At 32.6% G+C, this 46,657-nt stretch carries 42 protein-coding genes (1 of these 42 running past the window's edge); 20 read left to right on the forward strand and 22 right to left on the reverse strand.

Annotation, left to right across the window (positions count from 1 at the left end; translation table 11 throughout):
• From M890_RS0113095 to M890_RS0113105, 3 genes are all read left to right on the forward strand, one after another.
• Nucleotides 1-423, forward strand: the 3' portion of a protein-coding gene (locus M890_RS0113095) for a PepSY domain-containing protein (protein WP_028283972.1). The gene continues 1,770 nt to the left of window position 1, outside the view; the window shows 423 of its 2,193 coding nt (coding positions 1,771-2,193); the start codon falls outside the window, past its left edge; its stop codon occupies nucleotides 421-423.
• A gap of 18 nt (nucleotides 424-441) precedes the next feature.
• On the forward strand, nucleotides 442-798 hold the full coding sequence (locus M890_RS16170; RefSeq protein ID WP_028283973.1) for a DUF6686 family protein: 357 nt from the start codon (nucleotides 442-444) through the stop codon (nucleotides 796-798).
• 65 nt (nucleotides 799-863) lie between these two features.
• Entirely contained in the window at nucleotides 864-1,259 is a 396-nt protein-coding gene (locus tag M890_RS0113105; protein WP_028283974.1) for a hypothetical protein, read from the forward strand.
• Nucleotides 1,260-1,465: 206 nt separating this feature from the next.
• On the opposite strand, the gene M890_RS0113110 is transcribed toward M890_RS0113105, so the two are convergent.
• Complete coding sequence (locus tag M890_RS0113110) at nucleotides 1,466-2,467, reverse strand: NAD(P)H-dependent glycerol-3-phosphate dehydrogenase (RefSeq protein ID WP_028283975.1); 1,002 nt, start codon at nucleotides 2,465-2,467, stop codon at nucleotides 1,466-1,468.
• A gap of 131 nt (nucleotides 2,468-2,598) precedes the next feature.
• Between M890_RS0113110 and M890_RS0113115 the strand changes: the two genes are divergently transcribed.
• The 3 genes from M890_RS0113115 (at nucleotide 2,599) to M890_RS0113125 (ending at nucleotide 5,001) form a co-directional block, all read left to right on the forward strand.
• Entirely contained in the window at nucleotides 2,599-3,549 is a 951-nt protein-coding gene (locus M890_RS0113115; protein ID WP_028283976.1) for a hypothetical protein, read from the forward strand.
• Between the two features lie 185 nt (nucleotides 3,550-3,734).
• Complete coding sequence (lysM, locus tag M890_RS0113120; protein ID WP_028283977.1) at nucleotides 3,735-4,229, forward strand: peptidoglycan-binding protein LysM; 495 nt, start codon at nucleotides 3,735-3,737, stop codon at nucleotides 4,227-4,229.
• 169 nt (nucleotides 4,230-4,398) lie between these two features.
• Entirely contained in the window at nucleotides 4,399-5,001 is a 603-nt protein-coding gene (locus M890_RS0113125; protein WP_028283978.1) for a hypothetical protein, read from the forward strand.
• A 320-nt stretch (nucleotides 5,002-5,321) separates the two neighbouring features.
• Here the strand turns inward: M890_RS0113125 and M890_RS0113135 are convergent, their stop codons facing one another.
• The 4 genes from M890_RS0113135 to M890_RS0113155 all read right to left on the reverse strand — a co-directional run bounded on the left by M890_RS0113135 (nucleotide 5,322) and on the right by M890_RS0113155 (nucleotide 8,309).
• A complete protein-coding gene (locus M890_RS0113135) occupies nucleotides 5,322-5,909 on the reverse strand; it encodes a hypothetical protein (protein ID WP_028283979.1) in 588 nt (195 codons plus the stop codon).
• Nucleotides 5,910-6,170: 261 nt separating this feature from the next.
• Nucleotides 6,171-6,749, reverse strand: a complete 579-nt coding sequence (gene nadD, locus M890_RS0113145) for a nicotinate (nicotinamide) nucleotide adenylyltransferase (RefSeq protein ID WP_028283981.1) — start codon at nucleotides 6,747-6,749, stop codon at nucleotides 6,171-6,173.
• A gap of 33 nt (nucleotides 6,750-6,782) precedes the next feature.
• Nucleotides 6,783-7,370, reverse strand: a complete 588-nt coding sequence (gmk, locus tag M890_RS0113150) for a guanylate kinase (protein WP_028283982.1) — start codon at nucleotides 7,368-7,370, stop codon at nucleotides 6,783-6,785.
• A gap of 78 nt (nucleotides 7,371-7,448) precedes the next feature.
• Nucleotides 7,449-8,309: a YicC/YloC family endoribonuclease gene (locus M890_RS0113155; RefSeq protein WP_036597603.1), complete on the reverse strand. Its 861-nt coding sequence runs from the start codon at nucleotides 8,307-8,309 to the stop codon at nucleotides 7,449-7,451.
• Between the two features lie 117 nt (nucleotides 8,310-8,426).
• On the opposite strand from M890_RS0113155, the gene M890_RS0113160 reads away from it, so the two are divergent.
• Complete coding sequence (locus M890_RS0113160) at nucleotides 8,427-8,906, forward strand: acyl-CoA thioesterase (protein WP_028283984.1); 480 nt, start codon at nucleotides 8,427-8,429, stop codon at nucleotides 8,904-8,906.
• Here the strand turns inward: M890_RS0113160 and M890_RS0113165 are convergent.
• From M890_RS0113165 to M890_RS0113175, 3 genes are all read right to left on the reverse strand, one after another.
• A complete protein-coding gene (locus M890_RS0113165) occupies nucleotides 8,887-9,783 on the reverse strand; it encodes a DMT family transporter (RefSeq protein WP_028283985.1) in 897 nt (298 codons plus the stop codon). The genes M890_RS0113160 and M890_RS0113165 overlap by 20 nt on opposite strands.
• A complete protein-coding gene (locus M890_RS0113170) occupies nucleotides 9,773-10,129 on the reverse strand; it encodes an arsenate reductase family protein (protein ID WP_028283986.1) in 357 nt (118 codons plus the stop codon). The genes M890_RS0113165 and M890_RS0113170 overlap by 11 nt, the downstream gene beginning before the upstream one ends.
• 65 nt (nucleotides 10,130-10,194) lie before the next feature.
• Nucleotides 10,195-10,677: an OsmC family protein gene (locus tag M890_RS0113175; protein ID WP_028283987.1), complete on the reverse strand. Its 483-nt coding sequence runs from the start codon at nucleotides 10,675-10,677 to the stop codon at nucleotides 10,195-10,197.
• Between the two features lie 89 nt (nucleotides 10,678-10,766).
• On the opposite strand from M890_RS0113175, the gene M890_RS0113180 reads away from it, so the two are divergent.
• A complete protein-coding gene (locus tag M890_RS0113180; RefSeq protein WP_028283988.1) occupies nucleotides 10,767-11,222 on the forward strand; it encodes a DinB family protein in 456 nt (151 codons plus the stop codon).
• Here M890_RS0113180 and M890_RS0113185 read toward each other — a convergent pair.
• Nucleotides 11,219-11,902, reverse strand: coding sequence for a PdaC/SigV domain-containing protein (locus M890_RS0113185; RefSeq protein WP_028283989.1), 684 nt, complete (start codon nucleotides 11,900-11,902; stop codon nucleotides 11,219-11,221). The two genes, M890_RS0113180 and M890_RS0113185, sit on opposite strands and share 4 nt — an antisense overlap.
• A 133-nt stretch (nucleotides 11,903-12,035) precedes the next feature.
• Between M890_RS0113185 and M890_RS0113190 the strand changes: the two genes are divergently transcribed.
• Nucleotides 12,036-13,175, forward strand: a complete 1,140-nt coding sequence (locus M890_RS0113190; protein ID WP_028283990.1) for a cystathionine gamma-synthase — start codon at nucleotides 12,036-12,038, stop codon at nucleotides 13,173-13,175.
• A 72-nt stretch (nucleotides 13,176-13,247) separates the two neighbouring features.
• Here the strand turns inward: M890_RS0113190 and M890_RS0113195 are convergent, their stop codons facing one another.
• Nucleotides 13,248-14,057, reverse strand: a complete 810-nt coding sequence (locus M890_RS0113195) for a THC0290_0291 family protein (protein ID WP_028283991.1) — start codon at nucleotides 14,055-14,057, stop codon at nucleotides 13,248-13,250.
• Between the two features lie 225 nt (nucleotides 14,058-14,282).
• Here M890_RS0113195 and gdhA point away from each other — a divergent pair, with 225 nt between their 5' ends.
• From gdhA to M890_RS0113215, 4 genes are all read left to right on the forward strand, one after another.
• The gene (gene gdhA, locus M890_RS0113200) at nucleotides 14,283-15,626 is read left to right on the forward strand and encodes an NADP-specific glutamate dehydrogenase (RefSeq protein WP_028283992.1); all 1,344 of its coding nucleotides are present in this window, start codon (nucleotides 14,283-14,285) and stop codon (nucleotides 15,624-15,626) included.
• Nucleotides 15,627-15,756: 130 nt separating this feature from the next.
• Nucleotides 15,757-18,135, forward strand: coding sequence for a type IX secretion system anionic LPS delivery protein PorZ (gene porZ, locus M890_RS0113205; RefSeq protein ID WP_028283993.1), 2,379 nt, complete (start codon nucleotides 15,757-15,759; stop codon nucleotides 18,133-18,135).
• Nucleotides 18,135-18,857 (forward strand): DNA repair protein RecO, encoded by a 723-nt coding sequence (gene recO, locus M890_RS0113210; protein WP_028283994.1) that lies wholly within the window; start codon nucleotides 18,135-18,137, stop codon nucleotides 18,855-18,857. The genes porZ and recO overlap by 1 nt, the downstream gene beginning before the upstream one ends.
• 4 nt (nucleotides 18,858-18,861) lie before the next feature.
• On the forward strand, nucleotides 18,862-21,270 hold the full coding sequence (locus M890_RS0113215; RefSeq protein ID WP_051437536.1) for a TonB-dependent receptor: 2,409 nt from the start codon (nucleotides 18,862-18,864) through the stop codon (nucleotides 21,268-21,270).
• Nucleotides 21,271-21,312: 42 nt separating this feature from the next.
• Here M890_RS0113215 and M890_RS0113220 read toward each other — a convergent pair whose 3' ends face one another.
• Entirely contained in the window at nucleotides 21,313-23,796 is a 2,484-nt protein-coding gene (locus tag M890_RS0113220) for a RemA C-terminal-like gliding motility protein (RefSeq protein ID WP_028283996.1), read from the reverse strand.
• Between the two features lie 118 nt (nucleotides 23,797-23,914).
• Nucleotides 23,915-28,900 (reverse strand): RemA C-terminal-like gliding motility protein, encoded by a 4,986-nt coding sequence (locus M890_RS0113225; protein ID WP_028283997.1) that lies wholly within the window; start codon nucleotides 28,898-28,900, stop codon nucleotides 23,915-23,917.
• 119 nt (nucleotides 28,901-29,019) lie between these two features.
• Here M890_RS0113225 and M890_RS0113230 point away from each other — a divergent pair, with 119 nt between their 5' ends.
• Nucleotides 29,020-29,493 (forward strand): regulatory protein RecX, encoded by a 474-nt coding sequence (locus M890_RS0113230; RefSeq protein WP_028283998.1) that lies wholly within the window; start codon nucleotides 29,020-29,022, stop codon nucleotides 29,491-29,493.
• A 62-nt stretch (nucleotides 29,494-29,555) separates the two neighbouring features.
• Here the strand turns inward: M890_RS0113230 and M890_RS0113235 are convergent, their stop codons facing one another.
• The 3 genes from M890_RS0113235 to M890_RS0113245 all read right to left on the reverse strand — a co-directional run bounded on the left by M890_RS0113235 (nucleotide 29,556) and on the right by M890_RS0113245 (nucleotide 32,810).
• Entirely contained in the window at nucleotides 29,556-30,050 is a 495-nt protein-coding gene (locus tag M890_RS0113235) for a DUF6646 family protein (protein ID WP_028283999.1), read from the reverse strand.
• A 1-nt stretch (nucleotide 30,051) separates the two neighbouring features.
• A complete protein-coding gene (locus M890_RS0113240) occupies nucleotides 30,052-30,921 on the reverse strand; it encodes a cupin-like domain-containing protein (RefSeq protein WP_028284000.1) in 870 nt (289 codons plus the stop codon).
• 68 nt (nucleotides 30,922-30,989) lie between these two features.
• Complete coding sequence (locus tag M890_RS0113245; protein WP_028284001.1) at nucleotides 30,990-32,810, reverse strand: TonB-dependent receptor plug domain-containing protein; 1,821 nt, start codon at nucleotides 32,808-32,810, stop codon at nucleotides 30,990-30,992.
• A 77-nt stretch (nucleotides 32,811-32,887) separates the two neighbouring features.
• Here M890_RS0113245 and M890_RS0113250 point away from each other — a divergent pair, with 77 nt between their 5' ends.
• Entirely contained in the window at nucleotides 32,888-34,393 is a 1,506-nt protein-coding gene (locus tag M890_RS0113250; protein ID WP_028284002.1) for an aminotransferase-like domain-containing protein, read from the forward strand.
• Here M890_RS0113250 and M890_RS0113255 read toward each other — a convergent pair.
• Nucleotides 34,390-34,917, reverse strand: coding sequence for a hypothetical protein (locus tag M890_RS0113255; protein WP_028284003.1), 528 nt, complete (start codon nucleotides 34,915-34,917; stop codon nucleotides 34,390-34,392). The two genes, M890_RS0113250 and M890_RS0113255, sit on opposite strands and share 4 nt — an antisense overlap.
• Before the next feature lie 11 nt (nucleotides 34,918-34,928).
• Complete coding sequence (locus M890_RS0113260) at nucleotides 34,929-35,342, reverse strand: putative signal transducing protein (RefSeq protein ID WP_028284004.1); 414 nt, start codon at nucleotides 35,340-35,342, stop codon at nucleotides 34,929-34,931.
• 127 nt (nucleotides 35,343-35,469) lie between these two features.
• On the opposite strand from M890_RS0113260, the gene M890_RS0113265 reads away from it, so the two are divergent.
• The 5 genes from M890_RS0113265 (at nucleotide 35,470) to M890_RS0113285 (ending at nucleotide 38,515) form a co-directional block, all read left to right on the forward strand.
• Entirely contained in the window at nucleotides 35,470-35,976 is a 507-nt protein-coding gene (locus tag M890_RS0113265) for a DUF2975 domain-containing protein (RefSeq protein ID WP_028284005.1), read from the forward strand.
• 2 nt (nucleotides 35,977-35,978) lie between these two features.
• Entirely contained in the window at nucleotides 35,979-36,455 is a 477-nt protein-coding gene (locus tag M890_RS0113270) for a DUF2975 domain-containing protein (protein WP_028284006.1), read from the forward strand.
• A gap of 3 nt (nucleotides 36,456-36,458) precedes the next feature.
• On the forward strand, nucleotides 36,459-36,665 hold the full coding sequence (locus M890_RS0113275) for a helix-turn-helix domain-containing protein (RefSeq protein WP_028284007.1): 207 nt from the start codon (nucleotides 36,459-36,461) through the stop codon (nucleotides 36,663-36,665).
• 104 nt (nucleotides 36,666-36,769) lie between these two features.
• Complete coding sequence (locus tag M890_RS0113280) at nucleotides 36,770-38,029, forward strand: Y-family DNA polymerase (RefSeq protein ID WP_028284008.1); 1,260 nt, start codon at nucleotides 36,770-36,772, stop codon at nucleotides 38,027-38,029.
• A gap of 45 nt (nucleotides 38,030-38,074) precedes the next feature.
• A complete protein-coding gene (locus M890_RS0113285) occupies nucleotides 38,075-38,515 on the forward strand; it encodes a LexA family protein (protein WP_028284009.1) in 441 nt (146 codons plus the stop codon).
• An 80-nt stretch (nucleotides 38,516-38,595) separates the two neighbouring features.
• Here the strand turns inward: M890_RS0113285 and M890_RS0113290 are convergent, their stop codons facing one another.
• From M890_RS0113290 to M890_RS16175, 5 genes are all read right to left on the reverse strand, one after another.
• Nucleotides 38,596-38,874, reverse strand: a complete 279-nt coding sequence (locus tag M890_RS0113290) for a F0F1 ATP synthase subunit delta/epsilon (protein ID WP_028284010.1) — start codon at nucleotides 38,872-38,874, stop codon at nucleotides 38,596-38,598.
• Nucleotides 38,875-38,891: 17 nt separating this feature from the next.
• Nucleotides 38,892-40,400: a F0F1 ATP synthase subunit beta gene (atpD, locus tag M890_RS0113295; protein ID WP_028284011.1), complete on the reverse strand. Its 1,509-nt coding sequence runs from the start codon at nucleotides 40,398-40,400 to the stop codon at nucleotides 38,892-38,894.
• A gap of 177 nt (nucleotides 40,401-40,577) precedes the next feature.
• Nucleotides 40,578-42,179 carry an SGNH/GDSL hydrolase family protein gene (locus tag M890_RS0113300; protein WP_028284012.1) on the reverse strand — a complete coding sequence of 534 codons (1,602 nt, stop codon included), beginning with the start codon at nucleotides 42,177-42,179 and terminating at the stop codon, nucleotides 40,578-40,580.
• A gap of 2 nt (nucleotides 42,180-42,181) precedes the next feature.
• Nucleotides 42,182-44,962, reverse strand: coding sequence for a TonB-dependent receptor (locus M890_RS0113305; RefSeq protein ID WP_028284013.1), 2,781 nt, complete (start codon nucleotides 44,960-44,962; stop codon nucleotides 42,182-42,184).
• A gap of 552 nt (nucleotides 44,963-45,514) precedes the next feature.
• A complete protein-coding gene (locus M890_RS16175; protein WP_084553683.1) occupies nucleotides 45,515-46,135 on the reverse strand; it encodes a recombinase family protein in 621 nt (206 codons plus the stop codon).
• Between the last annotated feature and the right edge of the window lie 522 nt (nucleotides 46,136-46,657).

Here is a 46,657-nt window from a genome sequence, read left to right on the forward strand (position 1 = left end):
CTTCCAAATAAAACTAAACGCGCAGTCTTAATTGCAAACGGAACAGGAATTGGTCCTTTTTTAGGAATGATAAACACGAATCCACAAACTGAAAAGCATTTATTTTGGGGTGGACGTACCAAGCAATCTTTAAGTTTATATCAAAAATATATAGATAGTGGATTACAACATAATACGCTAAGCAGTTTTAATGTCGCTTTTTCTCAAGAACAAGAAGAGAAAATTTATGTGCAAGATATTGTGGCTAAAAATGCAGCAATTATAACACAGGTTTTAGGAGATGATGGCATCATAATGATATGTGGCTCTTTAGCAATGCAAAATAATGTCTTGAAAGTCTTAAACCATATTACCACAACTAAATTACAACTGCCTATTAGCTTTTATATAGATAATCAGGTGATAAAAACGGACTGTTATTAACTTGTAAAACTTAAAATTATGTGCACTAATATAGAAGCTATTTCAAAAACCTCACAAGGCGAATTAAACTACTGTAAAGGATGCAAGCAGTTTCATTTTGAGTTTAATAATATTTATTTTGAGTTTACGCCAGAACAATTTGAGCAATTTAAAGCCTACATTTTATTTGTTGAAGCAGACTATTGGGAACATAAATATGCTTGTGCAAATGTTAAGCGTAAAATACCAATCCCAACCTTACAAGACAATTTAGTGTTAATGTTTGATAGGCAAGAAATTAAAGAGCTTAAAGTGCTGGTTAGCGATAAAAATAAGGCTGTTTTTGATACTTTACTTAATGTAGACGATATAGATTACACTTATATTGTTAACTAGAATAGCTTAAAATTTATTATTATCTTAAATTTGCAGCTTAATACTATTTTAGAGTCAATTAAGTCATGAAAAAGGATATCCAAATACCAGTTGTTGAAAACGTATATGTTGCTATTGTTAATGAGTATAATGACATATATAAAACACAAGACTGGAACGCTTATATTATAAATGATAAAGCGGTTGATTTAGACACGGTATTGATTGTAACTAGTGGTTTCTCGGAGGATAAAGTGACTTCTATTTTTAGAAAAAAACTAGACAAGCTACCTAAAAAAAGCTACGCTAAAATCGAGTTAATGCAAGAAGATTTATTTGCTTTAAATAACCAATTTAAGGTTACCTTTTTTGAAGGTAATACTATGTTTGACAAAACGTATACTTTTAGAAAAAACACAATTAATTTAAAGGCTTTACAACCTATACCTTTAATGGAAGCACGTGGTGTTTTGGTTAAGTAAAATTATAAAGATTACATAATACGGTTTAAAACAAATTGTGATTAGTCTTTACCTTGGCTAATACTTGCGTTAGCGATTGTAGCGGAAATCCTTTTTATGAGGTACGATTAAAAAGATTGTAACGTAAAGCGCGACCCTTGGGTAACGCCCAAAATAAAAATGATTGAAATTAAAAAGTCCCTTTGTTTAGCACAAAGGGACTTTTTTTAATCTAATTTATCGGTTAGTTTTTGAAACACTTTTTTAGCGTCCTTACCTTCGTATAATACAGCGTATACTGCATCTACAATGGGTAAGCGTGTTTTCTTTTTATTTTTCTCGTTAAGTAAATGGGCACTTTTTGTAGCATAGTAACCTTCTGCTACCATACTCATTTCCATTTGTGCAGATTTTACCGTGTAGCCTTTACCAATCATGTTTCCAAACATGCGGTTTCTAGAAAATGTGGAGTAGCCTGTAACTAATAAATCGCCTAAGTAAGCCGAGTTGTTTATGTTACGTTTCATTTTGTGCATTTTTTTGATAAAGCGTTTCATTTCGCGTATGGCGTTGCTCATTAATACACTTTGGAAGTTGTCTCCATAACCTAAACCGTGTGCTATACCTGCTGCAATTGCGTATATGTTTTTTAGCATTACTGCGTATTCTGTACCAATAACATCGTCACTTGTTTTAGTTTTAATATAGTCACTGGATAAAACGTCTGCTATGGCTTGCGCTTTTTTCTGGTCTGCACAGGATATGGTTAGGTAAGATAAACGCTCTAAAGCGACTTCTTCTGCGTGACAAGGTCCTGCAATGACACCTATGTTTTCAAAGGGTATGTTATAGTTATCATGAAAATGCTCGCCTAATAGTTTTCCGGTTTCTGGAATAATACCTTTTACTGCAGAGACTACGGTTTTGTTGGTAATATCTACGGTAAGTTTTTGTAACTCAGAATGTATAAAAGCGGATGGTACTACAAATATTAGTACATCTGCATATTCAGCCATTTCGTTAATGTCGTTACTTAATTTAAGTTGTTCTAAATGGAACTCGACAGAACTTAAGTAGCTAGGATTATGTTGTTCTTTTAATAAGTGTTCTTTAGTATAAACGCTACGCATGTACCATCCTACTTCTTCCAGGTTTTCGCACAGCATTTTTACAATTGCAGTAGCCCAACTTCCGGATCCAAAAACAGCGTATTTTAATTGTTGACTCATATAAGGGATTAAATTCTATATCAAAAATACATAAAATTTTACTTCTTTAATTTTATCTAATTAACAAACCATTATCATTTTTGGCACGCCTTTTGAAATTAGTCTATTATCAATCCTTAAAACGACACATTATGAAGACAATAAAACTACTTTCAGGTTTTGCTTTAATAGCAATATTATTTACCTCTTGTTATAGCGAGGTTATTGTAGACGACTATAATGGTTATAATGAGCCAGTACCAGTTAGTATTAACCAAGTGCTAAATTCGCACGAGTTATGGTACGTTGCAGTGGATGAAACTATAGGTTATGGCGAGTCTCCTTTTTTACAGATAGCATTTACTATATCTTTTAGAAACGGTACGCTGTACGCTAATAATAATTTAGTTGGTATTGGTAGTCAAGGTAACGGTTTTGGTATCCCAATTGGAAATTATAATGCTTACAACATGATATTAGACGTAGACCATGATATTGATGGTTACGATAGCTTTGATGTGTATCTAATAGATAATAATACTATTGAGTTGTACAATCCGTTTACAGACACCTCGTACTTTTTACATGGTTACCAACGTAGCACTTTTGATTTTGATTATGTGTTTTACGACAACTTACAATACTTTTTACAAGAATATGAAGCTTGGGAAAAAACATACACAAGTAACTATGGTGCTTTAAATGAGTTTGATAACGAAAATTATTTGCAATTTTTATCAGGCGGAAACGATAACACGTTTAGAAGTAGTCAGGATCCAAACGGAATTAATCCAAACAATTTATATTGGGATTACTCAGGATTTTATAACGTAGGAAACTTTAGCGGAAACATGTACTTAAAGTCATTAGTATTAGATTATGATTATTTTGATAATGAGCAGTTTGAGTTAAGTATTATCAATGATCAACGTATAGAGTTATTCCATCCAAGTTCTGGAACCGTTTACGAGTTTACTGGTAGAGGATATATCCAATATTTAAAGGTTGGTACAGAACTTAATAAAGCTAAAGCTTCTGGTCTTAAAAAACGTGTGCAACACACTAAAAAACAAGATAATCCTAGAGAAAACTCTAGAGCATAATATATTGAATTAGTCATTTAGTTAGTTTAAAAACCACTTAAAGTAAAATTTAAGTGGTTTTTTTATTATGCTGATTTTATACTTTAACAAAGACTTGGCATAAGAGTTGTTAACATAAGTTGCAGTTAGACAACTAATTTTTTAACTTTATAAATATTAAATAACATTAAACAACAATCATAATTATGGGATTATTTTCATTTATTAAAAACGCAGGAGCTAAAGTTTTTGGAATAGGAAAAACTGATAAAGAAGAAGCTGCAGCAGCCGAAGCAGCAGAGGTTAAAATGGAAACATTAGCTGCTAGAAAATTAGAAGAAACAGCAAGCGATTTAGACTTACAAGTAGAGGGTTTAAGTATCTTTATAGATGATGATGCAGCAACCATTACTGGAGTAGCAGCAGATCAGGCAACTAAAGAAAAAGTAGTATTATTAGTTGGTAATAGTGATGGTATTGCAACTGTAGACGACCAGATGACAGTAGCTGTAGCAGAAGTTGAGGTGCCAGAAGCACAGTTTCATGCTGTAGTAAGTGGTGACACTTTAGGTAAAATAGCGAAGCATTACTATGGTGACGCTATGAAATATCCAGAAATTTTTGAAGCCAATAAACCAATGCTTACAGATCCAGATAAAATTTATGTTGGACAAGTATTACGTATACCTGCTTTGGACTAAAGCATTGATAAATAACAATTTAAAAAAGGTAATTAATAGCTATTAATTATCTTTTTTTGTAGTATTTTTCTTTGAAACAATAAAATTTTATGTATTTCATCGAATAAAAATGTGTTTATGTCGATATAAAATTACATTTGTCATTATAAACCTACTTAATTTATTTATTATGAAAAATGTATCCCTTTTTATTATGGCATTATTTGCTATATTTTTAGTCACTAGTTGTGAAAAAGATGAAACTAATATTAATCATTCTCAGAGTGCACTAAGCAACAACCCAAATTTTAGGGTGTCCTCCGGATATTTTACTACCTCTAATCAACGTGCTAATTATGATGAGCCATGTCTAACTACAAACCTAATAGCAGGACAAAATCATATAGCAGGAACAGTATCTGTAAATTTTGATGGAGAAGATTTAATTATTACATACACCACCAATGCAGATTGGTCTATTGAGGGTACACACTTAAGTATAGGTAATTGTGCTGACAGAAGTATTCCAACAACAGGTTCTGGAAATCCTAAAATAGGACACTTTGAACATGCGACTTCACATAGTACAGATGTAACTACTGTTACTTATTACATAGATGCTTCAGTATTAACAGATAACTACTGCTTTGCAGCACATGCAGAAGTAAATGGACCTACAGGAGGAGAAACAGCTTGGGCTGAAGGTGTTGATTTTGATGGTAATAATTGGGCTATGTATGTCGATGCTTTATTAAGCGATTGCCAAATTGATGATGATGGCAGTGATAGATAAAAGATTTTAATTTTGATAAATAAAAAACGCCAACTATTAAGTTGGCGTTTTTTTTGTTTTTTACTCAACGTCATTTATAATATTAATAACATGTTTAGTAAAATAAGCTAGCATAATTAGTAATCCAACTATATTTAACCAAACAACTTTTTTGTTTGATTTTAAGTTTTGTTTGATGTTAACTGAGATAGTGTAAATCACGTAAATTAAGCCTATTGTAAAAATGTATTTCATGATGGTTTTGAGATAAACTTTTTAAGTCTTTTTTTAATATTTATACACTTGTAGTATTAAAATTATGCATATCCATATAATTTCAACTATAATTTATTGATGCTTTTATAGATAAAATTCAAGTTTTTAATCAATGTATAAGCGTAACCTCCATGGTTTCTTGGCGACAAGAATTTAGATTTTTTATAAAAAATCACTTTGTTTAAAGTTAAATCAATAATAATTATTTCCAACTGTTGTTTACTAATTGGAGTTGTTCCGGTTGATGTACTACTTTTGGTTGTAATTAGTGAAAAAATACCGTAATTGTTTTTTATAGCGTCTCCAATAGTTTTTAAATTAGGAATAATAGCATCTTCTGTTTCTTTCTTTTTAAATTCATCAAAAATACGCACTAATTCAGTTTCGTTTTCAGTGGTTAAGTCTAATGGATATTTTTCTATTATTTTATATTTAGGTTTTTCGTTTTCAAAAACAGAGTCTAACGCTATGATTGAAATTTCTTCAAATCTATCATATAGAATAGTTGGTTTAGTTGGATTTTGATGACTAAATAATGGTTTAAAATAAGTAAGATTTTCAACTGTTTTTTGCTCTACTGATATCTCAGATTGCGAATTTGCTGTAAATGAAAATAGGATAACAAATAGAAAAGCTAAAAGATGAATTTTCATGGTTGTGTCAAGCTTTATCTTATTTTTTTTCTGTTTTAAAATATATAAAAAATGGCATTATTATAAATAACACAACTAGAATAGGGATATAATTAAATTTGTAGTCACCTCTTAACATATGATTATTAACTAACCAAAAAAATCCATAACCAAAAAGAGTAGCAATAAATGATATGATATAATAAAGTGTAAACTTTTTTAATGTTTTCATGTTTTTTGAGTTTAGTCTTAAATATAGGAAATTAATCTGAAGGTTTAATCTTATCTATAAAAATTCATTTCATCCAAATAAGACCAAACGTGATTTGGTAGTAACGGTTTTATGTTTTTACCAGCTTTGATACTGTTTCGTATTAAAGTAGACGATATCTCCATTATTGGAGCCTCAACATGGTGTATTTTTGGGTGGTTATCAAATTGGGTTTCTACTTTACCTTCACTTATTCTAGGATAGACATAAATGTTGTGGTGGTCTAAAATAACCTGATAGTTTTTCCATTTATGGAAGCTTTTTAAATTGTCTTCTCCCATAATTAACGAGAATTCTTTTTCAGGATACTTCTCTGTTAAATAGGCTAATGTATTGACTGTATAATTGGGTTGTGGTAAGTTAAACTCGATATCACTTTCCTTAAGCGTATCGTAGTCTTTAGTCGCTAGATACACCATTTCTAAACGATGATGGTTATCTAACAGCGTGCTTTTTTTCTTAAATGGATTATGTGGTGTTACCACAAACCAGATTTGGTCTAAGTCGCTATTTTCCACTAATTGGTTAGCAATTATTAAATGTCCAATATGTATTGGATTAAAAGATCCAAAGTATAAGCCTATTTTCATTGCGTTGTCAACACTAGTATAAACGTGTTGTAATTATTTATTTATAAAATCACTAACTAAATGCTCTGCTTCGGTTAGTGCTTTTTCAAGATTATCATTTTCTATAATAACATCAAATAAAGGTGCTGTAGCTAGTTCTGCACTGGCTTTACTAATGCGCATATTAATTTTGTCGTCACTTTCTGTCTTACGCTTTTTTAAACGTATTTTAAGCTCGTCAATACTTGGTGGCTTTACAAAAATAGCAATGGTTTGTTCCGGAAATTTACGTTTTATACGTAAGCCACCAGAGACATCAATATCAAAAATTACATTTTTGCCTAATGCCCAAATACGCTCGACTTCGGTTTTTAAAGTCCCATAAAAGTTATCTCTGTAAACCTCTTCCCACTCTAAAAAATCGTCATCTTTTATGTGTTGTTTAAAATCTTTAGCAGATAAAAAATAGTAATCCTTGGCATGCTCTTCCGTACCACGTTTTTCTCTAGAGGTTGCAGATATTGAAAAGGCTAAATTTAAATGGTCTTGCTTTAGTAAATGTCTAACAATGGTTGTTTTTCCGGAACCCGAAGGTGCTGAAAATACGATTAGTTTACCTTGTTTTTTTGTTTGTTTAGTCAATGTGCTAATAGTTTTTATTGTTTGACACTTCGATTGCAAGTCCTGCAGTCGTGGTTAGTGCGACAATGCCTTTATTAATTAAAGGACATTAAGTAATTGTTCTTTAATTTTTTCTAACTCGTCCTTCATTTGTACGACCAGTTGTTGCATTGGTGCGTAGTTACTTTTTGATCCAATGGTATTAATTTCTCTACCAATTTCTTGAGCGATAAAACCTAGTTTTTTTCCGTTAGAGTCTACACTGTTTATACTTTCTATAAAGTAATTTAAGTGGTTGTCTAGACGTACTTTTTCTTCAGTAATATCAAATTTTTCAATGTAGTACACCAGTTCTTGTTCAAAACGGTTTTCGTCATATTTTTCTTTAAGCTCTTCAACCCCTTTACGTAGACGTTCTTTAACACCTTCTACACGATCAGGATCCATTGCAATAACTTGTTGTAATAAATCTGCAATGTTTTTAATACGGTCGTTAAAGTCTTGTTCTAAAACTTTTCCTTCATTAAGTCTGTAGTCTTTTAAACTATCTAAAGCGACATTAATTTCGGCTTCAATTTGTTTCCACTCAGTGTTATCAATTTCTTCTCTAACAGTATTTAAAGCATCAGGAAAACGTACAGCCATTTTAAGTAGTTCCATCTCATTACCATCATTATACACTGCTTTTAATTGCTCCATATATTGCTTTACAACAGGAGCATTAATTTGTGTTGAGGTATCATCTGCAGTGGTTTCTACGTAGATAGAAAAATCTACCTTACCACGTTCTAATTGCTTAGCTATTAGTTTACGTAAGTCTAGCTCTTTCTCTCTGTAAATTGAAGGCATTCTAGCGTTTAAATCTAGGTTTTTGCTATTAAGCGATTTTAACTCGATAGTTATTTTTTTTGTTGGTAATTGTAATACAGATTTACCATAACCTGTCATTGAATATATCATATAAACACTAATTAATTGCTACAAAGGTAAGTAAAATGTTAACGCCTAAGAAATCCAAATTTTATTATGCATGCAGAATATAATATTGTAATTTTGAAATAACAAAAGTTAACGATTATGTACAAAAAAGATTTTGAAATTAGATGGAGTGATATTGATGCTAATAGACATTTAGCAAACTCGGCTTACATTAATTTTATGTCGCATACTAGAACCGCTTTTTTACAAGATCATGGGTTTTCTTTAATGGCTTTAGGTAAAGCTGGTATTGGTCCTGTGGTGTTTCATGAGCATGTTCATTATTTTAAAGAAGCTTTTTTAGGACAGCCAATTACTGTTAGTTTAGAAGTGTCAGGATTAAGTGAAGATGGTATGTTTTTTAAATTTGACCATAATTTTTACAATAGTAAAGGACAAAATTTAGCGTTTTGCGAAATCTCGGGAGCTTGGATAGATTTACATACCAGAAAGCTAACTGGCTTATCTGAAGACTTATTAGACATGGCTAATAAATTTCCTAGAACTGCAGATTTTGCCATATTGACTAAAGAAGACATGCGTAAGCATGGACGTTTACCTAAGGATTTAGTACTTTAGGTTTTTTAGTTACCAAATACACACCAAAAAATATTAACGATGACGCTGTTAGTTTAACTATTGTTACTGCGTCACTACCTGCTATTACTGCATATATACCAGCAATTAATGGTTGTAAGTATATAAACACTGTGACAGTAGACGCCTTAAGGTGTTTTAATGCTAACGGATTAAGTAAGTAGGTGCCAAAGGTTGCACCAATAATAACAAACACTACAGAAAACCATATGTAAGGTGTGAAGGTTGTTGTGTTTATGGCTAAAATATCATTAAATCCAAAAGGTAAAACCATAAAAAAGCCTATTAAAAATAACCATCTTATAAAAGTAAATGGATGGTAGCGATAGGTTAGCTTTTTAATTATTATAATGTATATACTATAAGAAATGGCATTTAGTAATATCATGATATTTCCTAAAAAGACATTATCTCCTGGACTTGCGGATTTACCATAGACGGTAAGTATTGTTGCGCCTGCAAATCCAAAAAGCACACCTAATATTTTGATTTTTGTAATTTTTTCTTCTAAATAAAATGAAGATAGTAATAATACGATAATAGGACTTATTATCATTATAACAGAAGCGTGTATTGGTGTGGTTAATGCTAATCCTTTAAAAAATAAAAGCATATTTGTTGCCACTCCAAAAAAGGCAGCATAGATTAGAGTTAAAAAATCTTTTCGTTCTATTTTTTCTTTTGGTCCTAAGCTACTAAATAGCCAGAATAATATTGCTGCGCCACCAACACGTAGTACAATAAAACCAAATGGCTTTATAAAACCACCTACCATAACGTCTTTGGCAAACGTATAATTAAGACCGTATAAAACCTGAACCATTAAGGCTGCTAATAAAGCCCAATACCTAGTTTTCATTAAGTGCTAATTTTGTGGATGCTACGGTTTTTTTAGAATTACCAATAAAAATAGACTGATCAATAACCACAACTGGTCGACTTAAAAAGGTGTAGTGTTCTAGTAGATAGTGTTTGTAATCTTTTTCGGTTAGGTTTTGGTCTTTAAGTCCCATTTCCTTGTATAGTTTAGCACGTTTGCTAAATAAGGCTTCGTAACTACCTGATAATGCTGCTAACGCTTCAACTTGTTTTGAGGTTAAAGGGTTTGCTTTTATGTCTTGTAATTCAAAATCTGATGGTAGATTAAGCTCTTTTAAAATACGTAAGCAAGTACTGCAGGTTTTAAGATAGTATACTTTTTTCATGGTACATTTTATTTTTTGCTAAGGTCGTTTTTTTTGTTAAAAACTACTTCATTTTTTTATTAAAACTAGTCTTTGCAAGGCGAAGCTTCCGCGAAAGCGTTATGTGTAATTGGAAAATTACAAGAGCGTGCTATAAAGCACATGGTATTGGCTTTATGATGTAATTGGTTGGCTTTGGTAATCATGCTTGCATCTGCAACTGTGACTTTTGGATGTAGCGTTACGTTGGTAAATTGACCACTTCCATCTTTGTTTTCTTGCATTATGCCTTCTGCATGGTCTGTGTAATCTGTAACAATTATATTGTTGGTTGCACATAGGTGTAAGTACCATAACATGTGGCATGAAGAGATGGATGATAGTAGTAACTCTTCTGGATTATAACGTGTGTCATCGCCTAAAAAGGTAGGGTCTGCACTTGCTAGTATAGTTTGCGATTTATTAGGGTTTGTAATGGTGTGATTACGTTTATAATCTTTATAATTAGTTGTCCCTTGACCAAGATTACCTGTCCACGTTATAGTTGTTTGGTAGTTGTGTGTTTTCATGCTATAATTTTAAACACTAAAGTTAAAAATTGAAGTCTAATTAGTTTTAGTTTTTTTAATTTACTTTCTTGTACAAAAAAATAAAAACCATGGACTTTACATTTGATGTTACGCTAAAAAACAGAGCGATTTTTAAACAATTTTTAGAGACTTTTACGCTAGAGCAATTAAATAAAGTGCCTAGTGGTTATAGTAATAATATTTTTTGGAACATTGCGCATACTGTTGTAACGCAACAATTGCTAGTGTATAAGTTTTCTGGGTTACCTATGGTTGTTAGTGATGCACTTGTTGAAGCATACAGAAAAGGAACAAAAACAGAACGAGCGGTTAGTCAAGCTGAAGTTGATGAAATAAAGGATTTGCTAATTAGTACTATTGAAAAAACTGAGGAAGATTATAAAAACGGAGTCTTTAAATCATATCAAGAGTATACTGTGTCAACAAAAAGTACTTTAAGAAGTGCAGCAGATGCTATTGTTTTTAATAACTTTCATGAAGGGATCCACTTGGGTTATATCCTTGCGCTTAAAAAAAATATTTAGTAGTTAATGTATTGATCCACTACTGTAAAAGGTATGGTAAACTCTAGTAACTGTGTGTTGACATGGCCTAAGTCAAAATTGTCATAAATTATAATTACTCCGTTGTCATTAAAGCCAATGGTTTCTGGTAGTTTAAAATCACTAGTATCGTTATTTATGCTTGTGTAAGTGGTCATTAACTCCTTGTCATAATACTTTTTAACTATAGCTTTAAAGGCGTCAATATCATTAATAAGGTCTTTTGTTGTTAAGGATTTACCATTGGTTAAATCAAAATTAAAAAACTTAAATTTTAAGTTGCTACTTGCTGCTCCAGTGTTGATACTTCCATTCATGGATATACTGACTAACGCCTCGTTTTGGTAAGAGACTTCTCCATCAATTAAAGCTTCCCATCTTGGAAATTTACTGTCAAAATCGGATAAAAATGATTTATTAAAGTTAGTGTAAGCCTCGTTAAATGCTGTAATACTTTCTTCAATAGTTTCTTTTTTGCTTTTAGCACTATCTATATTTAATATCTGACAAGCAAAATTGTTAAGTGCAGCATTTATGTTTTTTGCAGTCTTGGTTTTTCCATTTGCTTTGGGTAAAACGATTTCTACAAAGGTTTCTTTTTCTTTGGATATTTGGGTTTCAGAAAAAGTTATAGTCTTGTCTTTTTGACAAGAAGTTATCATTATTAAGCAGCAAACTACAGTAATAAGTAACGATTTAGAGTTGGATAAAGTGTTAAACATAGACTAAAGATATTGTTCTAGTTTGAATACAGCGAATTAAAAACTATTTTTATTGTTAACAAAAGTTTTCTTCATGAAATTTAATACAAAAACAATACATGGTGGCCAAAAACCTGATCCAGCTTATGGAGCAGTAATGCCACCAATATATCAAACATCAACCTATGCACAATCAACACCAGGAGGACATAAAGGCTTTGAGTATTCTAGAAGTCATAACCCAACAAGGCAAGCTTTAGAAAATGCATTTGCTAGTTTGGAAAATGGTGATTTTGGATTAGCATTTGGTTCAGGATTGGCAGCTATTGATGCAGTTATGAAATTATTAAAACCTGGTGACGAAGTCATATCTACTAACGACTTGTATGGTGGTACTTACCGTTTGTTTACTAAAATTTTTGAAGGATTTGGTATTAAATTTCATTTTGTTGGTATGGACAATGCTGCCAATATAGAAAAGTACATAAATACAAACACTAAATTAATTTGGGTAGAAACTCCAACAAACCCAATGTTAAACATTATTGATATTGCTGCTGCTTCAAAAATCGCAAAAAAACATAACGTACTATTGGCAGTCGATAATACGTTTGCTACACCTTATTTGCAGCAACCTTTAGATCTTGGTGCAGATATAGTTATGCATTCTGCAACAAAATATCTTGGAGGACATAGTGATTTGGTTATGGGAGCCCTAATAGTCAAAGATCATGACTTGGCTAAAAAACTATATTTTATACAAAATGCTAGTGGAGCAATCTGTGGTCCTCAAGATGCTTTTTTAGCTTTACGCGGAATAAAAACATTGCACGTTAGGATGCAGCGTCATTGTGAAAATGGTAAGGCTGTAGCCGAATTTTTAAAATCGCATCCTAAGATCGAAACAGTCTATTGGCCAGGATTTGATACGCATCCAAATTATACCATTGCTAAACAACAAATGAAAGATTTTGGAGGCATGGTTAGCTTTGTTACTAAAGGAAATAATTATGATCAAGCGATTAAATGTGTTGAAAATCTTAAAGTATTTACATTAGCAGAATCCCTTGGTGGTGTCGAGTCACTTTGTGGGCATCCAGCAAGTATGACGCATGCTAGTATACCAAAAGTAGAACGCGAAAAAATTGGTGTTGTTGATAGTATGATAAGATTAAGCGTTGGGATAGAAGATGCTGAAGATTTAATTAACGATTTACAACAAGCCTTAGGTTGATATCTAGGCTGTATGCATAAAAAAAAGGTCAAGTTAAAAACTTGACCTTTTTTAATATTGTTATTTGATTAATTAATCAAGGTAATAAATGTATCCTACATTTAACCATACTAACCAATCATTGTATTTGTTATATTCTAACTGGTGATTTAAACCATCAATCCAATCGTTAAAATAATATTGACCTCTAAGATCTAACATTAAATCAGCCATAGTATTTAACTTATATCTTACACCAATACTTGAAACTACAGACCAAGTAGAACCACCACTAACATCAATAGGATTTTCTAAAGGAGGTCTAGACCAAGGGTTGTAAAAATTATTTAAGTTATTAATATTTCCAGGGTCACCTTCGCCAAGGTATGACGTACTAACTTTAGGATTAAAAGATACATAATGCGCACCTAAACTAACAAATGGAGCAAATCGGTAACCAAACGCTTGAAAAGATCTAATGCTTAACGGAAAATACTCTATTTGCATTCCAATATCAAAGTTATTGGCTTCACCAGAGTGTGCTCTTAATCTATCTGCATCAGCACTAGTTCGATCTGATTGTACAAAAAATCCATGATGATCTAGTTTCGTTTTGTTATACGAAATTTCCGTACGTAGTTTAAAGTGGTCGTTAAAATAATTGTCTGTCGTATAGCAATTACAATCTGCTTGATAAGCAAAATTAATATAATGTACTAATCCAATACCAAAACCAGTGTTACCAGAGTTAGTTGAAAAATCATTTCGTTCTCCAAAATCAGATTTAAAAGCAACAGGTCCAGTAATTATCCCAATTTCATGAGAGAAGCCTAACTGAGAAAATGCGTTACTAGTACTTAACAATATAAGTGTGACTAGTATCAATCGTTTAAGGTTAAACATAATAAGGCTTTAATTTAGAGGCTATTTATTAAGCAAATATATAAAATCACGACTAACATACAAATTTTACAGATAACACGTAGCGTTTTATTTTAAATTTTAAAATTTATTAATTCTACTACAACGTTTGCGAAAATTAAAAAAAAATAGGTGTACAATTAAAGATAATGTATCTTTGTAGCACATTTTTATGGATTGTATAACACTATCGTAATTATTTACATAATGAAAGATAAAATTGAAGCATTTTTAGATTTAGTAAAACAAAAAAATGGCAATGAGCCAGAGTTTTTACAAGCAGTACACGAAGTTGCAGAAACTGTAATTCCGTTTATAGAGGAAAATCCAAAATATCAAGGTAAGATGTTATTAGAGCGTATGGTAGAGCCAGAACGCACAATAATTTTTAGAGTGCCTTGGATTGATGACAACGGAAACACACAGGTAAACAGAGCTTTCAGAGTCGAGTTTAACTCGGCAATCGGACCATATAAAGGCGGATTGCGTTTTCATCCATCTGTAAACCTTAGTATTTTAAAGTTTTTAGGCTTTGAACAAGTATTTAAAAATTCTCTTACAACTTTACCAATGGGTGGAGGAAAAGGAGGAAGTGATTTTGACCCAAAAGGAAAAAGTGATAACGAAGTTATGCGTTTTTGCCAATCTTTTATGACAGAATTATTTAGACATATTGGTGCAAATACAGACGTGCCAGCTGGAGATATTGGAGTTGGAGGACGTGAGATTGGTTATATGTTTGGTCAGTATAAGCGTTTAAAAAATGAATTTACAGGAGTATTAACAGGTAAAGGTTTGTCTTATGGAGGATCTTTAATCAGACCTGAAGCTACAGGTTATGGTACTGTATATTTTGCTAAAAACATGTTGGCTACTAAAAACGATTCGTTTGATGGTAAGACAGTTGTTATCTCTGGATCAGGAAACGTAGCTCAATATGCATGTGAAAAAGCTACCGAGTTAGGAGGTAAAGTGGTAACTATGTCAGATTCATCTGGATATATATACGATAAAGATGGTATTGATGCTGAGAAATTAGCATTTATCATGGAAATCAAAAATGTTAATAGAGGTAGAATTAGTGAGTACGTAGATAAGTATAGCTCAGCAACATTCCATGAAGGAGAAAGACCTTGGAGTGTAAATTGTGATATAGCAATGCCATGTGCAACTCAAAACGAGTTAGATAAAGCTGAAGCTGAAATGTTAGTAAAAAATAACGTATTAGCTGTTGCAGAAGGTGCAAACATGCCAACAACACCAGAGGCTATTGAAGTACTTCAAAAAGCTAAAGTTTTATTTTCTCCTGGAAAAGCATCTAATGCAGGAGGAGTTGCAACTTCAGGATTAGAAATGAGTCAAAACTCTTTACGTTATAATTGGACTAGAGAAGAAGTTGATGCTAAACTAAACCAAATCATGGATGATATACATGCATCTTGTGTAAAATATGGTACACAAAAAGATGGTACTGTAGATTATGTTAAAGGAGCAAACGTTGCAGGATTTGTTAAGGTAGCAGATGCTATGTTAGCTCAAGGAGTCGTTTAAGAGCTTTTTTTAAAATATTTATAAAACCCCTTAGTTGCTTATGGCAGCTAAGGGGTTTTCTGTTGTATTATACAAGTATACAATACAATAAATTATAGTATTTTTGAGTTTTATTAATCTAATTTTAAAAATGTCTAAAATCAAAATAGTTTTCAATCTGTTTATCATAGTGTTTAGCTGTCTAACAATGGTTAAGACTAATGCACAAGATTATTCTGACGCATGGAAAGGTCATTTTTCCTACTTAGACATTAAAGATGTGTCTCAAGGAACTACTAAAATTATTGCAGCAGCAGAAAATGCTGTGTTTATTTATGATAAAAACACTAATGTAATAGATAAGCTTTCTACAATTAATGGATTATCTGGAGAAACTATTTCTTCAATTCAATATATTGAAGATAGTGGTTTGCTGTTATTAGGATTTGAAAATGGTTTAATTCAGGTTTATAAAGAAAGTGATAATTCAATTTTATCAGTTGTAGATATTCTTGAAAAACCAACCATTCCACCTAGTGATAAAAAAATTAATCACTTTAATGTTTTTGATGGTAAAGCATATGTTTCTACAGATTATGGAATATCGGTTTATGATATAGATAATTTAGAATTTGGTGATACCTATTACATAGGTAGTAATGGTACGCAAATAATAGTTTCACAAACAACTATTTTTGAGGATAAAATTTTTGCAGCAACATCTGTAGGTATTAAAAGTGGAGAATTGTCAAATCCAAATTTAATTGATTATCAAGAATGGAATCAATTAATAGGTTTTAACTGGGTAGGTATACAGGCAGTAGGTGATAAGTTATTTGCTTCAAGATCAAATAAAAGGGTTTATGAATATACACCTAGTGGTGTTCAACTTAGAGCAACTTATCCAAATAATATTGTAGATACTAGAGCTTTTGGCAATCAATTAATTGTTACTACCGAGAAAGAAGCTAATGTATATAATCCAGAGGGATTTGTAAATTTAGCGCAAGTAGCTAATATACCTGAGTACACTACAAAGTATACTTGTGCAATAATTGATGAAACTAATCAAATTTACGTAGGTACGGAAGGAACACTTTCAACAGCTAAACCTGGTTATGGCTTATTAAAAACTAGTATTTCTGATACGTCAGTACAAGAGGAAATCCATCCAGATAGTCCGTTATTAAATAAGTTTTTTAAAATAAAAACTTTAGCTGGTCATATTTATGGGACACATGGAGGGTATGATGTAACTTATAATCCTTATGCAATTACTACTAGAAAATCTGGTATAAGTCATTATTTTGATAATGCTTGGCAAAATGTTACCTATGATTCTATTCAGCCAATTACTGCTTTTCCATGGTCTTTTTCTCATATATCTATTAATCCATTTAATCCTAATTTAGCCTATATTAGTTCTTCTGTCTATGGAGTGTTAGCCTTAGAGAACAATCAGCCAACGCAATTTTTTAATAGTGAAAACAGTACTATACAACCGTTTTTTACAGATAATCATTTTGTGTTTGCCTCAACTTTTGATAGCCAAGGAACGTATTGGGTTTTAAATGCTAGATATGAGTCGCCTTTAAATAGGTATAAGGATGGAGCATGGACTTCTTATAGTTTTTTAGATCTAATCGATCCAGCAACAAGTAATAATGGCTTTTCATCTATAGTTTTTGACGCTAATAATAATATTTTTATGGGTACCCATCAATATGGGCTTATAGGTTTTAATGAAAATGGAGGAAATTATATTTTTGAACATATTGTTGAAGAAGAAGAGAATATGCCTTCTCCATCCGTAAAAACTATTGCTATTGATCGTAATGGTCAACTATGGTTTGGTACAGATAAAGGATTAAGAATTGTTTATAATACAGATCAATTTATGTCGGGATCTCCAGAAGTTGATAATATTGTGGTGTTAGATGATGGTATTGCTAGAGAGTTACTATTCCAGCAATACATTACAGATATTGAAGTGGATGGATCTAACAACAAGTGGATTGCAACATTGGATACAGGGTTGTATTATTTTTCTTCAGATGGTCAAGAAACCATCTTTCATTTTACAAAAGACAATTCGCCTTTACCAACTAACGATGTTTTAGATGTTGATATTGACAGCGTAAACGGAATTATATATATAGCCACAGATAAAGGGATGGTGTCATTTCAGTCTGATGCCTCCAAACCTAAAAGCAATTTAGAAGATGCATACGTATATCCAAATCCAGTTAGACCTAATTTTAATATACTAACCGAAAAAGTAAAAATTAGAGATATATCAGAAAACGTAAACATTAAAATTGTTGATATTGAAGGTAATTTAGTGGCAGAAGCAGAGTCTAGAACTAACTCAAGATTTAAAGGTTATAACCTTGAAATAGATGGAGGTACAGCATTATGGAACGGTAAAAACTTAGGAGGTAATATTGTGGCTTCAGGAGTGTATTTAATTATGCTTAACGATTTGGATACCTTTGAAACTAAAGTGCTAAAAGTAATGGTGGTTAGATAATGTTAACAACTACAAATGCTATTGTACTGTCAAAACTTAGATTTAAAGATAACGACTTGATTGTTAAGTGTTATACCCAAAAACAAGGCGTGGTTAGTTATTTACTTAAAGGTGTTTTATCATCTAAAAAAGGTAATAAAAAAGTAGCCTACTTCCAATCGCTTTCCCAACTACAATTAAATACAGATTATAAACCAAATAGATCATTGCAGTATATTAAAGATGTAAAAACAGATTTTTTATACGCTTCACTTCATACAAATATTTTAAAAAGTGCAATTGTAATGTTCTTGGCAGAAGTTTTAGCGCAAGCATTACAAGAGGAGGAACAAAATGATGCTTTGTATAGTTATATACAAACCACTTTGCAATGGTTAGATGCTAATGATAGTTATTCAAATTTTCATTTATTATTCCTTTTAGATTTAACCAAATATTTAGGGTTTTATCCTGATCAAACCGAAATAGCTACAGCGTCATATTTTAATCTAATGGATGGCGAATTTCAGCATGAAAACAACTCTAAATACGCTATTACCGGAGAAAATTTAACACTCCTAAAACAGCTTTTAGGCATGACATTTGATGATATAAAAACCATCAAAATAGGCGCAAAACAAAGGCAGTCGTTTTTAACTATAATTTTAGTCTATTTTGAATTACATTTAGGCAACTTTAAAAAACCAAAATCCTTACAAATCCTTAATGATGTTTTTAATTAAAAATATGAAATTATTATTTAGTGTATTATTAATAACTTTTTTTTCTCTTTCACTCTCAGCTCAAACAATTAAAGTCATTGATGTAAATTCAAACGAACCAATTGTTGGTGTTGCTATTTATAATAAAAGTCAAACTAAAAGTGAAATTACTAATCTAAATGGAGAGGCTAATTTAGGTCGCTTCGATGCTACAGAAATGCTTTTTTTTCAGCATATTTCACATGTTAAACATCAGGTTAGAAAAAGTAATATATCTAATAGTCTAGTGGTTTTAAGTCCTAATGAACAAGGTTTGGATGAAATAGTTATATCTGCCTCCAATTTTGGACAAACAAAACGAGAGATTCCTAAAACAATTTCTACTGTAAATGCTAAAGATATAAGTTTTAACAATCCACAAACTAGTGCAGATTTATTAGAAGGTACAGGTCAAGTATACATTCAAAAAAGCCAGTTAGGAGGAGGTAGCCCAATGATTAGAGGGTTTTCTACTAACAGATTATTAATTACTGTAGATGGAGTAAGGATGAATAATGCTATTTTTAGAGGCGGAAACCTACAAAATGTTATCTCCATAGACCCTTTATCTATTCAAAACACAGAGGTGACTTTAGGTGCAGGTTCTATTATTTATGGTAGTGACGCTATAGGTGGTGTTATGAGTTTTTATACTAAAAAACCAGAGTTTTCCTATACGGATAGTCTTAGTGTGAAAAGTAATTTATTAGTGCGTTATGCAACAGCTAGTCAAGAAAAAACGGGACATATCGATTTAAATTTTGGTTTAAAAAACTGGGCATTTTTAACCAATGTGAGTTATACCAATTTTAATGATTTAAGAATGGGAAGTCATGGTCCTTCAGAGTATTTAAGACCAGAGTTTGTTGTAACAAGTAACAATGAAGATGCTATTGTAGCAAACAGTAATTCTAAAATCCAGAAAACCACAGGTTACGATCAAATTAATGTCATGCAAAAAGTTAGTTATAAAGCAAATGATGAGTTAGATGTAGATTTAGGATTGTTTTATACCCAAACTTCTGATTATTCTAGATACGATAGACTAATACGATATAGAGGTAATAATTTAAGATCTGCCGAGTGGAATTATGGACCGCAAAAATGGTTTATGTCTAATTTAAGCGTTACCAAAAGAAGCAGTAGCGCATCGTTATACGATAATATAAAAACGACTTTAGCATATCAAAATTTTCAAGAAAGTAGAATGGATCGAGATTTTCAAGATACAGACAGAAATGTTAGAGAAGAGTCTGTGGATGCGGTTTCGTTTAATATAGATTTTGAAAAAGAACTAAGCGCGACATCGAATATATTTTATGGTTTTGAATATGTATATAATAAAGTAGGTTCAATTGGTTTTACTGAAAACATAGAGAATAATACTACTGAAAATACAGTATCTCGTTATCCTGATGGTGCAACTTGGCAAAGTGCAGCTATGTATGCTAGTTATAAATACAGACCAACAAAAAAGTTTGTGTTTCAAACGGGATTACGATATAATACAATAACGCAAAAAGTTGATTTTACAGATAACAATCAGTTTTTAAACTTACCTTTCTCAGAATCTAATAATACAGCCAACGCATTAACAGGGACTGCAGGTGTGACTTTTATGCCAAACAAAACATTACAATGGAAATTTAATTTATCTTCAGCTTTTAGAGCACCAAACGTTGATGATATAGGTAAGGTGTTTGATTCAGAACCAGGATCTGTTGTAGTGCCAAATGATGATTTAGACCCAGAATATGCTTATAGTGGAGAGTTAGGTTTAAAACTAAACTTTGATAAGCTTTTTGTTTTTGATATGGCAACGTATTATACTTATTTGGATAATGCTTTGGTTAGAAGAGATGGTACTTTAAATGGCGAATCGCAAATTATTTATGATGGCGAATTAAGTAATGTGCAATCTATGCAAAATGCCTCTAAATCGTGGATATATGGTTTTGAAGTTGGAGCACAAGTTAATTTTTCGGATGCTTTTAAATTAACATCACAATACAATATTATTGGTGGTACAGAGGAAACAGATGGAGTAGAAGTGCCAGTTAGGCATGTTGTACCTAATTTTGGAAACACGCATTTAGTTTGGCAAAAAAATAAGGTTAAAGTGGACGGTTTTGTTAACTATAACAATGCTTTATCATTTGACCAACTAGCACCTTCTGAAGCTGAAAAAGATTATATCTATGCTTTAGATCAAAATGGTAATCCATATTCACCATCTTGGTACACTTTAAATTTAAGAACGCAATACGAAATTGGTGATGCAGTAGTGGTGTCTGCTGCTTTAGAAAACATTACAGACCAACGCTATAAAACATATTCTTCTGGAATAGCAGCTCCTGGTAGAAATTTGATTGTGTCTTTACAGTATAGTTTATAACAATAAAAAGCCTCAATCTAACTTGAGGCTTTTTTTATTTGCTTATTTTTTCACTGCTTTTTTGCTTAGTACAGTGCCATTGCTTAGTTGTATTTGAGCAATATAAGTAGCTTTGTTAAGATTAGATAGATTGTATGTTTGTGTATTGCTTTCAGCTTTTAAATTGAATAATTCTCTACCCAACATATCATAAATTTTTATGGATTGTATCCTATCGTCATTACTATCTAATGAAAAAGTGACATTATCATTATTGTCTTCATAAATTATTAATTCATCAGAAGCTAAAACAGCTTCATCAATAGAAAGACTAGCTTGATTAAATACAATTTCAAATCTATCATTAAAAACTCCTGTGTCTGCAGTAAATGAATAATCACCAGCATTTAAATCATGATAATTATTTGTAAGATTATCTTTTAAATAGATTGTGTTATTTGATAAAAATTCACCTTGAAATTGATTAATAGATATTGTATACGTCGTTGGTGTGTTTATATTATTGAAAAACCCTAAATGGATAGTTTCATATATATCTAAATCGCTAGGTGATTTACCCTGTATAGCAAGTTTTTCTGAATTATTTGGTAAAACTGAGTAAAATGAAAAATCACCTATGGTTGCTCCAATTTTTTCAGCATCATAATAGGCACCATCATTATCTGCAGTAGCACCAGGTACATAACCAATAGCAGTTTGGTTAAACAAACCAGTATCTGTTGTCATATTTAACCACAATTTGTTATTTATAATTGAAGCTGTAGCAAAATTTGTGTTAGATGTTCTAAAAAACTGAGTATTACTATTTGTAACACGCATTGCGTTATTAAAAGTAACAGTGCCAGTTGTAGATGCAGGATTGTCTGAGTATGTTACAAAAAAACCTTGACCAGAAGGTATGTGTCTAGTAGGCGTAATTCCGTCGCCACCAGCAAGTTCTGCTGTTCCATTAATTCTAGCATAGTCACTAAATGAAAAATTTAATGCTTGATTACCATTAGCTGTACCATCTGGAGCAGTTGCATGTGACCAAAGGTATAGTATACCATCTAATTTACCGTTAGTTGGATTGGATGCATAATTATTTTCAGCAAAAAATAAATCAACGTCAATAGCAGAAGGATACGGATTACCTATTAAATTCCAGTTGGTATCATCTGTTTCGGTATCATTTCTTTCAACCGGAACAGTGATATTTCCATTGTTTAAAGTGCCTCTAAAAGTATACGTGTAATTGTTGGGTCCAAATATAAATGCATCTAGAGAGTGTGTTGCTGTGTAGCCTACGCCTGGCGTCATTATATCGCTAGAGCTTTTTAAAAACCAAACATCTCCATTGTCGTCAATGCCATCAACTCCTGCTCCATTAACTAGTGTATTATCATTATTTGTTTCGTATTGCGAGTCTACAAAATTTGCTGCATTAAACTCAAAACGTCTAAAAGGACTGGATTGAAATAAGGCATTACCAAAAGTTTCGTTAGCAACAGGAGAGCTCCAATAAGTATATTCATACCATTCATTAATAAATGACGTGCTTCTATCTACTTCAGCAGCATTATTTGTTGCAAAAAAGCTGCTACTAGAATCATCATAAGTTGCTGTATTGTCTACTTGCACAAAAGATCCTGTGTTTTGAATAGCTATACGCCCATTATTAGTTACATCTGTAATAACTTCTACATACTCGTTTGGAGAAACGGTAAGGGTAACACCTGGATTAACAACTAAACTACAAGCAGTAAAACTGGGTTGACCTGCAGTACTAGTATTGTAATTGCTAGTTAATATTGCAGTAGTAGATCTGTTTGGCGTTGTTGGTAACCAATTTGTGCCATCCCAAGTCACTACAGAGGTGCAATTTTGAGTTCCCCAAATCTCAATGTTATCTATAGCTATATCTTCTTGACCTTGATTAAGCCTAAATCTAATTTCAATATCCAAAAGGTTACCAGTTCCAGTAATTGGTCTAGTATGTTGTGTAAAAGTATCTGTAATTGCTACATCATCACCAATACCATCAAAATCAGTATCTATTAAAGGCGCTCTGTTTGCGCCACCATTATCATTCTCTATCCATAATAAATTAGAGCTGGTTCCGCTATTATCAATTTGGTATGTAAATCTTACATAGTCATTATTATCCCAATGCTCTGTTCTAGTTCCACCATTAGTAGTTTGGTCATCTTCGGCTAAGTGTACTCTAAATTCTAAGTTTGTATAATTAGTTATGTCTATATTTTCAATAAACAGTATAGCAGGTAAAGGAGCTCCTTCACCATCTGTGTCTTGTGCTGCAAAGTAAAAGCTACCTTGTAAATTATTAAATAAGACTCCGTTTGGACCATTGTTAAAGTCTGTTCCGTCTGTTCTTAAAAAGTAGTCGCGACCATTGTCTGTAAATTCGGTAATATTGGTAGTGTAACCACCAGGAGTTTCAAAATTTAATTCTGCTATTTTAGTTTGAGATAAACCTAGTGAAACGGTAAGTAAGGAAACTATTAAAAGTAAAGATTTAGCTTGCATTGAGGGTTTTTTAAAAAGATTATAGCAAGTTAAATATAGGTTGTAGACCTTTTTATAACAAAAAACTTCAACTTTATTAGTTGAAGTTCTTTTTTTAGTGATAAAGTGTAAACTATTATTACTGTTTGATAGCTTTTTTAGAAATTATAAGTCCGTTGCTTAATTGTATGCGTGCTATGTATGATGCTTGACTAAGGTTTGATAAATTATAAGTTTCGGTGTTAGAATTTCCTTTTAAGTCATATAATAATCTTCCTAAAACATCATATATTTTAATGGCCTTTATAGTTAAGTTTTTACTTGTTAAGTTAAATGTAATATCATTATTTCTGTTTTCAATAATCGAAATGTTTTGTTCGGATATTGTTTCTTCTGAAACAGATAAGCTAGTGTCTTTAAAAACAATTTCAAATCTATCATTAAATGTTCCTGTTTGTGATGTAAAGTTATAATCACTATTTGATAAGTTGTGAATACTTGACAATAAGTTGTCTTTTAAATAAACGGTATTGTTTGTTAAAAAATCTCCTTCTAATTGTGCAATTGAAAATGTGTATACTGTTGCTGTTGTAATATTTGTGTTAAATCCTACAGGTATAACTTCGTCTATAGTTAAGCTTTCTGGAGCCTTACCTTGTATTGCTAGTTTGTCAGAGTCTCCTGGTACTGATGTGAATATTTCAGCAGCATTATTGTTATAAAGTGTTTTGTTAGCATCATATGCTTTACTGTCTTTTCCATTGGTTGCTCCATTTACATAGGCTACTAATATTTGATGAAACACACCTGTGTCTGATGTTAGGTTAATCCAAAGTCTATTACTTAATGTATTGTTAGTCCTAAAAAACTGACTATTACTTGTTGCATCTGCAGTACGTAAACTATTATTAAAAGTGACACTACTGTTAGCAATACCTTGTACAAAAAAGGCTTGACCAGACGGAATATAACTGGTTGGGATAATACCGTCTCCACCAGCAGTATTACCACTTCCTGTTGTAATAATGGCATAATCACTACTATTAAAGTTTGCACCTTCATTTCCGCTTGCATTTGCGTTTGCAGGTGTATTGTGTGACCATAAATAAGCGACACCTTGTATAGAGGCAGAATTGTTATTTAAAAACGCATTAGCATCTATTGCAGATGGATATGGGTTACCAATTAAATTCCAGTCTTCATCTCCATTTGCACCATTATAAGCAATTGGACTAGAAATAATTCCGGTGTTAAAAGCGCCTTCAAAAGTATAAGTGTATTGAGAACCGACAGAAAAACCAATTGGCGAATGCATAGATATGTATCCAACACCTGGAGTCATTACAGTGCTTCCAGGGATTAATGCCCAATCATTTCCATCGTCATCAATTCCGTCTGGTCCAGGAGTAAAAGTATTGGTGTTATTGATTTCAGTTAAATTATCTAAAAAGTTTACAGCATTAAATACATAGCGTCTACTTGGATTTGCAAAAGCTAAACCTTGTCCTATGGTAGTATTCTCCACTGGCGAACTCCAATAGGTGTATTCATAAACGCTATTAAGTGGTGTTGTACGTTTATTAACTAAAGCTACTCCACTAGGACTTAATGTAAATGTTGCTGCATCATTATTCTGCACAAAGTTTCCTTGTGTTTCGACATATAATTCTCCGTCAACAATAACTTCGTTTTCAATTTCCACGTAAGTGTTATTATTTACGGTTAATCTAAACTCTGTTCCAGAAGGATTGCTATTAATAGTCAATGAACATGCGCTAAAGCTACCAAAGGTCGCAGTGTCATAACTGTCGTTTATAATTACTTTGGTGTTTAAGTCTGGAGCACCATTGTCCCAAGCGCCCAAAGTCCATGTTGTTGTGCCTACATTTATACGTGCTGCATTTGTGGCAGTGCTACATGATGCATCTTCAGTCACCTCGCAATAAAATTGGTAACCTTGTAGGTCTGCTCCTGTGATTGATAATGTGGTTGAGGTTTCTCCTGTTACTGTCCCTGGAGCAAAAGAGGTACTAACCACACTAGTCCACCCATTAGAAACCGTATCGTTATAATACCATTGATATGTTAACGTTCCTGAGTTTCCTGGTGTTGCTGCTGCTGTAAATACAATAGCGTCGTTACAATTATCTATATCCTGAGGCTGTAAAGTTATTGTAGGTGCATTATTAAGAATAACAAAAGTACCTAAGCCACTTGTGTCTCCTGAGGTTGCAGTCGTCCATTCTGTAGCATCAAATGCAGTATTTGGGCTAACAACGTCAGTATTTCTTCTATAGACATAGCCTGGAGCGCCAACCAGAGTGTCATGGAAGTCATCCACAACAACGCTTGTTGCTATTAGGGTAAGCTCAAGCCTATCGTTGTCATTAAATCCTGCTGTAGAGCCACCAAAGATAAAATCATGTGCACTTCCTGTGTCTGTACTAACCTTTCCTACTAATACTTGACCATCAGCTATTGTACTTCCTGTTCCTGAAGCAGGAAAGGTGTAGGAATGAGAAGAGGAAGCGGAAGCTATATCTGCAAAACGATTAATTTCATATAAGGTTAAATCGACAGTAGTTCCTGTTCCGTTAAAAATTTCTATATAACCTAGGGATCCTGATGAATTGTCATAGATTTCAGTCATCATTAATCCTGTAGTACTACCACAGCTTCCTGAATTGTCAATTATTGTAAATGCTGTACTTGCAGGACAACCTAAATCATCAGTGATTTCAATAATTCCTGATGTGGCTCCTGTAGGAATAGTAACCTCCATTGTTGTAGCAGAAAGATTACTAACTGTAGCAGCCAGTCCACTAACAGTAGCTGTTGCTGTTGTTAAATTTGTACCAGTCACTGTTACAATGGTGTTTTCTGGACCAGATGTTGGTACTATTGTTATACTGCCAGGATTGCATAATCCATTACCTTGTACCATAAACGTAAAAGGATTCTCGTCTAAGTCGTTATTAGTAATTGTAATGGTAGCTGTTCTGGTCCCAGAAGCTAAAGGTGAAAATGTGATTTCAAAAATACCTGGTGGATTTTGACCTGGTGTTACTGTAAAAGGTGCAGGATTTAAACTAATGGTAAAATCACCTGGATTTACTCCTCCAACAGTTATGTTTGAAATATCTAAGTTAGCTGTTCCAATATTTTGAATTCTGTAAGACTTGGTTTGAGCGCTTCCTATATTTTGAGCAGCAAATAATGTGTTGTCTAAGCTGCTTGGTGTACTATCTCCATTGGCAATATCTGGAAAGGCTCCTAGATTTCCTTCTACATTAATCTCTTGTTCTGGTGTAGTACCAGTACCTTGTAGTAAAATAGTACAAGTGCCTTCATCTGCATCATTGTTGTTTATTGTAAGTGTAGCGTTTTTAACACCTATAGTCGTAGGCGTAAATCTAACAGTTACAGTTTGCGTACTACCTGCTGTAACAGTAAAAGGTGTTGCAGGCGTGACAATACTAAAGCTAGTTGCGTCTGTACCACTTAGTACTAAGGAAGCGATATCTAAATCTAAAGTACCATCATTGTCAATATCAAAACTAATGTCTGTGTTAAATCCTGTGGCTTGTGATCCAAAAGCTATAGCGTAACCACAAGCTTGGTCAGTATTAGAGGCATCAACAAGTTGTAATTCTGGAATAGAACAAGGAGAAATTAAAGTGTTTGCTCCAGGTGAACCACCTGTTGCAACTTCTTGCCAGTTACTACCAGTATTAGAGTTATCTAGAGAAGCGTCAATGACATGTAATGTTGAACCATTATTATTTGCGCCATCAGTACTGTTGTAAGTTACAGAGTCAACAATAGAGGTTCCATTTGCAGCATATAAGAAAATGGTATCACTAGTATTATTAAGATTATTTGTATTATTTGTCGAAGCACCTATACCATAATTTGGCGTGAAAGGGCAATCATTATTATAAACACCATCTCCATTACTACCTAATGATACAGTGATACACGTACCATTTGCAATACTTGTAGCAGCAGGAAAAGTAAACAATACACTTCCGTTATCTACAATATAATTACTTAAATCTTGTGCACTGCCTGAAACATTACATATTTCTATCCACTCATCATCAGTGCCAGAGGAGTTGTAAGATAATTCAGTAATAACAACCTCTGCTAAAGGTGCTAAAACGTCTCCAGATAGTGCAACGGTTTTATCTGTTGCCAATGCGCTGGTAGCTGTAATGTTACCAGAATACGTGTTAACTGTCAAACCAGAAATTAAGCGTGTGTAAATTGTGGTAGAAGCGACTGTGCCTGTTGTTGGAACTAAACTTACTGTAGTGCCAAAACCAGAACCTGAAGTTGTTGAAATTTCAAAATTAGTTGGTGCAGTTAACACTAAATTTGAGGTTAGTAAAAAACCTTCAGCAGTAAACGTTTGCTCTGCAGATGGACCAGCTCCAAGTGTGTAGTCTAATCCTGTTAAAGCTGTTGGATTTAATACAATTGTTGGTCCTGTAGGGATTCCCCAAATTTCAATATTGTCAATAGCGATGTCTTCATCTCCATTTAGAAGGTTATTAAATTCGATTTCAATATCTAACAAATTACCTGTCCCTGAAATGGTATTTGTAAATTGAGCAAATGTATCGGTAACAGTAATTCCGTCACCTGTTCCGTCAAAATTTGTATCTAATCTAGGTTCCGTGTTGGTTCCTCCTGCAGCTTCTATCCAAATTAAGTTTTCATTAGCTCCTGCATCTATTGAAGCGGTTATGTGCATGTATGAATTAGCATCCCAATCTTGATTACTACCATCGTCATCTTCTGCAATATGGATTCTAAACTCTAAACTTGTAAATCCTGAAACATCAATATTATTAAGGTTAAGTGTTAGATTTGCTGGACCACCATCTCCATCTGTATCTTGCACACCAAAATAATAATTACCCTGAATATTAGTAAAATTGATTGCTCCTCCGATGTTACTACCATCGGTTCTAGTAAAATAGTCTGTGCCTCCATCTGTGAATTCTGGGACACTTGTTGAGTAGCCACCAGGATTTTCAAAATTTACTTCAGATATTTTTATCTGACCAAAAGTAAAGGTGACTGAAAATAGTAGTAGTAGAGTGAGTAGGAATTTTTTCATAATAAAGGGATTTGGGCAAGCAGCTAGTTAATGTGTTATAGTCAAATTATTTAACAAAAATAATAACGTACCATCATGTTAATCTTTAAAGTTTATTATTATAATGTTATTTTTAGCACATGAATGTAACTAATACTTTTACTGTAGACGAAGCTAAAAAAAAGCTAGAGCATTATTGTGCGTATCAAGAGCGTTGTCACCAAGAGGTTAGACAAAAATTAAAAAGTATGCATATGATACCTGAAGCAACAGATATTATAATGGTACACCTTATGGATCACAATTTTCTTAACGAAGAACGTTATGCTAAATCTTTTGTTCGAGGTAAGTTTAGAATCAAAAAATGGGGTCGTCGTCGACTTTTACTCGAATTAAAGAAAAAGGATATATCCAAATATAATGTAAATCAAGCATTTAGAGAAATTGACGAAGCGGAGTACATCGGAGTTTTTAATGATTTAGCCGAAAAAAAAGCTGAATCTTTAAAAGAAACCGATAAGTATAAGAAAAAAAAGAAGCTTATTGACTATTTATTGTATCGTGGGTGGGAAAATCATTTGGTTTATGATAAAGCCAATGAGCTGATAAAATAGAGTATAAAAAAACCTTTTAATGTATAACACTAAAAGGTTTTTTATTATGATTAAGTTGTTTACTATAGGTTAAATACAGCACCAACATTTACGGTAAATTGATTATGAATTTTTTCGGCTGGAGTTAAAGTATCCGAATTGTATTTGGCAAACGTTGTTCCAAATTCTGAAAAAATTCCAAAACCACTAGAGAAAAAGTAACGCATCCCTAAATGTCCACCAAAGTTTTTTAAGCTTAAGCTAATACCAGGATATAAATCAAAATTATCACTAATATTTAAAACGCTTCCTAAGTTAGCGTTAAAACGTCCTTCTAACTCAAAACGGTCTGCAAAATCTGCATTTAAACCATTGTTTAAGTTTAAAGCGTAACCCGTTACAACTCCAACAGATATGTTTTCGCCAAGACCATAGTCGTAAGTAACAGTAATACCGTTAACGTTATCCTGAAAGTTTGCTCCGATTTGTAATTTTTGATCGCCTTTTCCTTCAAAAGATTGAGCGTTTACTGCACCCATTGTTAGTAATACAGCTAATAAAAGTAATCCTCTTTTCATTTTAATTTGCTTTAAAGTTTTTGTTTGTATTAACTATGGCTTTATTGTTTTTCCAATTAATCCATTTTTGACCTTTAATACGTCGCATTAAGTTGTCAAAATTACGCATTATAAAGACATTGTATACTGCTTTGCTTAAATTTTTTGGATTTCTGGCTATTGCACGCAAGCTCATAGAAAAACCTGGTGTTATGTAGCGCATATAATGCCAATAGCCTTCTGGCATGTATAAAACTTCTCCATGGTTTAATTGACACTGCCAACCTTTAGCATGTTTTAAAGCAGGCCATTTTGTAAAATCTGGATTAGAAAAATCTATATCTTCTCTTGTAATTAAAGCGTATGGGACTTTATATAAATGCTTATTTTGTTGTTGGTCAAACAAAATAACTTGCTTTTCGCCTTCAAAATGAAAGTGAAAAATATTGGCTAAATCTATGTCATAATGCATAAAAGTATAGCTGTCACGACCTCCAAAAAAAAGCATAGGCAATCCCTTCATTAAACGTAAACCAAAGTTTGGAAAGCTAAAATCTTTTTGAAGCTCAGGGACTTCTTTTAAGATATTCCATAAAAATATTCTAAATTTTGTAGGCTCGCGTTTAAGCAAATCAACATAGTCGCTCATTTTCATTTTAGCGTGTGGCTCATTAAACCCATCTTTATGGTCGACAGGTCTATCATCGTATAAAGGGACTGTTTTGTCACCAGCAACCGTTTTCATGTACTCTAAATTCCATTTAGAATATGCAGGCCAATCCGTAATAAATTGCTCAATAACAACAGGTTTTTGAGGCTTAAAATAGTTTTTAATAAACTCCTGTTTAGTTATTGTCTTAACTCTTGGTATGTCTTGAAGGTTTAAACTCAAATTATTAAAATTAGGGTTCAAAGTTAATAAAACGTTACCAAAAAAAGTATAAATGTTTGTGTTACACTTTAGTTAAAGTTAAAACGCATACCAAATAGCACGTTACTTGGAGGCATTGGTGTAAAGCCAGTTTCGATATAATCTGCATCAAAAATATTACTTGCTGTAGCAGTAAATTCTAATTGTTTGACCGTTAAAATTAAAGAGGCATCCCAAACATTATAGGTTTGTCCTGTTGTGCGCTCAGCATGTTTATAGACTATGTTTTGTCTAACATTTTTAAATAATTGCGTGCTTAAACGTGTGGTAAAATGATGTTTTAAAGTGTTTAAAGAATAACGTGATAATTCTTTATTTTGATCTAAAATATTATCTTCTAAAAAGGTGTATCCAACAGCTAAGGATTGATTAAAATCTGTGATTTTAAAATTGTAAGACGCATCTACTTCTAACCCTTTAGTGTTAACTTCTGCAATGTTGGTCGCTGTATAAATAGTTTCAGTAGCATTAGGTCTTATAAAATCTATAAGGTTTTTGGCATCTCTGTTAAATAAAGCTATCGAACCTGAAAAATTATTAGTGTTGTATTTAATACCAAGCTCTTGTGCAAACGCTTCTTCAGGCTCTAAATTTGCGTTTCCAGAGGTTCTAAAATCATTATAGAATAAATCTGTATAGGTTGGGATACGGTAAGTATAACCAATGTTTCCGTAAAGCTTTACGTTGTCGTTAACCTGATAACCAAGATCTAATCCTGGAAAGGCATGAAATTTAAAATCTGAAAAGTACGTTACTGCAATTCCAGGAGTGATATCTAGTTTATCCTTTAATAATTTAAATTGGTGTTCTAAAAATAGGTTAGTCATAAATCGATTACGATTTCCTAAATTATTACTTCTAATGTATATTTTAGAAACATCCACACCAAAACCAGTAACACCAGCTGTTGAGGTGTAAGACGCATTTACTTCTGCTCCCATTTTGTCTGTAATGTGTAGGTTTCTAAAAAATGTAGGATCTTCTCGTTTTAGTAAAAACAAATCTTCGTTACGTTTCCAATATATACGTGGTTTGATTTTAAATTTATCTGTATTAAAAGTTGTTGTAAACCCGATTAAACTGTTTTTGGTTTCTTCGTACTCATTAAATGCTGGATTGGTCGTGTAAAAGTTTTCTGCTCCAAATTTACGGTCAGAAAAAGTTGTAATCATCTCTATAGCTTGCGCTTTTTTGTTAAACACACTTTTTATAAAGTAGTTAGTATTGTCGTAGTCTGAGTTGTTTCGGTAACCTTCAGATGTCATTTTGCCTACGTGAATAATGTGTGACGAGTTGTCTAATGCTGTGCCAACAGTAACACCTGCATTTAATTGACCAAAAGAACCGGTTTCTAAATTTGCCGAAACCGTATTTGCTACATTATTTTTAGTTACAATATTTATTGCTCCAGTAAACGCATTTTGACCAAATACTCTAGCAGCAGGACCTTTTATAATCTCGATACGTTCAATAACCTCAATAGGTAAGGCTGCATTCATGGTGTGATGACCAGTTTGTGCATCGTCCATTTTTATACCATCAATTAATAATAGTGTTTGGTCAAAACCACCACCTCTAATATATAAATCGGCTTGACTACCAGCAGTCCCACGACGTCTAATATCAACTCCTGCAACCTGTTGTAATAGATCTGCAACATTGGTTGCAGCACTGTTTTTTATGTCTGAAGACGAAATAACAGTAATAGTTCTTGAGTTTTCCTTAAAAGGAAGCTCAATTCTAGAAGATGTAATAATCACAGAGTCTAATTGCTGTTGTTGCTCTAAATCTTGAGCGTGTGTTGATATAGATAATAGACCAAGTAGGGTAAATAAGTAAGTAAATTTCATAATAAAATATATTCGCATTTTTTGTAGTGCAAAATTCGTAACTTTCCGGATTACTAAAGTAGTCCAGTTTTAAAACAATGAGTAGTCCGGTTGAAGACATATTACAAACGTTAATTTATTTTGAGAAATCGCCCAATACTCCGATTTATATTCAGATAGCCCAACAAATGATAAATGCCATTCAACGTGGTTATTTACCAGAAGGAACAGCATTACCAGGAACACGAAAATTTGGTGACTTATTTATTATAAATAGAAACACTGCTGTTGCGGTTTATGACGAGCTTGCCTCACAAGGTTGGGTGGATATTGTAGCTAATAAAGGCACCTTTGTGCTAATGCCAGAACGAAAAACTGCTGCCATAAAAGGCGTTTTACAAGGTGTAGAGCAATTAAAAACGTATCCAGAAACAGCAGGATTTCCGTTTCAATCGTCTTTTAATTTAGCTTCAACCGAAGAGTTTTCTGTAAGTAATTATGTGATTAATGATGGTCAACCTGATTTAAGATTGCATCCAACGCATCAATTTTCTAAATGGTATAGCGCTTCAATGAAGCGCTCATCTTTAATTTCTAAATGGAATCAAACACAAGAACAATCCTATACAACTTTTAATATTCAGTTGTGTAATTACTTAAATGCAACTAGAGGATTTTATATAAAACCTAATAATATAGTAAGTACACGAAGTACAGAAATGAGTTTATATATTATTTCTCAACTATTAATAAAACAAAAGGATGTCGTACTTGTTGGTAATTTAAGTCATTATAAATCTAATATGATTTTTCAGCAAGCAGGCGCAAATTTAATTACCATTCCTGTGGATGCACATGGTATTGATGTGGATTTTATCGAAAAAAACTTTACTAAAAACAGTATAAGATGTGTGTATGTATGTGCACATAGACAATATCCAACAACAGTGACATTGACAGCTGAGCGACGTTTAAAATTATTGCAATTAGCTAAAGCTTATAATTTTGCTATAATTGAAGATGATTTTGATTACGATTTTCAGTTTGAAGGATCCGCTATGTTACCTATGGCTAGTGCAGATGCAGAAGGCGTAGTTATATACTTAGGACGTTTAGGACAATCTTTTTTTCCTAGTTTTCAAATAGGGTTTGTAGTGGCTCCAAAAAATATTATAAACGAAGCTAAAAATTATCTTCAAATTTTAGACAAACAAGGCGATTTAATCCAAAAGCAAATCCTTACGGAACTAATATCTGAAGGAGAAATACATAGGTTAATTAAAAAAAACGTTACTATTTATAAGCAACGACGTGATTATTTATGTGCTTGTTTAACGACCTATTTTAAGGATGATGCCACTTGGCAAGTTCCTGCAGGAGGTTTAGCGGTTTGGATAAATTTTAAGACTAGTCTATCACTTGTAAAATTAGCCGAAAAAGCAAAAAAACATGATTTGTTTTTGCCAAAAACCATCTTGTATCAAAGTAAAACTGTTTGTGCTATACGTTTGGGTTTTGGGCATTTAAACGAGACTGAAATTGAAACCATTGTCAATATTTTAAAACGTTGTTTTGATGCGCTAAAGCATCCATCGATTAATTAATCTGTATAAACTATTGTGCCATGATCTCTGTATTGCTTTTTATCCATCCACTTAAAGTCGCCTGCTTTGGTTGCATCAAGCATGTTGGCGTTTAAGGCATCTGCAAGTAGTAAGGCAAGATTAAAGGCTTCTTCTTTGTTTTGTGTAGTGCTAGCTTCAATTTTTTTATTATTCGTGCAAAAAAGATTGATAGCATAAATGTTTTCTGTAATGTTTGTGGATGCTGCACTAACCCAAACCGCTGTAGTTATTTTAGTTGAAAAAACAGAAACATAATCTATTCTTGGAAGTGGTAGCCATTTACCAAAGTTAAGACCTAATATAGAATAAGTTTTTCTGTAGGTATTAGATTTTAAATCTATTTGACAGCCTTCCGTTTGTAATAATAAAATGCTAAATGCTATCGGGACAATGCCATATATTAGTCCTGAAAATACAATGTACAAACATAGTATTGCAGTTGTAATACCAAGGATGGTTTTCCATATTGGTACTTTTTTAATGTAGTCTACGGTATATTTCATTTAAAAAAAATCTATTTAATATCAAATTCCGTGTTACAATTAGCACATCTGTATTTGTCTTTAGAGTAGAAGGGAAGTGTACCAGAAATAAATCCAAAGATAAAAGCAAAAAAAGATTTAAAATCTTTAATGGTTGAAAACATCGCGACCTTAGTACTATTACAATTTGGACAGTGTATTGCCTTGCCTTCATCATCAATAGAGTATTTATTAATACTTTCTAAAATATGTTGCGCTTGCATAGCATCTGTAGATAAAACCTTAAGCTTAACGCCTCCAATAGCATTACTAACTAAAGGATCTGTGTCAATAGTGATATTGTCACTTAAAAAGACTTCAATACCCTCAGATTCTAATCGTCCTTTTATTATTTGGGCTTCAGCTGTATATTGAAATTTAGCTATAGTTTTAAAGGTTTGAGACATAGACTATTGATTTGATGTTTGTGTTAAATATACGACGTCTGGTTTCATTTTTAAAATGAAATTAAAGAAAATAATTATTGTTTTTCGATAATTTTAATATATTTGTTATTGTTAAACGATAATAACTATGAGAAAATTAAGTATTTTAAAAGCCATAGTAGACTTTTTTTGGATAGTCTCACTTCCATTAATTCCTATATTACTTATTTTTATTGGGTTTGTAATATTTGATAATAGTTTGGATGGATTTCCTATAAAAATGAATGGCATTGAAATTAAGAGTTTTGATAGGTTAAGTAAAGCTATATTAATTACCTTAATGTGTTCTTATTTAATTTTAATGTATTGTGTATTTTTATTTAAAAAGGTCTTGAGGTACTTTAGTAAAATTAATTTGTTTGACAATGTAGTTATCTATAATCTAAATAACATTGGTATTTGGTTAGTGGTTGCTGCTTTTTTGCAAGGTGTCCCAACTTTTATTTATAAAATTTTGTACAAACAGAAATTAGAGCTTGAAATTGGTTTTAGTTCTTTTTTAATAATGCTTTGTTTTGGTTTATTTTTTATGGTACTAAGCGAAGTGTTTAAGGTCGCTAAGTTTGCAAAACAAGAAAATGACTTAACCATATAATTATGAAAATTAAAAAGCTAGTAAGATCTCAACGCTTATTTTTGGTAGTGTTATCACTTTGGGTTGTTCAAAAAGGATTTAATTTTTTTGAACCATGGGTATACGCTTTTTTTGATGAAAGCAATACAAATCAGTCATTACGAAGTTCTACACCAAGATTTTTGTTACAAATTGTTATTGAAACTTTAAGATTTCTTTTGAGTTTTTTAATAGTATATGCTATTTATCTATATAATAAATTTTTGAGCAATATTAATAATTCTAATTATTTTAGTTTAGATAACTGTAAATATTTGGCCCAGAGTGGGTATGTATTAATTGGTTATAGTATTAGTATTTATCTCTTCGGTGTCGTAGGTCTTAAAGAACATGTTTTTAATGTTGGAATAGTTGTTTTTATTGGAATTATTTTAATCAGTTTTAGTAAAATATTTTTGGCAGCTTTTAAGCAGAAACAAGAAAACGACCTAACCATATAGCTTATGCCTATTATAGTAAATTTGGACATAATGCTAGAAAAGCGAAACATTAAAAGTAACGAGTTGGCTGAAATTGTTGGTATAACCACAGCTAATCTATCCATACTTAAAACAGGTAAAGCTAAAGCCATACGTTTTTCTACTTTGGAAGCTATTTGCAAAGCATTAGACTGTCAACCTGCAGATATATTAGGGTATATAGAAGACTAATTATATAGTTGCTGTACAATTAGATAGTTACAATCAATAAAACTTTAACATTTCACAAAGTTTTTGTTTACAATAATTCAAACATTTTACCTAATTTTACACATATGTTTACACTTGTAGATTGTAATATTTTCTATGCCTCCTGCGAGCGTGTTTTTAACCCTAATTTAATAGGAAAGCCAGTCGCTATTTTAAGTAATAATGATGGTTGTGTTATCTCACGTAGTGATGAGGCTAAAGCGTTGGGTTTGCCAATGGGAGCACCAATTTTTAAATGGGAATCCTTTTGTAAAGCTAATAACGTTACCGTTTTATCCTCAAATTATCCATTATATGGAGATATGAGTAGTCGTGTTATGTCTATTTTAAAGCAATACTCTCCAGAAGTTGAAGTGTATAGTATAGACGAATCATTTTTGTACTTTAAAGGATTTGATAATTACGATTTAACTAAATACGGATTAGAAATTAAATCACGAATTTTAAAATGGACAGGTATACCAACATGTGTAGGTATAGCACCAACTAAAGCTTTAAGTAAAGTCGCTAATAAGATTGCTAGAAAGTATCCTAATCAAACTAAAGGTGTTTATGTTATGGATACAGAAGAGAAACGTATAAAAGCCTTAAAATGGCTTAGTGTTGATGATGTTTGGGGTGTTGGAAGGCAGTTGTCTAAACGGTTACAAACAAAGGGTTGTAAAACTGCATTTGATTTTACACAATTACCAGATGTTTGGGTTAAAAAAAACTTTTCGGTAGTAGAGGCTAGGTTAAAACGCGATTTGGAAGGGATTCCAACTTTAAAGTTAGACGAAATAATTACTCAAAAAAAGATGATTGCAACTACACGTAGCTTTGATTATAGTTATTCTGATATAGAATATATTAAAGAACGAGTGTCTACTTTTGCAGTTAGTTGTGCAGAAAAATTAAGAAAACAAGGTTCTAGTTGTCACGTAATAATAGTTATGTTAAAAAGTGATAAGCATAAAAAAGAACTAGAACAGCATCGTACTAGTACCAGTGTTAATTTGACCTATCCAACAAGTTCTTCTTTAATTATAAGTAATTGTGCAATTAGCGCATTAATGTCTATCTTTAAAAAAGGAATACAATATAAAAAAGCTGGTGTTATTGTTACAGGATTAGTACCAATAGATAATCATCAGTTGCATTTGTTTGATGCTGAAAATCCTAAACATCAACCATTAATGAAGTCTATAGATAGTCTGAATGCTAAGTATAAAAATAATAAAATTAGGATAGCTAATCAAGACTTAAAGCGTACATGGAAGATGCGTCAAGATAGATTATCACCTAGATACACCACAAATATTAACGATATAATAGTAGTAAAATAATAATAGTAACAGTTAAGTAATAATTGTTGATTTTAGTAAAAACCTATGATAGCACATAAATCCGGAAGTTTAACCTTCTTTACACCAGATGCTGTAGATAATGCGGCAGGACAATTTTTTGATACAGGTATATCAGCAGGTTTTCCTTCGCCTGCCGAAGATTTTAAGGAACAGCGTTTGTCTCTAGATGAAGAGTTAGTAAAAAATAAAGAAGCTACCTTTTACGCTAAAGTAAGTGGTCAATCCATGATTGGAGCAGGATTAGACGATAACGATTTGTTAGTAATTGATCGTAGTTTAGAACCTGCAAATAATAAAATTGCAGTTTGTTTTTTAGATGGTGAATTTACTGTTAAACGGTTAAGAGTGTCAAAAGACGAAGTATGGTTGCAACCAGAAAATCCTAACTATCCTATTATTAAAATAACCGAGGATAATAACTTTTTAATTTGGGGTATTGTCACTAATGTTATAAAAAAGGTATGATAGGTTTTAAAGTATAGTATTAAACAAAAAAAAACGCGAAACATATGTTTCGCGTTTTTTTGTTATTATTTATAATAATATTAGTCAGCTAATATTATTACTTTGTTTCCATTCATTTCAAGTGTACCAGAGTTTATTTTTAATAAAGTTGTGTTTTTGTCGCCTGTTGTAAAGCGATCTTTTACTTCTTTATCTAGTACAATATTACCAGCTATTTTAACGGTTCCTTCTTTTAATAAAGACACCACTGGTGCGTGATTGTTTAACATTTCAAAGTCACCATTTACTCCAGGAACAGTAACGCTAGTTACTTCTCCTTTAAATAATGTTGCTTCTGGTGATACAATTTCTAAATGCATGTTTTTAATTTTTTAGATTAAGCTTCAGCAAGCATTTTTTCTCCTGCTTCGATAGCTTCTTCAATAGATCCTTTAAGGTTAAATGCTGCTTCTGGTAAATGGTCTAAACCACCATCCATAATCATATTAAATCCTTTAATAGTTTCTTTAATGTCTACTAAAACACCTTTAAGACCTGTAAATTGTTCCGCTACGTGGAATGGTTGAGATAAGAAACGTTGTACACGTCTTGCTCTACCAACAGCCATTTTATCCTCTTCAGATAATTCCTCCATACCTAAAATGGCGATAATATCTTGTAATTCTTTATAACGTTGTAATAACTCTTTTACGCGTTGTGCACAGTTATAGTGCTCATCACCTAAAATTTCAGCAGTTAAAATTCTAGAAGTAGAATCTAATGGGTCTACAGCTGGATAAATACCAAGCTCTGCAATTTTACGAGATAATACTGTTGTTGCATCTAAGTGAGCAAACGTTGTTGCTGGTGCAGGATCCGTTAAATCATCCGCAGGTACATATACTGCTTGTACAGATGTAATAGAACCTCTTTTAGTAGAAGTAATACGCTCTTGCATTGCACCCATTTCAGTTGCTAATGTTGGTTGGTAACCTACTGCAGAAGGCATACGACCTAATAATGCAGATACCTCAGAACCAGCTTGTGTAAAACGGAAGATATTATCTACGAAGAAAAGTACATCTTTTCCTTGTCCTTCTCCAGCACCATCACGGAAGTATTCTGCTATAGTTAATCCTGAAAGTGCTACACGAGCACGAGCTCCAGGTGGCTCATTCATTTGTCCAAATACGAAAGTAGCCTTAGACTCTTTCATTATGTTTTTATCTACTTTTTGAAGATCCCATCCGCCTTCTTCCATAGAATGCATAAAGTCATCACCATACTTGATAATTCCTGACTCTAACATCTCACGAAGTAAATCGTTACCTTCACGTGTTCTTTCTCCAACTCCTGCAAAAACAGATAATCCTCCGTGTCCTTTTGCAATGTTGTTAATTAACTCTTGGATTAATACTGTTTTCCCTACTCCTGCACCACCAAATAATCCAATTTTACCTCCTTTTGCATAAGGCTCAATTAAGTCAATTACTTTAATACCTGTAAATAATACTTCAGTAGATGTTGATAAATCTTCAAATTTTGGAGCAGATCTGTGTATTGGTAATCCTGCATCTCCTGCTTTTGGTAAATCTCCTAAACCATCGATAGCATCTCCAATCACGTTAAATAAACGTCCGTAAACATCTCCACCAATTGGCATTTGTATTGGAGCACCAGTAGCAATAACTTCTGTTCCTCTACTAAGACCATCTGAAGAATCCATAGCGATTGTACGTACAGTGTCCTCACCAATGTGAGATTGTACTTCTAATACTAATTTTGAACCATCAGCCTTGATAATTTCTAATGAATCGTAAATTTTTGGTAGTTCAGAACCAGCAGCGAATTCTACATCGATAACTGGACCTACTATTTGAGCAACTTTACCTGTAACTTTTGACATTACTTATCTATTTAATATTATGGTATTTAATTGAAAGAAAACACCTTCTGTTTTCGCGTGCAAAGATAGGTGTTTTTTTATAGATAAAAAAGGAGGATTTCCTTTTTTATCTATAAAAAAACACCTGCTATCTTAACACAGAATAACAGGTGTTTATAATTTATATAATTTTTGTTTTTATTGTAGTGCTGGAGAATATGTTACACCAAAGTCTTCTGCTTTAGCAACATTACCTGAAGCAACAAAGTTTGATCCGTAAGTTGCGTCTATTGCTTCTAAAAATTTATTAGCCATTAATGCGTATCCTCTTGCTGTTAAATGCACACCATCTAAACTTACTAAACCTCCTGTAACTAAATTGGTCGCTAAATTATAGTCATCAAATTCTACTCCCATTACAGAGGCTTGACTTAAAATAGCATTTAAGTCTACTAAAGCTAGACCTTTAGAGTTGGCTACACTTGAAATAGTAGCATTATAAGCGTCTGTTGCAGTTTTGATTTCAGCTTGTTCTGTTGGTAAAACCACCCATTTGTCTGCTAAAGGTAAACTAACACCTTCTACAGAGAATTGTCCTGCTAAAGCTTGTGGTAAACCCTGTCCCATTAATGCAGCGACATTAGCAGTATTAACTGTTCCTATAATTGAAGAGCTAGGTAATACTAATAAGTCCGCTTCTGTAGCTTGTCTTGATTGTCCATAAGTTGCACCTAATAAATTTGCAACTAATGGTGCTGCAGATGCAGGTAAACCAAACTGAGCTATAAATCCTGGGAAGGTCGGACTTGCATTTAATTGTTGAATAATAATTGCTGAAATATCTGCTAAGCTCTCATCATGGATAACTACTGGACTTGCAGATGTTTCAGAAAATACAATTGCTCTAGCTGGATCTACCGCATTAAATATTGGATTTAAAGCTCCAAAAATAGAGTTTAATAATGGTATTTGTGGTCCAAAGCTAGGATTTGTAGGGTCTAATGGGTTGTGCGGTACTGTTGTAAAATGAGGTAAATCTGTAATATAAGGTACATTAGTTACTACTCCATTTGGACAAACAGCGGTTAATTGATTAACCATATCTGTAAAAACAAAATCAAATGTTGCTGTAGGAGTGATAGGATCAGATCCGTCTCCACCAGAAGTTGCATAGCCTAAAACATCGTTTCCTCCAATTTCTGATAAAGTAAAAAATGTTGGGTTTTGAGCAACTGCATATTCCAACATTGAAATTGTTGGACTTGTAGCTATACGACCAAAGTATGGGTTCAAGCTAGCATAACCATTAAAATCAATATGTGTACTTTTTGCACCTGGAATACCTACGTTTGTAAAAATGCTACCATCTGCAGCTAAGCTTGTTGTAACATCTGTTGTTGGTGTAGCAGGTAAAACTTGTGGACCAGAACCATTAAAAAATAATCTTGGATTAGCCACAACTGTTGATCCAAATACAAAACCTCCAATATTATCATTCATTAAAGGTAGTGTTATAGCATTACCATTAACTTTAACAAATTGTTTAGATAATGTGTTTGGAAATGAATTTTCTTGTGCTGCTTTAAATAAAGCGCCATCAGTGTATCCAGAAGTAAATGAAGCACCTAAAGCTACGTATTTTGAAAAATCTACAGAGCCATTAGTTAGTGTTGGTAAAACAACACCTGAGTCTGGTTGTACATCTAAAAACTCTTCATAATCCGATTCGTCATTACAAGATGTGAAGCCAATTGCAATTGCAATAAGTCCAATGTATTTTATGTTTTTTAAAGTCTTCATTATTATAAGTTATTAATAGTTATTGATGCATAGTACATAGATCCAATAAATCCTGTACCAAAAGCAGTAAAGTACTCGTTACCTGTAAGGTTTGTAGCTCCTACTTTGATAATTGATTTTATGCTAGGTACTTCATAATTAATTTGAGCATCTAATACATGAAATTCTGGTACTATACCATTTCCAAAAGTTGCTTCCCAGAAGTAATCATCACTAAATCTGTATGCAATATTAAATCCAAAGTTTTCAAATAAATCTGTATGTCCAAAAGTTGCTTTAAATTTGTGTTCTGGTGTGTTAAAACTAGTTTGAAAATCTGGGTTGGCAGCTTGGTCAAAATCTTGTTTTGTAAACGTATAACTTCCACCTAAATCAAACCCATTAAATACTTTTGTTGAAAGCCCAATAGATGCTCCATATGAGTTTACATCTGCATCAGAATTTGTATAAGCACTATAAGCTTGGTAATCTCCATTAGCTATGGCTTGAGCAGAAAGACCTCCATCATCAAGACCACCATTACTTACTGTTCCATATAAAGGAGCTATTACTACTTCTTGAGAAATAAAATCTTCGTATTTGTTATAGTAAGCACTTACGTCTACGATTACGCTTTCATATTTACCTCTATATCCAACTTCTAGAGAAGTTACTTTTTCTGGTTTAATTATTTCAGGATTAGCAACAGTTAATAAAGCAGGGTTTCCTGCAGCTGCAAAAGCAGTCACAGAACTTGCTGAATAGGAGTTGTTATAAGCTGCAGCACCTGTTTGAGTAATTGTGCTAGGTTGTCCAAACATGGTTTGACCTTCTAAACTAACATTAAAATCTCTAGTATATCTATTTAAGTTGTCAGGAGCAGATCCTACTAAAATTGCTCTACCAGCATCTAAACCAATAAATAAATCTTGTGTTGTTGGGTTTCTAAATCCAGTTTGTACAGAAGCTCTAATATTATGATCTCTGTTTAATGTTAAACCTGCAGATAATCGTGGAGAGAAGAAACCATCAAATAATTCTGATTTGTCATAACGACCTGATAAGGTTAATTTAAGCTCCATTTCTTCTGATAACTCAATATCTTTTTGGATTTGAGAATATACTCCAAACTCAGAATATTCAATTGGGCTTTGTCCATCTGTGTAAATAGTACCACCAGAGTTTAGTGTGTATTTTCTGTAAGAACCACCAACTTGTATATCTGCAATATCCACTAAGTGACTAAAGTTATAATTTGCATCACTATGGAAATATTTTGAGGCATCTTGAAACTTTGATCCTGTAGCTAAATTTGGATCATTTATACTTTTGTTAAATGCATTTTTAAATTGTGGAGATCCTGGTTCATACCTTCCTGTGTCTGCTGCTGCTCTTGCTGCATCATGTTTTTGTTGGTCAGTTAATCCTAATGGGTTTCCACCTAATTCAATTCCTGCATAAGTTGCTATGTAATCACCAAACCAGTCTTCATCGCTTTTCCAAGCTCTGTTTATGTTAATTCCTGTAAACACCATATCATAAGAATCTCCTGCTTTATCAGACACTTCATAAGCTCTAACAAAAAAGTTGTCATTTTTAATTTCTAATTTATGTTGTTGTTGGAAAAAACCATCAATATTGTATCTGTTTGTTCCTTGGTAAATAGTAGTACCTGTTCCTACTTTACCAACATAAGATAACTCTAAACTGTTTCCTTCAATCGGACGGTAATATAAACCCCAATCAGCTTTTACACTTTCTGCATTGTATGGTGTTAAATCTCTTTCGTTATATCCTGTTCTACTTACTACCACATCTGGTATGACACCTAATCCTGAAGCAGCTCTAATATTAGTTGATACCTCGTCACCATAAACATTTATTCCGTCATAGTTAGTATTTGATCTTGTTCTAGATGGGTCAAGTTTATCAACTTCACTAGTCGCTTGCCAGTCTGTACCTTTAAGGTAACCAAAGTTGATTTTGGCAGCAAATTTATCTGAAAATTTATGAGCCATTCTAACACTTAAATCTGTGTAAGGATTATCTCCTGCAGCTTCTTGAGATGTTATACCTCTTTTAAAAGAAGCACTAACACCTTCATGATCAAATGGGTTTTTACTTCTCATAAATAAAATACCATTAAATGCATTTGCTCCATATAAAGCAGATGAAGCACCAGGTAATAACTCTACACTTAATACATCAGTTTCTGTCATACCTACTAAATTACCAATAGGGAAGTTTAAAGCAGGAGTAGAATTGTCCATACCGTCAACTAATTGCATAAATCTTGTGTTTGCAAAAGTTGCAAAACCACGTGTATTTACAGATTTGAAAGTTAAACTATTAGTGTTAACATCTACACCTTTTAGGTTTTCTAAACCATCATAAAAATCTGCAGATGCAGTATTTTTAATCTCTTTTAATCCAAATCGTTCTACGGTTACTGGAGATTCAAAAATACGTTCTGGAGTTCTTGAAGCAGAAATTACTACTTCGTCTAATGCTGTTCCTTCATTTAGGACAACATTGATAATTTGCTTATTAGTTGTTACTTCCACATCTTTAGAAGCAAAACCTACACTACTTATTTGTATAGTGAAAGGAGGATTTTGATCAGTCGTTAACGAAAAGTTACCATCAAAATCAGTTGCTGTTCCTACTGATGTGCCAGTAATAATAATGTTTGCACTAGGAATTGGTTGCTGACTTACATCATCTACTACTGTTCCTGTGATCGTTGTTTGCGAAAAAGTTATTCCGCAAAAGCACAAAAATACAATTGAAAGGATTGTTCTCATTTTTTAGATTTAGTTAATTTATAATGCCAATATACGTTTTTTAACGAAATTTTTAGAAAAAGTAGTAATAAATTATGCACGCATAATAAGTATTTCTAAAAAAAAGACGCTTTAAAGCTAATTATTCACAAAAAACATGGGTGGTTTTTGCGTAATTAGAAGCTTTAAAGCGTCTTTAGTGTGTGAATAGTTATCTGAGACTACTCTACAGTAACGAAATGTTCTCCAACGAGACAACACTCAGCACCTATTAAACCAATATACTCACTTAGTATGTCTGTAAATTTAGCATCATCTAATCTATGGACATCAACTTACAGTCCATATCAGCAAGAACTATTTGATATCATAAGTAAGTTTCATGAGAAAGATGGATGGAACTTTAAACAGATATCGGATTGGTTGATTGAGAACAACTATAAAACACCTAGAGGTAAGACGTTCACTCACACGCATTGTTGGAGTATTTACAAGAAGAAGAACAAAAGTATTCAGAGGTTCAGTCGAGAGTTCGAACCTACAATAACGGATGTAAAGATTAATCAGATTTAATTAGGCAGAAAGATTAGTTGTCATGGCATTCTTTACCTTATATATGTAGTTAGGTGAGCATTCAACGATTCGACTAATCTTTCTGATTCCTATATCTTCATTAAGCAATGTCATTATCTTTTGCACTTTTGGTTTAGATAAGAAGGTCTCAACACTTTCTGTACTACCGATTTTTCGTCCTTTATATTTACCATCTAATTTAGCACGTTCAATTCCTGCTAATGTTTTTTCTCTAGTTTGGTGGTATTGGAACTCACTAATCGAGCTTAATATATTAATGAGCAAGTTAGACATCACGCTCTCTTTACCATCAATAAGAGTAGTTATACCCTCATTTTGCGATGTGATAGGCACATTATAGCTATGGATAGTTTTAATGGTTTTAAGGATGTCTTCTAAGTCCCTTCCAAGGCGGTCGATACGAAGGACTATCACTTGATTAATCTTACCGTTTGCAATATCCTCAATAAGTCGTTTACCACTTGGGCGTTCAAGGAATGGGATACGACCGCTGACACCTTTATCTTCATAGACCTTCCAACCATCTTCGATTTTATCAATTTGTGTTCCTATGTTCTGAAGGTAATGGGAGGTTCTCATGTAGTATCCAATATTGCTCATAAATGTTATTAATTTAGGTTGTATTAAATAATAACACTAATATAGTGATAATTCCCTGACAAGTGTATGTTTACGGCAATTATCTTATTGTGATTATGTATATTGAATAGAGTAGACTTATAAATAATAACAATAAATCCATAATACTATTAAATGCCACATTGCCACATTCAAATCAAAAACTATTATTAGATGTATATCTTAGATATTCTATAATATTTTTAAATTATTTAGTTTTATGTAAAAGTAATGGCAATGTGGCACACGGATAACAAAATCCTTATTATTAGGTTTTTACAGATGCCACTTACGTGCCATCAACAGGCCATCAACAAAATAATTTGCCATTAAAATCTATATTTCAATAGTATATTAAAGAAGTATATGTCATAAATCTGTCAATATCCATAAAATTGCTAGCTAAAAGACGGCAAACTTGTAAGTAATGGCATTGATTGCCACCAAATCATGTGAGTTGATGGCAAACAATATCCAAAATTAAAACGGATAGTTTTCTATAAT

This window comes from Olleya marilimosa CAM030 (assembly GCF_000518485.1).
Classification (GTDB): Bacteria; Bacteroidota; Bacteroidia; order Flavobacteriales; family Flavobacteriaceae; genus Olleya; species Olleya marilimosa.

Coding starts and splice junctions, on each gene's coding strand:
- M890_RS0113280 (WP_028284008.1), top strand. CDS start 36,770: ATGTTTACACTTGTAGATTGTAATATTTTCTATGCCTCCTGCGAGCGT.
- M890_RS0113115 (WP_028283976.1), top strand. CDS start 2,599: ATGAAGACAATAAAACTACTTTCAGGTTTTGCTTTAATAGCAATATTA.
- M890_RS0113160 (WP_028283984.1), top strand. CDS start 8,427: ATGTACAAAAAAGATTTTGAAATTAGATGGAGTGATATTGATGCTAAT.
- M890_RS0113135 (WP_028283979.1), bottom strand. CDS start 5,909: ATGAAAATTCATCTTTTAGCTTTTCTATTTGTTATCCTATTTTCATTT.
- M890_RS0113285 (WP_028284009.1), top strand. CDS start 38,075: ATGATAGCACATAAATCCGGAAGTTTAACCTTCTTTACACCAGATGCT.
- M890_RS0113185 (WP_028283989.1), bottom strand. CDS start 11,902: ATGATAACTTCTTGTCAAAAAGACAAGACTATAACTTTTTCTGAAACC.
- M890_RS0113260 (WP_028284004.1), bottom strand. CDS start 35,342: ATGTCTCAAACCTTTAAAACTATAGCTAAATTTCAATATACAGCTGAA.
- M890_RS0113230 (WP_028283998.1), top strand. CDS start 29,020: ATGAATGTAACTAATACTTTTACTGTAGACGAAGCTAAAAAAAAGCTA.
- M890_RS0113170 (WP_028283986.1), bottom strand. CDS start 10,129: ATGAAAAAAGTATACTATCTTAAAACCTGCAGTACTTGCTTACGTATT.
- M890_RS0113190 (WP_028283990.1), top strand. CDS start 12,036: ATGAAATTTAATACAAAAACAATACATGGTGGCCAAAAACCTGATCCA.
- M890_RS0113165 (WP_028283985.1), bottom strand. CDS start 9,783: ATGAAAACTAGGTATTGGGCTTTATTAGCAGCCTTAATGGTTCAGGTT.
- M890_RS0113250 (WP_028284002.1), top strand. CDS start 32,888: ATGAGTAGTCCGGTTGAAGACATATTACAAACGTTAATTTATTTTGAG.
- M890_RS16170 (WP_028283973.1), top strand. CDS start 442: ATGTGCACTAATATAGAAGCTATTTCAAAAACCTCACAAGGCGAATTA.
- M890_RS0113215 (WP_051437536.1), top strand. CDS start 18,862: ATGAAATTATTATTTAGTGTATTATTAATAACTTTTTTTTCTCTTTCA.
- M890_RS0113235 (WP_028283999.1), bottom strand. CDS start 30,050: ATGAAAAGAGGATTACTTTTATTAGCTGTATTACTAACAATGGGTGCA.
- M890_RS0113105 (WP_028283974.1), top strand. CDS start 864: ATGAAAAAGGATATCCAAATACCAGTTGTTGAAAACGTATATGTTGCT.
- M890_RS0113220 (WP_028283996.1), bottom strand. CDS start 23,796: ATGCAAGCTAAATCTTTACTTTTAATAGTTTCCTTACTTACCGTTTCA.
- M890_RS0113270 (WP_028284006.1), top strand. CDS start 35,979: ATGAAAATTAAAAAGCTAGTAAGATCTCAACGCTTATTTTTGGTAGTG.
- M890_RS0113175 (WP_028283987.1), bottom strand. CDS start 10,677: ATGAAAACACACAACTACCAAACAACTATAACGTGGACAGGTAATCTT.
- M890_RS0113110 (WP_028283975.1), bottom strand. CDS start 2,467: ATGAGTCAACAATTAAAATACGCTGTTTTTGGATCCGGAAGTTGGGCT.
- M890_RS0113255 (WP_028284003.1), bottom strand. CDS start 34,917: ATGAAATATACCGTAGACTACATTAAAAAAGTACCAATATGGAAAACC.
- M890_RS0113265 (WP_028284005.1), top strand. CDS start 35,470: ATGAGAAAATTAAGTATTTTAAAAGCCATAGTAGACTTTTTTTGGATA.
- lysM (WP_028283977.1), top strand. CDS start 3,735: ATGGGATTATTTTCATTTATTAAAAACGCAGGAGCTAAAGTTTTTGGA.
- M890_RS0113125 (WP_028283978.1), top strand. CDS start 4,399: ATGAAAAATGTATCCCTTTTTATTATGGCATTATTTGCTATATTTTTA.
- M890_RS0113290 (WP_028284010.1), bottom strand. CDS start 38,874: ATGCATTTAGAAATTGTATCACCAGAAGCAACATTATTTAAAGGAGAA.
- recO (WP_028283994.1), top strand. CDS start 18,135: ATGTTAACAACTACAAATGCTATTGTACTGTCAAAACTTAGATTTAAA.
- M890_RS0113275 (WP_028284007.1), top strand. CDS start 36,459: ATGCCTATTATAGTAAATTTGGACATAATGCTAGAAAAGCGAAACATT.
- M890_RS0113155 (WP_036597603.1), bottom strand. CDS start 8,309: ATGATATATTCAATGACAGGTTATGGTAAATCTGTATTACAATTACCA.
- nadD (WP_028283981.1), bottom strand. CDS start 6,749: ATGAAAATAGGCTTATACTTTGGATCTTTTAATCCAATACATATTGGA.
- M890_RS0113195 (WP_028283991.1), bottom strand. CDS start 14,057: ATGTTTAACCTTAAACGATTGATACTAGTCACACTTATATTGTTAAGT.
- porZ (WP_028283993.1), top strand. CDS start 15,757: ATGTCTAAAATCAAAATAGTTTTCAATCTGTTTATCATAGTGTTTAGC.
- M890_RS0113225 (WP_028283997.1), bottom strand. CDS start 28,900: ATGAAAAAATTCCTACTCACTCTACTACTACTATTTTCAGTCACCTTT.
- gdhA (WP_028283992.1), top strand. CDS start 14,283: ATGAAAGATAAAATTGAAGCATTTTTAGATTTAGTAAAACAAAAAAAT.
- M890_RS0113305 (WP_028284013.1), bottom strand. CDS start 44,962: ATGAGAACAATCCTTTCAATTGTATTTTTGTGCTTTTGCGGAATAACT.
- M890_RS0113180 (WP_028283988.1), top strand. CDS start 10,767: ATGGACTTTACATTTGATGTTACGCTAAAAAACAGAGCGATTTTTAAA.
- M890_RS16175 (WP_084553683.1), bottom strand. CDS start 46,135: ATGAGCAATATTGGATACTACATGAGAACCTCCCATTACCTTCAGAAC.
- M890_RS0113245 (WP_028284001.1), bottom strand. CDS start 32,810: ATGAAATTTACTTACTTATTTACCCTACTTGGTCTATTATCTATATCA.
- atpD (WP_028284011.1), bottom strand. CDS start 40,400: ATGTCAAAAGTTACAGGTAAAGTTGCTCAAATAGTAGGTCCAGTTATC.
- M890_RS0113300 (WP_028284012.1), bottom strand. CDS start 42,179: ATGAAGACTTTAAAAAACATAAAATACATTGGACTTATTGCAATTGCA.